Here is a 56,666-nt window from a genome sequence, read left to right as displayed (position 1 = left end):
GCGTCCGCGAAGACGTTGACCCGCAGCACGACGAACCGCCGCCGGGTCTCCGTCGCCGCCTCCGGCAGCGAGCGGTGGTTCACCGCCGACGGCCAGGCGTCCCGGCCGCGCAACGGAACGACCTGAGCGAGCCCCTCCCACTGTTCATCGGTGACGTCGTACCGGTTCACCGGGACCCCCAGAACTGACTCGCACTCATTGCCTGCACCAGCCAATTCTTACGCCAAGTCACCCGTCCGGCCCAACAGCGACACGGACCGCGACCGCGCGGCCCTGTTCAGGCGGGTTGTGAGTCCCGTACGCGGGGGCGCTCCTGGCGTCGGCCGGCGGGGTTTCAGGACGCGGTGTAGCCGAGCTGACGTCGCATGTACGGGGTCATGAGGGTCCTCGCCTTGGCCAGGACGGACGTACGGCCGCCGAGGACCGCGGTCTCGCCGCCCGGCACCGGCAGCATCGTCAGCCCGTCGGCCGGCCCGAACGGCACGATCACCGGGGTGCGGTGGACGGGCCGGTAGAGGCGGGGCTCCCTGCGATGGCGGCCGGCGCTGTTCAGGTAGGTGCGGATGTTCCAGGCGGCGAGGTCGGCCTGGGCGAGCGCGGCCGGGGTGATCTTGAGCTCGGTCGCGTCGTTGACGTCGCCGACGGCGAACACGTCGAGCCGCCCCTCGACCCGCAACGCCCGGTCGACCTTGATGTGCCCGGAGGGGTTGAGCCAGTCACCGTGTCCGGCCAGCCGAAGCCACAGGGTGTTGGGGGTGGTGCCGGTGGCCCAGAACGACAGGTCGGCCTCGATCACACCGCCGCGGGCGTCCCGGTAGGTGCCGAATTCGTGACCCGGGGACATGAAGGAGTCGAGCCGCACCTCCACTCCGTGGTCCTCCAGCCAGGCCTGCGTCTTGCGCGAGGCCTTCTCGCACCCGGTGTTGCCGAGCAGCGCCGGCCCGGAGTGGGCCAGCGTGACACGCACGTCGGGCCGGGCGAGACGGATCTCCGCGCTGAGCTCGACGCCGGAGGGCCCACCGCCGACGACGAGGACGTGCTCGGCGGCGGCGATGCTCTGCTGGTGCGCGGCGAACGCCTTGACCGCCTCCTCCGTGGTGGTGCCGAGGAAGCGGGCCGGCTCCGGGTAGTCGGCCCCGGTGGCGATCACCACCACGTCGTAAGGGAGCCGCTCGCCGGTGGCCAGCACCACCTGCCGTTCGACGGTGTCGACACGGACCGCCTTGCCGAGCACCACACGGCCGTTGCGCAGCAGCCGGTCGTACGGGATGAAGGGGGTCACCGTCCACTCGGGGCGCACGCCGGCGCGCAGGGAGGCGATGCGGTGGAAGAAGATCTCCTTGCGGTCCACCAGGGTGACCCGCGCCGTCGCGTCCAGCCGCTTCGCCAGCCGAACGCCCGCGTAACCGCCACCGATCACCACTACGTCGCCGTCGCGCACATGACTCTCCTGTGCCTCGTGGGGGAGGATGCGAGTGCCGGGAGGCGTGGGTTTCCCCCGGCACTCGACCGGGACGAGCGTAGCGCTTGAAGATTAAAGTTCGAGTGGTGGTTCGTGTGCGTTCTGTGAAGTGATGGCCGGAAACAGCGGCCCGGACCGTACACCTGCCGGACCTCCGGCCCCAAGACCAGCTGACACGGGGGCATGGTCGGCACGATCATCTACTCGACGGACCGGGAGACACGCGAGAAGCTACGCTCGCTCGTCCGCCCCGGGACAGGGGTGCGGGAGACCGCGTTCACGTAGAGCCGACGCCCTCGCCCGTTCGTCGTCCTCCCCCACCGGACCGTGCAGCCCGCCCGCCCACGACCCCAGGGAGACCGGACCCATGCCGCCCCGGACGCTCACCCTGCTCCTGGCCACCGCCCTGATCACCGTGGGCCTGACCGGTTGCTCCACCTTCTCCCCGTTCAACACCTGCGAGGACACCGCGTCACGGTTGCGGGACCTGCGCTCCCAGCCCGTCCTCGGCTTCACCCCCGAGGGCGCGACAGTCCCGAAGGGGCTCGACCAGGTCGACGCACGCTGCGTCGACGACAGCGGCGACGCCTGGCTGTACGCCGCGCGCGTCTACGCGTTCCCCGGCCCCCGGCAGAAGGTCGTCGACTTCTACCGCACCACCGCCGAGGCGGACGGCTGGCACCTGTCGTCCGCCCCTCCGGACCTGGGCGCCCCCGAAACGGTGGCGGGACAGTGCTTCACCAAGGGCGGCGACGGCGACGCCCTCATGCTGACCCTGCGGTTCACCACGGCCGGCCAGCTGAAGGTCGAGTACGGCTATGACGCCGGGCCGGAGTTCGACTCGGGCTCCGGGTTCGAGATAGAGGTCGGCTCCGAGACGGACGGCGCGGAGACCGGCTGCTGGGACTGACGCCCCGGGGCCGTCCGAACCGGCGGACCGGCGGGAGCGTGGGCCACACTGGATGGCGTGCTGGAAACGGATCGGCAGCTCGCCAGGCAGCTGGAGCAGGTCATCATGGACCTGCTGGAGCGACGTGCGGCCACTGCTTCGATCTGTCCGTCCGACGCCGCGCGCGAGGCCTACGAAGGCGACGACGAAGGCTGGCGAGCCCTGATGGAACCGACCCGCCGAGCGGCCTGGCGCCTGGTGGCGGCCGGCAAGGCCGAGATCACCCAGTCCGGCCGCCCCGTCACGGAAACAGAGGCCCACGGCCCCATCCGCATCCGCCGCACACGGTGACACGAACGAGGGCCGACCGGGTCAGGGGCAGGCACCTGTTCGCCCGTTCCGGCGAACCTCGTCGGCGCCGACGCCCGCCCGCAGGAGCACGCGCACCACCGGCAGAGGCGTCACGAGTGCGCGCTTCACGCGTTCGGGTCCCACTCCGCGAGCTGGTCCATCGGCTCGGTGTCGCCGGTGGTCTCCAGGCGGTCCAGCGGGCCGCGCTCGTAGAAGTAGAGGACCATGTCGCTCGCCGCGCCTCGCAGCGCCATGTCGCCCGGCTCCGCGTCGGCGGCGAGGTCGTCGCAGCGGACGCCGTCGGCGTCGAGCGTCAGGCGCCAGGAGCGGCCCTCGGTCGTGTGCAGGTCGATGGTCGCCGGCTTGAAAGGCCAGGGCACGGTCGTCGCCGAGACCGTCGTCAGGAACTCGTCGACGCCCTCGACCGCGACGTCCGTCGGCAGCGGCTGTGCGGCGCCCTGGGTGAGCTGGACGTCGTAGGTGTGGACGGCGATCTCCTGGATCTGGTGCCGGGCCACGGCTCCGCTGGTCTCCGGTGCCTGCGAGCGGCCCCACCAGGTCCAGCAGCCGCGGTCCGGACCGGCCTCGCGCAGCGCGTCGAGCATGAGCTCGGTCGACTCGGCGAGCCAGGCGTCCAGGGCTTCGCGGTCGCGGGGCGCGGTCGGGGCGCCCTTCGGGTCCGTCCTCGCCGGGGGCTGAGCGCCCGGGCCCGCCGCGACGATGGCGGCCTGGCGACGGCGGCCGTCCCCGAGGTGCTGCGCCAGTTCGCGCAGCGTCCAGCCCGGGCAGGTCGGGACCTGGACGTCGAGGTCGGGGGCGGAGGCGATCGCGGCCCGGAACGCGTCCGAGCGGTCCTCGATCAGCCGCAGGACCTCGGGAAACTCCAAGATGTTTGACACGTCGGGTTGTGTATCACGACACTCCGGCCGCCGGACAACGAATTTGTCGGACGAACGCGTCAACGGCCCGACGGACCACCGACGCTGACCGACGTGAAGCCTCTGGATCGAGCGGACAGGAGATGTGCAGTCCAGTCCCACCAGGGCTTCACGCCTGCCCGGCCTCGCGGCACTCGGAGATCACTTCGCTGGGGAAGCCTCAGCGGGTGAGAGTCACACTGAACTCAGCCCCAGGTCCGGCCGGCCGGTTCCTTGATGGTGCGGTTGATCCCGTTGAAGAAGTTGGTCGAGAAGGAGTGATGTCGGGCGACGCCGCTCAACGGCGGCGCGACGGTGGAGATCATGTGCAACTGCTCTTCAGCGACCGGTTCGAACGGCCGTGGCGGGCCACGATGGACGTGGCCCGCCACGCGGGTTGCTCGACTCCGGGTTGGTCACGGTATGAAGCCGTAGTCCAACTGCTCGGTGAACTCGGTCTTGTCGCCCTTCAGCGTCGGTCCTGCCTGCGGACTACCGGCGGACCAGGCCGGCCCCAACCCGCCATGGCAGCACCGGTTGGCGCAGTTGACGACCGCCGGTGGTGCCCGACAGGCGGGCGGTCCGCGTCGGCCGATTCCGCCTGAACCGTTGACGCGCTGACGGGATCCCGCGCATCATCGGGCGATGTCATCGCTGACACAAGTCAACGATGACACTCCTGGTCGGCTACGTGGACGTCGACGCCGATCAGGGCGTCACTTCCGGTCGGTCCGCGCCGAGTTCCAGGCTCGGCCCAGTGGAGCCGCAGCACAGGAGACAACATGAGCGCTGCACGTGTATCCCGGGAAGCCCGCGTGCGGATGATGGCGGCGGTGGCGATCGTCTGCACCCTGTCCGCCGCTCCGCTCACCCCTCGGGACCTCGTCGCCGACACCCCGCCGTACTCCGAGACCTACCGGCCCCAGTTCCACTTCACCGCGGAGAGGAACTGGATGAACGACCCCAACGGCCTCGTGTACTACGAGGGCGAGTATCACCTCTTCTACCAGTACAACCCCAACGGCAACTCCTGGGGCGACATGTCCTGGGGCCACGCGGTGAGCGCGGACCTTGTGCACTGGAAGCAACTGCCGCTCGCCCTGTCGTACGACGACAACGAGATGGTGTTCTCCGGCAGCGCGGTTGTCGATTGGGACAACACCACCGGGTTCGGCACGAAGAAGAACCCGCCCATGGTCGCGATCTACACCAGTCACAACAAGAGCACAGGCATCCAGGCACAGTCGATCGGCTACAGCACCGACCGCGGCCGTACCTGGACCAAGTACCAGGGCAATACCGTCATCGACATCGGTTCCAAGGACTTCCGCGACCCCAAGGTCCAGTGGTACGAGCCGACGAAGAGCTGGCTCATGACGGTGTCGCTGTCCGCCGAGCACAAGGTGCAGTTCTACTCGTCGAAGAACCTCAAGGACTGGAAGTTGCAGAGCGAGTTCGGGCCGGCCGGCGCGACGGGCGGCGTGTGGGAGTGCCCCGACCTGTTCCCCCTCGCGGTCGACGGGGACCCGAAGAAGACCAAGTGGGTCCTGGTCGTCAACATCAACCCCGGTGGCATAGCGGGCGGTTCGGCCACCCAGTACTTCGTCGGCGACTACGACGGCAAGAGGTTCACCGCCGAGGACAAGGGCACCTACACCCCGCCCACCGGCACGGTGGTGCAGGACTTCGAGAGCACGGACTTCGGATCGTGGACGACCACGGGCACCGCCTTCGGCACGGCTCCGGCAGCCGGGGCGGTGGACGGACAGGGGGCCGTCTCCGGCTACGACGGCAAGGGCCTCGCCAACAGCTTCCACTCGGGTGACGGCACCACCGGCGTCCTCGCCTCGCCCTCCTTCACCGTCGACAGCAAGTACCTGAACTTCAAGGTCGGCGGTGGTCGGCACCCGCACGTGGACGGAACCGTCATGGAGCAGGGCCCGCCACCCGCGGGTACGATCCTCGCCGACTTCGAGGGCGGCGCCTACGGTGGTTGGACGGCCACCGGGGACGCCTTCGGCGCCGCACCGGCCACCGGCACCCTTCCCAACCAGCAGGAAGTCTCCGGCTTCCTGGGAAGCGGCCTGGTCAACAGCTACCGGAACGGCGACTCCACCACCGGCACCCTCACCTCACCCGAGTTCACCATCGACAAGAACTACGTCAACTTCCTGGTCGGCGGCGGCAACCACCCCGTCGGCTCCGAGAACCCGACCGCCGTCGAACTCCTCGTCGACGGCCAGGTGGTCCGCAGCACCACCGGGCAGGACGGCGAGGCACTCGACTGGGCCTCCTGGGACGTCAAGGACCTCGCCGGCAAGAAGGCCCAGATCAAGATCGTCGACATGAACACCACCGGCTGGGGCCACATCAACGTCGACCACATCATGCTCTCGGACGCCCAGGCCCAGCCCGTCTCCCAGGAGACGTCCGTCAACCTGATCGTCGACGGCAAGGTCGTCCGCAGCGCCACCGGCGCCGACAGCGAGATCCTGGACTGGGCCTCCTTCGACATGCGCCCCTACGCCGGCAAGGAGGCGCAGATCCAGATCGTCGACATGAACACCGCCGGCTGGGGCCACATCCTCGCCGACCGGTTCACCGAAGCCGACGCTCCCGCGAAGTCCGTCGTCCAGCGCGCCGGCTGGGCCGACCACGGCAAGGACTATTACGCGGCCGTCTCCTGGGAGAACGCGCCGGGCGGCAAGCGGTACATGATCGGCTGGATGAACAACTGGGACTACAGCGGCGCCATCCCCACCTCACCCTGGCGCGGCGCCCAGAGCATCCCCCGGGAGATGGCCCTGCGCACCGTCGACGGCCGCATCCGGCTGACCAGCCAGCCGGTGAACAGCGTGACGTCCCTGCGGCAGGGACACCCTGCGTCCGCGGCTGGCACCACCGTCAAGGACACCTCCAAGACCCTGATCGGCTCAGCGGCCAAGGGCAAGGCCCTCGACATCGAGGCGACCTTCTCCCTCAGGGACGCCGAGCGCTTCGGCCTGAAGGTGCGCACGGGTGCGAACGGCGAGGAGACCGTCATCGGCTACGACACCACGACACAGGAGCTGTACGTCGACCGCAGCCACTCCGGCGCAGTCGACTTCGACAGCACCTTCCCCGGCGTCCAGACCGCACCGCTGAGGGCGAAGGGCGGCAAGGTGCATCTTCGGATCCTCGTCGACTGGTCGTCCGTCGAGGTCTTCGGCGGCAGTGGCGAGGCCGTGATCACCGATCAGATCTTCCCCGACCCCGCCAGCCAGGGCGTGCAGGTCTTCGCCGAGAACGGCTCGGTGAAGCTGGACAAGGCCGTCGTCTGGCGCCTCGACTCCGCCCACAAGTGATCCCCACAACCGACAAGGACACGGGCCCGTGAAGACGGCCCTGCTCGCCGTCTCGATCCTTGCAGATCCTCCACTGCGGGGCGGCCGGCGTGGTGCCGGGCTTCACGAGGCCGTCAGGCGCCCCACCGCGTGATGTCCGCCCCCCGGCCGCTGACCGGCCCGGGGGCGGCACCCACGGTGTGCTGCGCCCGGACGGGCACGTGCGGGTCAGTGCAGGACCTTCTCCTTGGCCCGGCGGTACTCGTCGTCGGTGATGTCGCCCCTGGCGCGGATCTCGGAGAGCTTGGCGAGTTCGTCCGCCTCGCTGGTGCCCGCGCCGCCCGCAGTCTCGCGGATGTACCGCTGCGCCTGTTCCTCCTTGGCCTGGGCGTGGCGCTGTTCGCGCTTGCCCATGTCCTTGCCCCGGGCGACGACGTAGACGAAGACGCCCAGGAAGGGGAGGACAAGGGTGAAGACGAGCCATCCGGTCTTGGCCCATCCGCTCAGGTCGTCGTCACGGAAGATGTCGACGATGACGCGGAAGAGCAGGACGAGCCATATGATCCACAGGAAGAACCACATGATCGCCCAGAAGGCCCCCAGAACGGGAAAGTCGTAGGCCAGGTTCACGCTGCTGCTCATTGCTTCTCCTCTGGGTGTCGCCCGCCAGGGCCCCGGCGGGACCCGGCGGGCCTACCCGTGCGCCCCGTCGAGCGGGCGGAACGCACGGGCGGCCCCGGTCGCCCTGCCGCCGTTCGTCCTCGGTGCTGATGTCGATCCCGAAGGCTCCGCCGATGGCGCGGGCCGCGGACACCACCCGGGCGCTCCCCACCACGGGGGCGATCGCCACGAGGCTTCCCTGGACCTTCTCCAGCGGCACGCCGACTTCCGCGGCCGTGCCGATGTTGAGGAGATAGGAGGGTGCGGAGGCGTCCATGGCCACCAGGGCCGCGATGCGTGCCAGCAGGTACGTCTCCTGGTCCAGCCCGGAACGTTCGAACGTGTCGAGGGTCATCTGGACGAGCGTCTCGAAGACGGGGGCGTCCGCCTCGGCGAGGGCGGCGACGCCTTCGGCGCCCGTCTCTTTCTGAGCCGTGGTTCACGTTCCCTTCCTGGACGTTGGTGTGCTGCACCTCCCATGAAAGGCGGGTCTGCCGCATACAGCCTCACCCGGAGGGGGTGATCGCCACTCTCCTGTCACCGGCAGTCGGTGCTGCGGTGACTCGGAGGCTGCGGGGCGGGGCGGCCAGGGTTCCCCGAGGTGCTCGTCCTCTGGCCGCGGGCCGCGATGACGGGACGTCCTGCCGCGGGCGAACGACCTCTGATCCCGGGCGAGCCGCCTCCTGAACGGCCCCTCCCGGCCACCGGTTCGCGCGAGGACCGTTCGGCCCGGTTCAGGACGGCTCGCCTCGTGCCGGAGGGCTCCGTCCGGGGAATCCCCCGAAGCGGGTGATGTCGGTCCGGGTGCAGGCACGGTGGCATGGACCGAGCGCATCCCATCTGTGGGAGGTCGACATGCCCGGTAGCCGGTCCACGCTTGCTCCACGATGGGCCGCACGCGTGGCTGTGGCCGCGGGCATCGGCGCGATCACCGTGCTGCTGCTGTTCGCCGGGCTCCACAGTCTGCTGCTCGTCCTCGTGGGGGCCGCCGGGCTGGCGGTGACGGCGGCGGGCGTGTGGTGGGCGCTCGTCCACACCGGCCTGGTCCGGGTGCTGGCCGCGGTGCTGGCCTTCGCCGCCCCCGCCGCCGTCATCGTGCTCTACGTGGCGTCCGGGCTGCTGTGGGTGGTGCTCGTCTCGCTCGCGCTGTGGATACTGGCCGTCTTCTGCGGTCGGGCCGCGCTGGCAGGCGCTGAGACCACCCCGGTAGGGACCCCGCACCGCACACTGGCACCGCCGCGGCACCCCTACCTGATCATGAACCCGCGTTCGGGCGGCGGCAAGGTCGGCAGATTCCGGCTGCGGGAGAAGGCCGAGGCATTGGGCGCCGAGGTCTGCGTCCTGGACGTGACGCACCCGCAGGACGTGGCCGCGCTCGCCCGCCGGGCCGCCGACGCGGGCGCCGACCTGCTCGGCGTCGCGGGAGGCGACGGCACCCAGGCCCTCGTCGCGGCCGTGGCCGCGGAGCGCGACCTGCCGTTCGTGGTCATCTCCGCCGGCACCCGCAACCACTTCGCCCTGGACCTCGGACTGGACAGGGACGACCCGTCGACATGTCTCGACGCCCTCACCGACGGCGTCGAACTCCGCATCGACCTGGGCGTCGTCAACGACCGTGTGTTCGTCAACAACGCGTCGTTCGGCGCCTACGCGGCCGTGGTGCAGAGCCCCGCCTACCGCGACGACAAGACCCGAACCACCCTGCAGATGCTGCCCGACCTGCTCACCCACCACCGAGGACCACGGCTCGCCGTGCACGCCGAAAGCACGACCATCGAGCAGCCGCAGGCCGTCCTGGTCAGCAACAACCCGTACCGGACGGACGACCCGGCGGGGCTGGGCCGTCGGGAACGGCTGGACTCGGGCGTCCTCGGCGTACTCGGCGTCAAGGTCGACAACGCGACGCAGGCGGCGGGGATGCTCCGCGGCCACCGGGCACCCGGACTCGCGCAACTGACCGCCCGCGAGGTCGTCGTCGACGCCGACACCGACACGATCCCGGTCGGCGTGGACGGCGAGGCCCTCACCCTGCCGACCCCCGTCCGGTGCCGCACCCTGCCGCGCGTCCTGCGTGTGCGGGTCCCCCGCGACCGCCCCGGCGTGCCCCGCGCCAGACCCGCGATGGACTGGCACGGGGTGCGACGGCTTGCCCTGACATCGATGAGGAGGACGGCGGGACATGACGGATGACCTCCCACGCCCCGGCCACCGCGCGACCCTGTCGGCGGTGGCGCGGTCGATCCTCGTGTGTTCGTGCTGCTCTTCACCACCTCGTATGTTCGTCGCCTCTGTTCTTCGCCCACATCCGGGCCTCGACCGGTACCCCGGTGCAGCAGTCCAACTGCCACCCGTTCCGTCACGGCCGCTGGATGTGGATGCACAGCGGTGGGATCACCGACTTCCACCAGGTGGGGCGTGATCTCGCCCTGGCGGTCGATCCGGAACTCTTCCTCGACATCGAGGGATCGACGGACTCCGAGATGATGTTCTACCTGGCCCTCGCCTTCGGTCTGGAGCAGGACCCGCCGGGCGCCGTCGCCCGCATGGTCGGCATGGTGGAACGGACCGGTCATGAGCACGGGGTGGAGTTCCCTCTGCAGATGACGGTCGCCGTGACCGACGGCCGGCAGGTGTGGGCCTTCCGCTACTCCACTCAGGGAGCCTCCCGCTCGCTGTACTGCAGCACCCGGGTGGAGGCGCTACGCGAACTCCACCCCGACGTTGGAATTCCTGCAGGAGGTTTCCGACGAGACCCGCCTCATTGTGTCCGAGCCACCGGGCGATCTGCCCGGCGTCTGGAACGAGGTCCCCGAGAGCGGCTACGGCGTCGTACAACCCGGAGGGGACAACCTGATCCCTTTCGCCCCGCAACTCGTGTAGGGTGCCGGCACTCTCCGTCGACCGGCATCCTGACGCCCAACCTGCCGCCGGTCCGGCGGGGTTGGCCGCGCGCGACGCCCCGGTCCCGCGTTGCGGACGTGCCGTTTGGTCGGGATCGGAGGCCGTGCAGGCCAAGGCTACGATTCCGTCGACCCTGGCTGGACCTTCGGGATCCGTGAGGTGAAGAACATCGCGACGAGCGCGGCGAAGGCGAGGATGGCCACCGCGGCGCGCAGACCGTCGATCCTGGCGTCTTCGTTCGCGTCGAGTGCCGCTTGAGTCACCTTCTCGCTCGTGCCCGCTTCGTCGAGCGCGGTCTCGAGTTCGGCGTCCGACAGGAACGGTACGCCGCTTTCGAGTTCGACGGTCGCCTGGCTCTTGACCGCGGCCGGGATATCCGGATTCTGCTCCACGCTGGTGAGGAAGGACGTCGTCATCGCGGCGATCAGGATCGACCCGGCGAGCGCCGTGCCGATCGACGCGCCCAGGTTGGTGACGGAGTTCTGGACGCCCCCGACTTCCGCGCTCTTTGATTCCGGCACCGCGGACACGGTGACCGACCCGAGCTGCGACGCCAGCGCCCCCATGCCCAGCCCGATCAGCAGCAGGGGGATCGTGACGATCTCCGCACCCGCGTCCACGTCGAGCGCGGCCATCAGGACCACCGCCCCCGCGAGCAACGCGAGAACCCCAAGACGCACCACCCGCCGGGGCGAGACGTCCGGGAGGAAGCGGGGGATCAGGACGGCGGCCGCCAGCAGCGTCACGGAGAGCGGCAGGAGGCGAGCGCCCGTCTTGAGCGCGGACAGGCCCAGGGCGACCGACAGATAGAGCGGTACGACGAAGAAGACGCCCATCTGGACGAGGTACTGGAAGAAGAACATCGTGAGCCCGCCGGTGAGCTGCTTGTTCTGCAGCAGGGCCGGATCGACGAGCGGCTCCCCGCGCCGCTTCACCGTGCGCGCCTCCCAGCGGAGGAAGAGCCAGATCAGCAGAAGACCGGCCAGCATCAGCCACACGACCAGCGAGACCCCGAGCCATGAGGGCGCGTCGGGCTTCGGCTGGAACCAGCCCCACTCGTCGGAGCGGAGCACCCCGTAGACGAAGGCCCCGAGCCCGAGTGCGGACAGCACGGCACCGACGACATCGATGCGAGCGCCTTCGCCGACCGGCGCGTCGCCGATGCGGCGGGCGAGCACCAGGATGCCGAGCACGACCAGGACCTCACCGGCGAACACCCACCGCCAGGAGAAGTACGTTGTCGCGACACCCCCGATCAGCGGCCCGACCGCGATCGCCACGGCCCCCGCGGCCGCGACGAGACCGTAGGCGGCAGGACGGCGTTCGGTGGCGAAGTTGCCGGCCACGAGCGCCACGATCGCGGGCATGATGAGCGCCGCCCCGATCCCCTCGAGGAACGACCAGCCGATCAGCAGCACCGTCAGGTTGGGTGCGAGCGCCGTGGTGAAGGAGCCGCAGCCGTAGATGACGCAGCCGATCAGGAACGCGCGTTTGCGGCCGATCAGCGCCCCCACCTTGCCACCGGGAATCATGAACATCGCCATCACGAGGGTGTAGGCCGTGATGGCGCCCTGGATGCCCGTCACCGTCGTGCCCACGTCCTCGGCCACCGTCGCGATCGAGACGTTCATGACCGAACTGTCGAGCGCCATCAGGAACTGACCGGCCGCGAGTGTCAGCAGAACGGTTCGCCCCCTTGCAGGGCTTTCGACGGTGTCTGTCCTGGATGCCATGCGCGCATCGTCCCAGCCGCCCCGCGGAGCGGAACCCGACGCACCCCGGAGGTCGACCGATCGGCGGAGTCGCTTGCAGACGGGCCGTGAGCCGCTCGTCGAGCCCTGGCGGTCGGACGCCCTGAGGTGAGAAGCGATCTCAAGGGCGGTCCGCCGAGCCCGACGCCAGCGTGACTGTGCGGACTCGCACGACAACGACTGGGCAGCAGCTGATACTGGATCTCGGCTGCCACCGTGGGAGGCCGGGAGCGCTTGCCCCAGGTGTAGAGGTCGGTGAAGCGTCCGTCGGCGATCACTACGCGAGCCAGGATGTGGGCGGACTCCCCGGGCCACGGACGGCGGGCTCAGTCGCCGACGTGGATACCGGGGCGGCGGTCGGGGTCGGGTTCGTTGCTGCGGATGATCTCGCGGGTGACGGGGGCGGTGTCGCCGCGGCCGAGGAGGAAGTAGCGGAACATGTGGACCAGAGGGCTGCCTTCGGCCCAGGCGAAGTAGCAGTGCGGCCGCACTCCGGTGGCGTCGCGCAGGGCCAGCAGGATGGCGGCTATGGCGTTGGGCGCTGCCGGGGCCTGGGCACGCAGGATGCGGTGGCCGTCGACTTCGACGCCGCGGACGGTGAGGGTGTCGCTGAAGTCGGACGGGTCGACGACGTCGATCTCGAGGAAGAGCACGTCGGCCGGGCCCGGTACCGGGTTGGTGCCGCGCTGTTCGTGTTCCTTGGCGCTGTACTCGGCGGCGTCGCCGGCCTCGCGGCGGTTGGCGATGATGTTGATGGACTCGTCATGGGCCAGGGTGTCGGTGATGAACCGGCGGGCGGCTTCGTCGAAGACGATGCGGTCGGCGCGCAGTTCGGTGGTGCGGGAGATCCGGGAGATGAGCGACACGGTGACGATGCCGACGATGAAGAAGCCGGAGATGGCGATGCCGTCGGGCTTGTCGACGATGTTGGCGATCAGTGCGTAGAGCAGGACCGCGGTGAGCAGGGTGAAGCCGACGGCGGCCGCGCGGCGGTGGTTGCGGGCGACGAAGACGGTGACGGCGAAGGCTCCGGAGACCATCATCGCCAGGATGCCGGTGGCGTATGCGCCGGCCTGCTTGTCGACGTCGGCGTCGAAGGCGATGGTGATGATGATGCACAGGGCGGTGTACACGAGGACGACCGGGCGTACTGCGCGGCCCCACTCGGGGGCCATGCCGTAGTCGGGCAGGTAGCGGGGAACGATGTTGATGAGTCCCGCCATGGCGGAGGCGCCGGCGAACCACAGGATGAGGATGGTGCTGATGTCGTAGACGGTGCCGAACGCCTCACCGACGTGCTCGTGCGCGAGCCAGGCCAGGGCACGGCCGTTGGCGGCGCCTCCGGCCTTGAACTCTTCCTCGGGGATGAGGACGGTGGTGACGAAGCTGGCGGCCAGCAGGTAGACACTCATGATGAGCGCCGCGGCGGTGAGCAGCTTGCGGGTGTTGCGGATGCGGGCCTGCAGGCGCTGTTCCTCGTCCGCCCCGTCGGCCGCCACCAGCGGCATCATGCTCACACCGGTTTCGAAGCCGGACAGGCCCAGCACCAGCAGAGGGAACGCCAGCAGCGCCGGGCCCGCGAGATCCCCGAAGCCGCCGAGGTCGGTGAGGGATCCGGTCCACGCAGACCAGGCGTCGGCATCGGTGAGCACATGGGCCACGCCGACACCGATGACGACGGCGTTGAGGACCAGGAAGGCAGCCACCAGAGGGATGGCCACCTTGACCGCTTCGCTGAAGCCCAGCAGGAACACTCCGCCGAGGATCAGCAGCAGCGCCACCGTCAGGGCCACCTCATGGCCGTGCAGCGCCGAGGGGAAGAAGGGGTTCTCCACCACGTGCACCGAGGCGTCCGCCGTGGACAGGGTGATGGTGATGATCCACGATGTGGCCACGAAGCCGAGCAGGACCAGCACGAACAACTTGCCCCACCAGAACGGCAGCAGGTCCTCCAGCATCGCCACCGACCCCGCACCGTGCGGGCTCTGCCTGGCCACCCGGCGATACATCGGCAGCATCCCCAGCAGCGTCAGCGCCACGATCAGCAACGTCGCCAAGGGCGATACGGCCCCCGCCGCGAGGGCAGCGATCGCCGGGACGTAGGCCAGGCTGGAGAAGTAGTCCACGCCGGTCAGGCACATCACCTTCCACCAGGCATGCGGCTCGGCATGACTCTCACCGGCCGCCGGCCCCACCGGCTGCACCCGGTGACGCAACAGCCACCGCGCCGCCGCACCGGTCGGCTGCGCCCGCAGCGCGGGGCTGTCCACCGTCTCCGGCATCACGAGTCGGCTCACCTCGCTCATATCCCCCATGCCCTCTTCCTGACAGTCGGAATGATCGCCGCAAGCCACCGCTCTGGCGCCGGCGCGACGATCACCGAGTATGCGCCCTGCCGACTCCCAACCCGATACCGAGGCCCCGGGAGTGGATCGAGCTTCGGTGGGCTGCCAGGAGTGGGGGCCGATCGGGGCCCTTGCTGCGCCGCCTCGCCCGACACCCACGCTGCGGCGCCGCCCCTGACTTGTGCCCGCCGAACTTCGACCACATGCCCGAACTCACCTGGCGTTACGGCTACCCCGCCGTAGCGGCCCAGCACGGTTGAGCGTTCTGCCCGACGGCTGTCCACCCGTCCGCTCAGTGACGAGCCATCAGAACGGATCGGCGCCCGCCGCACTCGCGAAATGCGCCTCAGCGGACCCCCGTCCAAGGTCCGTGAGCAAGTCGTCCAGCACCGTTTCCTCCTCGACCCGGACACTGCACTCGGCGAGAGCGACGGCCAGGGCAGGGTCCCAGGGAGTTGCGGCCGGCGGGCCCGTCAGGTTCGGGGCTTCGGCCGCTGCGGTCACTGCTGCTCGGTAATCGGCGGCCGTGTAGCGCCACGGCCGCCAAGGGACGCTTCGCGCCAGTGCTGCGGCGATGCGCACACCGCCCCAGTCGAAGTCGCCGTGGTAGAGAAGGCGGGCTCCTCGCACGGACAGGTCGCGCAGCAAGGTGAGCGCGGCGGCCGAAGGTTGCCCTTGGAGGCACACCATGGGCGGGCATGCCGGGCCGAGAGTGTCGGCGGCGGCGGACAGCACGGCCGGGTTCTCGCAGATGTGAACCGCTCCCGTCGTTGGAACGGAGGCAACCGGTGCGCTACGGGTGAGGGAGCGGAGGGTCAGCACCGCCGGCTCCCCGGCGTCGGCCGTCCAGTCGAGGAACGGTGCCCCGCGCAGGTTGAGAGTGAGGACGGTCGACGACAGGTCGTCCTTGAGCAAGCCCGCGGAGGCCCACGCCTCCCGCCGCCACTGTGCACCTGCGCCGTCGGGGAAGCCGGTGAGGCAACGGATGCCGGACAGGACGAGAGTGGCGAGCGGCGTCCCCTCGTCCAGGGCGTGGGCGCCCGAAAGGTTCCGTGCCGCGAACGTCGCCCGCGATGTCGGGGGTGACGCGGGCAGCGCGCGCAAGGCGCGCACGGCGGCCTCCACCAGGGGGCCCGCGGCCTCCGGTGTGCGGGCGAGGCGCCGTACGAGACCGTCACTGCGGATCCGCTCGGCCCAGCGGGCCAGCTCCCCGTCGAGGATGCCGAGCGGGGCGTACGCCTCGTCCCAGGCCCGTTCCTCCCTGTTCCGTGTCTCGGCGTGAAGTGTGACCGGGCCGGTGAGGGCGACGACGGCCGCCGCCAGTCCGTCGGGGCTGACACCGGAGCGACGCAGGATCTCATCCACGGTGACGAGGCGGATGCTGAGGGAGCCACTGGATCGTGGTGCCCGTCCCAGCAGGCGATCGGCGGTCCGCCGTTGGGATTCATCGGGGTCGGACAAGGTGACGGAGCCGGTGAGCGGCCGGCCGCGGGCCATGCGCTGTCGCACGCGGTGGACGAACCAGGCAAGGCCGGGATCGCCGAGCAGGCGCCCGAGGCGCTCGGTGTCGACGTCGGTCCGGGCTTCTGCCGGTGGCGGCACGGCCGGCACCACGTCCGCGGTGGCGGCCGGCGGCGTCGTGCGCCCGGCCGCCACCCGGCCTCCGGCGCGGTCAGGCGGGGTCGCCGGACGGGTCACGTCCACAGGGCCTGTCCGCCGACGCTGTCGACCACGGGAGTCCGTCCGGGCTCGCCCAGAGGACTCACCGGCCCGGCGGGCCTTTCGCCGGAGTCGCCGGCACCGGCAGCCGCCCCGAGCGTGTCCGGCCGGGCACCGGGCTCCGTGCCGCGCCGCCGTTCGCTGCCGTCCCATTCCCACCGTGTCACCAGTACGGCGTCGATGTCGTCGACGCGGGAGAGCTGGGCGATGGCGATGCCCGGCACCTGGGGGTAGCAGGCCCATTCGCGTTCGCTGGTCATGACGACGTCGAGGTCGAAGGCGCGCAGCAGACCGAGGCACTTGGCGCGCGAGTCGTCGTCGACGCCGGCGAACGCCTCGTCCAGGGTGACCAGGCGCGGGGCGTGCGCGCCGCCCGCGCTGGCGTAGTGGGAGGACGCGGCGGCGAACAAGGGCACAGAGGCGGCCAGTACGCGCTCCCCGCCCGAGGCGGGGCCGGTGGCCGGCACCCACCTGCCGTGCTGGTGGCGTTCGACGCCGAACTCGTGCCAGGACCGGTAGTCGAGGGCAGCGGTGAGGTCCTCCAGCCAACTGCCGGCGCTGTCGTCGGCCTGCCGGTGGGCGATCTGCTCCTGGAGGAACGCGCCGACCGCGGCCCGGTCCTCGGGCGACCACGCGTCGGCCGACTGACGCAGCCGTTCACGGGCCTGGGCCAGTCCCTGCGGGGCCCGGCGGGACGCTCTCCACACCAGCCGCAGCTTCATGCCCGTGGAGGTCGGACGTTCCTCCAGCTCCCTGTTCATGGCGGCCACGTGTCGTTCGGCCGCCCCGATCAGTTCCTGGAGCGTCCCGGCGACCTCGGTGATCAGATGGGTCTGGAGGATCTCGCGCTCGCGTGCGGACAGGATGCGGGTCAGTTCCGCGACCTCCACGGCCAGCGCCTCGGCGAGTTCGGGCACGCCCCGTTCCCGGCCCTGGTAGACGATGTCGACCCGCATGCCGTCCTCGCTCGGGCGGGCGGTGGCGGTGTGGCCGTGCCGTGACAGGGCGTCCTGGAGCCTGCCGAACTCCTCGCTCAGCCGCTTCTGCACGCGCTCCCAGGCCGCGTCGGTGTCGTCGACGGAGGAGAGCCGGGACTCCACGGCCCGCGCGAGGGCGATGGCGGGGGTCGCCGCCCATGTCCCTCCGCCGTCGTCCGGTACGTCGATGTCGGGCAACGCCACGGCGAGCAGCCCCGTCGCGGCGAACCGCTGGAGCGCGGCGACGGCTTCCTCCCGCGCGGCGGTCGCCTCGGTGACGTCCTCGGCGAGCCGCTCGATGCGTCCCTCGGCGCGGCTGGCCCGCCGGTCGGCGTCACCGTACTCCGCCCGGACCTGCCGCTGTTCCTGCTCACAGGCCCGGGCCGCCTCGGCCGTCTCCTCCAATTGCCGCTGAAGCTCGGCGACGGCCGCTCCGACGGTGGAGCGGAGCGTCGTGAGGTGTTCGTCCGCCGCCGCGGCCGCCCGAGCCGCCTCCGTGGCGCGCTCGGCGAGTTCGGACACGAGGAGGTCGGCCCGGCTGGTCTCCTCCCGCTCACCGGTCACCGCGCGCTCGGCCTCCGCGCGTTCGCGCAATGCGGGCCACAGGGCCGCCAGGAGGGCGGTGTGGTCGGCGAGCGCCTGGCGAACGGCACCCAGTGCCGTCTGGTCGGTGGGAAGCTTCAGGTCGGCCGCGGTGTCGGCGAGTTCGGCCGTCGCACGGTCGGCGCGCTCCGCCGCCGGAGCCAGTTCCGCGGCTCTTTCGTCCCGCCGGGCGCGGGCGCGACGGACGGCTTCGGCCGCGGCGGTGACGCGTGCGTGGGCGTGCCGCAGGTCGTCGTCGCCGGGCAGTGCGGCGAGTTCGGCGTCCAGCACGGCACGGCGCCCGGCCACGGCGCGGGACTCCTCGGCCAGCCGCTCCCGCTCCGCCGTCAGGCCGTCGATCTCGGCGCGCAGTTCTGCGATCCGGACGCGACGTGCCTGCTCCCGCGCTCCTTCCCCCACGTACTGGGCGTTGTCCTTGGCCCAGCTGCCGGTGAGCGCCCCGACGCGGAAGCGACCGTCCGCACAGACCCAGGTGTCGTGGCCACCGGCTTCCCAGGAGGCCTCGCCAGGCCCGTCATCGCCGACTGCGGCCAGCCCGATCGAGGCGAGCAGACGCGCGACTGTCTCCTCCCCCACGGCTGCGGCCCCCGCGTCCGCGGGGTCGACCGCCGGGCACAGCGCGCGGTCGAGGCCGGTCCCGCCGAGCAGACCGACCGGGTCGAGCAACACGTCGTGGCCGTCCGCCACGACCGCGGAGCCGTCCGGCCGCACCCAGGCGTCGAGAAGCCCCGACGCCTCCAGCGCGGCTTCCAGTCCCGCGCGGTCGGCCTCGGTGAGGTGCGGGCGGAAGTCGACGAGCCGCCACAGAGGAGCGCCGAGGCCCCGGTCCCGCACGCCGGGTGTGCGCGTGGGGGGAGCCGCGGGGCCTCGCTCCCCACCGGTTCCGAGAGTGGTCAGGTCCTCTGCCGCCAGCCGCAGCCGCTCCGCCGTCGCCGCCTCGCGGTGGGCCAGTTCGGCCGCACGGTCGGCCAGGCGGGAGGCGGCGGCGCGATGCGCCTCGCTCGCCGCCGTACGGGCCGGCAGCGGACCGTCCAAAGAGCTCGCCCAGTCCTGCACGGCGTCCAGGACACCGGGCAGCCCGGGCACCCGCAGCTCCACGCACCCGGAAAGGTGCTCCCGTACGGCTGTGACCAGCGCCTGCCCCGCCCGTGCGACGTCCTCCTCCGCCCCGGCCAGCCGTTCCTCGGCGTGCACGGCCTCCTCGTCGGCCTCGTCGGCACGCAGCCGGGCGGCCCGGCGTCGCTCCTCGGCCTGCTCGGCGCGCGTCGCGAGTTCCGCCACGTGCTCGACGGCGCGCCGCCTGCTCGCGGTCGCCTCGTCCGCCTCCCGGCGCAGAACCGCGTCGGGGGCTCCCTCCGTCCTGGGGATGTCGAGCCGGGCGGCCGCGGCGCTCTCGGCCACCCGGTCCCGGATGCCGTCCAGCGCCTCCCGGGCGGCCGTGAGCCGGTTGTCCGCGGTGGCGAGCCGGCCCAGGGCCCGGGTGTGCGCCTCGGCCGCCGTACGCCGGTCCGCCTCGGCCCGCTTCAGCTCCGCGGCCGTGCGGGAGGCGTCGTCCGCCGCCCGGTCGAGCGCGCGGGCATCGCGCATCTCGGGCCGGGACCGCAGCGTGGCGTCCTGGGCGGCCAGCCGCGCGGCCCGCTCGTCGAGGGCGGCGCCCCTCTCCCCGGCCTCCTCTCGGTCCGCCATGGCCCGGTCCCGGTCCGTCTGCGCCCGGGCGAGTTCCCGTTGCAGGTTCTCGTACCGGGCGTGTTCACGGCGGGGCAGACGGGCGCGGCGCCGGGAGGCGAGGCGGGCGTAGCGGCGGTAGTGGTCGAGGAACGCCGAGGACGCCTGTTCGGCCTCGCGGGCCGCCCGCAGTTCCTCCTTCTCCTCGTCCAGCGACCGGAACGCCTCCGCCGCGTCGGCGACGACCGCCTGGTCCATCGGCGGCAGCGCCTCGGTCAGTGCCCGGGACAGGGCGGCCTCGCTGGGGCGCTTGGACAGCTGGGGCTGGCGCAGCTGGATCAGGAGGTCGACGAGGGCGCCGTAGCGCCGCTCCCCCAGCCCGAAGAGGGTTTCGTCGACCGCCCTGCGGTAGGCCTTGGCGGTGTCGTACACCATGCCGTGGCTGCCTACGGCCTCGGCGAGCCGGTCCCGGGACAGTGCCGTCCCGGTCGCGTCCAGCAGGTCGAGGCCGGCACCGATCCGCTGGTCGGTGACCGCGAACCAGTGGCGGGCGATACCGCGGCCGGCGACCGCCTTGAGCCCGCACAGCAGCGTGCGGAAGTGCGCCTCGCCCGTGGTGTCGTCGAGTCGTCCGAACTCGATCCAGGTGTAGCCGAGTCGTTCGGGGTGCGGGTGCGCGCCGCCGAGGAGCAGGTTCCACTCCATGCGCTTGCCCGGGTCGCCGTCGGGTTCGACGCGGCGGGCCGACAGGTCGCCGTCCAGGAGGAACGGCAGGGTGAGGGCGAGCACCTTCGACTTGCCGGTGCCGTTGTTGCCCCGCAGCAGCAGCCGGCCGTCGCGGAACCAGAACTCCTCGACGTCGTAGTGGAAGAGATCGACGAGCCCGATGCGCAAGGGCCGCCACCGGCCGGGCGCGGGAGCGGGAAGCGCGGGGCCGGGCGGCTGGGGGCCGGGGAGCGCGGTCACGGGGCGGTTCACCTTTCATCCTGCACGGGCTGCACGGGCTGCACAGGCTGCAGGGTCTGCTCGGTCGTGGCGGGCCGGCGGGCCCGTCCGGGTTCCTTGACGACGGGCTCACCGACCGCGTACCGCGCGAGGGCGGGCCGCGGTACGACGCCCCGTTCGGAGCGCTCGGCGAGTCCCAGCGCCACCAGCCTGGCCAGCGCCCGCTCGACGAGTTCGGGCTCCGCGCCCGGTTCCCTCGCCGACCTGGACCAGAACCCGCCGTGTTCCACGGCCAGTTCCCGTACGCGGGCCGCGAGCTCCGCCGGCTCGACGGGCCCGGCCGCCCGCGCCAGGTGCCCCGCCAGCAGCAGGGTGATGTGACCGTGGGTGCCCTGTTCCGGCATGCGCGTGTCGGTGAGGTCGTCCATCGGGTCGACCATGGCGATGCCCTCGGCCCGGACCTCCGGGACGAGTCCCGTCAGTTCGTTGATGCGGGCGGTGATGAAGCCGCGCTGCCGGGTGAGGTAGGCCAGTTCTTCGTCGGTCAGGTCGTCGTAGTACAGGACCGGGTCGTCCAGGAGGATGCGGGTCAGTTTCCAGCGGACCGCCCGGAACCTGAGCTCGTCGCTGTCGAGCGCGGTCCACGCGGTCATCTCCACCAGGCGCTCCTCGAAGCCCTCGGCCTCGACCATGGAGGGACCCCGCCGGGACGCGGGCATCCCGGCCAGCACGCGCCGCCGCACGTCGTACAGCACGTCGCCCGATCCGCTGACGTAGGCGTCCTCGTCGCCGGCCACCCGCCGCAGCACCCCGAGCCGCAGCAGCACGCGGACGACCGCCGCGAGGTCGAGGCGCTCGTCGCGCCGCTCCAGGGTGAACGTGATCCCGGCGGCGACGAGTTCGGGATCGGCGGCGGCCAGGACGACTTGCTCGGCGAGACGTCCGAGCGCCACCTGCGACTCGCCCCGTTCCAGTGCGGCCAGGGCCAGGCAGAGCAGGACGTAGCGGCGGCGGGTGAAGGGCAGGGCACTGCGGGCGGCCTCACGCGCCGGGTGCGTGGCGTCGGTGAGGGTGCCCGGCGTCTTGCGCAGCCGTGCGGCGTCGGCGTCCGTGCGCAGCGTCCAGCCGACGTTGCGTTCGAACCACTCCCGCAGTTCGGCGGCATGCCGGCGCACCAGCCGGAACTCGTCGGCGTACGGTCCGTCGGCGGTGAGCAGCGGCTCCTTCAGCAGGGCGCGTGCGGCCTTCTGGAGGTCGGCCTGCCGCTGGCCGTCGAGGACCTCGGCAAGGGGGCCGCTCATCGGTTCTCCGCGAGCTGGGGAGCGGCGTCCCGTCGGGGGACGGGGACGGGAACCGGTGCCGATGCCGGTGTGGCGGCGCGGTCGCCCTGCCCCACCGTGAGGTCGACGATGTCGATCAGGTGGTCGGGACCGCTGAACACACCGTCGGGGGTGTGCACTTCGGCCGTCGATCCGTCGTCGAGGGCGGTCAGCCGGATCTCCATCGAGCCGTCCCCGCTGGTGGCCGCGGTGGTGGTCGTGCCCGGCCGCCAGGTGGCGAGCGCGTCGCCGAGCAGCCGCAGGAACAACTGGAAGGCGAGCGGGTCGAGTTCGCCGAGCCGCGAGAGCCGCATCGGTCCGCCCGTCACGAGACTGTCCCGGGCCCGCCTGGTCTCCTCCGTCTGCCGGGCGGCGATCTCGGCGAGCCGGCGCTTCGCCTCGCCCCGGTCGGCGACCCGGCGCGGCTTCCCGCGCCGTTCGTAGCTGCCGGTGCGGCGCAGCTGGGGGCTGATCCGCAGCGGTCGGGCCTCACTCCACGGGGTGGCGGCCGGCTCCGGGGAGGCCGTCCGTTCGGCGAGGGTGTCGGCGTCGACGGTGAGGTGCCGGGAGGAGTGCAGCCCGAACGCCACGCGCCACAGCCGGTGCCGTGCCGCGTCGTCCGGGGCCTGGGCGAACCAGCGCGCGAGGGTGCGGAAGTCGGCCGAGCGGTCCGAGCGTCCGGCCCGCCGCTCGTTGAGCTGCCGTACGACGGCCAGGAGCTGCGGGATCGAACCGAGCGCCCGCCCGCGCAGCAGCCTGGCCTGCGACTCCCGTCCCTCTTCCGAAACGAACCACTCGGCGAGCCCGGACCACCGCGCGGCCCACCGCTCGTACGCCACCGCCTCCGCCCGATCGGCGTCCTCGGGAGCGGCGTCGGCGGCTTCGCGGGCGGCGGCCAGCCGCAGCAGCGGACCGACCCGTTCCTGTTCCTCCAGCTCCCCGATCAGCAGGGCGATGCGCCCGCCCAGGGTGATGAGGTCCTGGATGAACCGCTCCAGGTACTGGATCAGCCGGTCCTTGTAGGCGAGGAACGCCTCGACCTCGATGTCGTGCAGGTCGATGGTGCGCTGGAGCGAGCCCATGAAGGCGCGGGCGTTGTCGGCGAGGTCGGTGAACCGCGCAGTCAGCACGGACAGGGCGACGTATGTCTTGGCCGGGTCGGGCTCGTCCTCCGCGGCGATCACCAGCAGCGCCCGCAGCTGCGTGACGATGTCGTGCAGTGCGACCGCCTGGAGTTCGCCGCGCCGCCCCAGCACCTCGTCGTACGTCCCCAGCGCCGCCTCGACCGCCTCACCGGCCCGGGTGAGCTGGTAGATGAACCGTCTGCGGTAGAAGTCCTCGACCGCCGTCACCCGCGCGTGGTCCGGATCGGCCCGCAGATTGCCCCACTCCACGAGTTTGTCCAGCGCCTGCGTCACCGCCTCGGGGTCGGCGGGCCTGCCGTCCGCGTCCAGGGCCGCGTACACGTCCTCCGGCCGCAGATGCACCGCGAACCGCTCCTTGGCGGCGAGGAAGGTCCGCATCACCTGGCGGTAGAGGGGGGCGTTGGGGGCGGTGAGGTGAGCGAACGGGGTGTAGTCGCTGGAGGTCATCTCGGCACATTCTTCCACCCCGGTCACGGGCTCACGTGGGGGTTGCGAACACGCACTCCGCCCAGACCCCCTTCGAGTCGCTCTCGTACGACACACTGGTGGTCAAGGGCCGCTTCAGGCCGAGGAGTACCGCGATCGAAGTCCTCCCGAGCCGACCACCGAGGCGGACCGTCTGCCTATTGCCCTTGATCAACCGGTTTCGGTCAATGCTGCGTGCGCTGCGGCGAGGATCTCCCCGGAGAGCGGAGAGCCCTTGGTGGCCCGGGACAGGACCAGCGCACCGAACAGCGTGCAGAGCCGGACGATGCCGTCCTGGTCGTCACCGGCCAGGAAATCGGCGAAGTCGGCCACCCCCTCGGCGTAGACGCGACGGGCCTCGCGCCCCCCGCCCTCCCGCGCGATGTCGGTGGCGAGCGCGGCGACCGGGCAGCCGTCCGCCGGGTCATCGCGGTGCTCGACGGAGAGGTAGGCGTCGATCAGCGCCTGCTGGGCGGCGGCGCGCTGCCCGTCGTACCGCTCGAGCCCGGCGCTGTAGCGATGGGCGAGCTCGGCGAAGGCGTGGGCGGTCGCCTCGTCGACGAGCGCCTCCTTGGAGGCGAACTGCTTGTAGAAGGCGCCGTGAGTCAGACCGGCCGCCTTCATCAGGTCGGCGACGCTGACCTGCGTGCCCTGCTCTCGGAACAGCCGGGAAGCGGTGTCCACCACCCGCCTGCGATTTTCCTCCGCCTGCGCCTGCGATACGCGGCCCATGACCACCTCCCATTTGGATGTCGACTGGCATCTATCATAGTCCCGTGTTTAGATTATGCCTGTAATCTAATTCAGGCGGGTCGACGGCATCCGCGGGCACATGGAGCGAGCATGGAACTGAAGAACGCAGTCGCGGTCGTCACCGGCGCCAACCGGGGGCTCGGGCGGCACCTGGCCGCCCAGCTCGTCGAGCGCGGCGCGAAGGTGTACGGCGCGGCCCGACGCCCCGAGACGGTCGACGTGCCGGGCGTCCTCCCGCTGCGGCTGGACGTCACGGACGAGGCGTCGATACAAGAGGCCGCGCGCCTGGCGCCCGACGCGACACTGCTGATCAACAACGCGGGCATCTCCACCGGCGCGACGCTGATGGGAGGCGACGTGACCGAGGTGCGCCGGGAGATGGAGACCAACTTCTTCGGCCCGCTCGCCGCGACCCGCGCCTTCGCCCCCGTGATCGAGGGCAACGGCGGCGGCGCCGTGCTCAACGTCCTGTCCGTCCTGTCCTGGTTCCACCCGGCAGGACTCGGCTCCTACGCCGCGTCCAAGGCCGCCGCCTGGGCGCTGAGCGACGCGACCCGTGAGGAACTGGCACCGCGCGGGATCACCGTCTCGGCGCTGCACGTCGGCTACATGGACACCGACATGGCCGCCGGCGTACCCGCCGATCAGAAAGTCGCCGCCGCCGACGTCGCGGCCCAGGCCCTGCAGGGCATCGAGGCGGGCCTGCCCGAGATTCTCGCCGACGAGGCCAGCCGGTACGTCAAGCAGAGCCTGTCCGCGACACCCCAGCCGAACGCGGACTGACGCTCACCCCTCCATCCCGACGCGACCACTTCCACCTCCCTTCGTTCAAGGACATCTCATGCGATACACGACCTTCGGCCACCGGACCGGACTGCGCGTCTCCGAGTACGCGCTCGGCACCGCGAACTTCGGCACCGGCTGGGGCGCGGGCGCCGAGCCGGACGAGGCACGCCGGATCTTCGACCGGTTCGCCGAGGCCGGCGGCACCTTTCTCGACAGCGCGGACGGCTACCAATTCGGCGAGTCGGAGGAACTGACCGGGAAGCTGATCTCCGCCGACCGCGACCATTTCGTCCTGGCCACGAAGTTCGCCCTCGGCGCCGCCGCACAGCCGGACATCTCCAGGACCGGCAACAGCCGCAAGAACATGGTCGCCTCGGTCGAGGCCAGTCTGAAGCGCCTGAACACCGACTACATCGACCTGCTGTGGGTGCACTTCCCCGACGAGCTCACGCCCATGGAGGAGCTCCTGCGCGGACTCGACGACCTGGTGAGCGCCGGCAAGATCCACCACGCCGCGCTGTCCAACTTCCCCGCCTGGCGCGTGTCGCGCGCGGTGACCCTCGCGGACCTGAAGAACTGGGCCCCGATCGTGGGCATCCAGCACGAGTACAGCCTCGTCGAGCGCACCGCCGACCGTGAGCTCCTGCCCATGGCCGAGAGCCTGGGCCTGGGTGCCGCCCTGTGGTCCCCGCTCGGCGGCGGATTGCTCACCGGCAAATACCGCCGCTCCCCCGAGGGGCGCCTGAGCGACCTGGGGGTGGTCATCCACACCGAGAGCACCGGCCAGAAGACCGCCGTCGTCGACACCGTCCTGGCGATCGCCGAGGAGACCGGCGTGACGCCCGCCCAGGTGGCGGTGGCCTGGGTGCGCGAGCGCGCCGCCCGCTCCGTTGCCACGCTCGTCCCGATCATCGGCCCGCGCAGTCTCTCCCAGCTCGACAGCTACCTCGGTGCCCTCGACGTCCAGCTGACCGCCGAGCAGTACACCCGCCTGGCCGAGGTCAGCGCGGTGCCGCTCGGCGCACCCCACGAGGGAACCGCCGCCTCACTGGACCGCCTCCAGGGAGGCGCCGCCGACCGCGTCACCGCCCCGGTCGTGCCGGTCGCCTGAAGGGTGAGCGCGGCCGAGTGCCCAGCACGCCCGAGCCGCAGCCAGAGAAACAACCCGAACTGTCTCGTACCGGTCGACGGCCGGGCGAGCGGAGACCCCGCCCTCTCAGGGACGGAACAGAACGGAGACGACGATGAGGGCCTTCATGGTCGAGAAGTACGGCGACCGAGCCGGGATGCGCGCCGCCGAGCTCCCCGACCCGCAGGTAGGTGCCCACGACGTCCTGGTGAAGATCCACGCGGCGGGCGTCAACCCGCTGGACCTCAGGATCCGCAACGGGGACTTCAAGGCGTTCATGCCCTACCGTCTCCCGCTCGTTCTGGGCAACGACCTCGCCGGGACGGTGGTCCGCGTCGGCCCGTCCGTCACCCGCTTCGCGGTGGGCGACGAGGTCTACGCCCGGCCCGACAAGGACCGCATCGGTACCTTCGCCGAGCTCATCGCCGTCCACCAGGACGACCTGGCGCCCAAGCCGGCCACCCTCACCATGGCCGAGGCCGCCTCCCTCCCCCTGGTCGCCCTGACCGCATGGCAGGCACTGGTCGAGCGGGCCCGCGTGCAGCCGGGCCAGAAGGTCCTCGTCCACGCGGGCGCCGGCGGCCTCGGCTCCATCGCCGTCCAGCTGGCCAAGGCGCTGGGCGCGCACGTGGCCACCAGCGTGAGCACCGCCAAGGTCGGTCTGGCCAGGGACCTCGGCGCGGACGTCGTCATCGACTACCGCACCCAGGACTTCGAAGAGGCCCTCGACGGCTACGACGTCGTCCTCGACAGCATCGGCGGCGAGAACCTCGCCAAGTCCCTGCGCGTTCTCAAGCCCGGCGGCATGGCCATCAGCGTCGCGGGCCCGCCCGACCCGGCCTTCGCCCGCGAACTGGGCGCGAACCCGATCCTCCGCCTGGCCATGACCGCCCTCAGCTTCAAGACCCGGCGCAGCGCCAAGCGCCACGGCGTGACGTTCACGTTCCTGTTCATGAAGGCCAGTGGCGACCAACTGCGCGAACTCACCGCACTCATCGACACCGGGAAGATCCGCCCCGTCGTCGACCGCGTCTTCCCGTTCGAAGAAACCCTCCAGGCCATGGAATACGTCGAGAGGGGACGGGCAAAGGCCGGCAAAGTCGTCGTCGCGATGACGCAAGGGTGAAAACGAGTACCAGGCGCCAGTCACCTCCCACAGTGACACGACCCTGCACACCCCACTCCCCCGCCACACCACCTCAGGACCCGGCCATGAGCACACCGCCCAGTTCACCCGCCCCGATGTCGTACAAGAACACGCCGAACCGCTCCGTGTCCGTGCGTGGCGTGACCTTCGCCTACCGGCGGCTCGGTCCGGACGACGGCGTGCCCCTGATCCTCCTCAACCACCTGTCCGCAGTCCTGGACAACTGGGACCCCCGCGTCGTCGACGGACTCGCCGCCCTGCGCCCCGTGATCACCTTCGACAACCGCGGCGTCGGCGCGTCCGGAGGCTCCACACCCGACACGATCGAGGCGATGGCTCGCGACACCGTGCTGTTCATCCGGGCCCTCGGGTACGACAGGGTCGACCTGCTCGGCCTGTCGATGGGCGGCTTCATCGCCCAGGTCATCGCGGCGGAAGAACCCGATCTTGTACGCAAGCTCATCCTCGCGGGCACGGGGCCCGCCGGCGGCCCCGGCATCGACAAGGTCACAAGCCTCACCGTCAAGGACACCATCAAGGCCGTCCTGACCCGCAAGGACCCCAAGCAGTACCTGTTCTTCACCGACACCGCCGGTGGCCGCCGGGCGGCCCACGCCTTCCTGGACCGGCTGAAGGAACGTACGAACGACCGCGACAAAGCCATCTCGCTCTCATCGTTCCGCGCCCAGCTGAAGGCCATCCACCACTGGGGCCGCCAGGCACCGGCCGATCTGTCGCGCATTCACCAACCGGTCCTGGTGGCCAACGGCGAGAGCGATCGCATGGTCCCGAGCGTCAACACAGTCGACCTGGCGGCCCGGTTGCCCCAAGGCCAACTCGAACCCCTCTACCCCGACGCCGGACACGGCGGGATCTTCCAATACCACGACAGATTCGTCCCGCGGGCGCTCGAATTCCTGGAACCGTAGCCAGCCGCCGGGCAGGTCCAGGCCCCTGCTTATGCGCTCAGCGAGACCGGCACCAGGAAATCCGCACTGGGCCGGCGCATCGAGGGCCGGGTCACCGCAGTCCACGCCCAGGGTTGGGCGGAGCGGTACGCCTACGACGACGCCGGAAACCAGACCGCGGCATCCTGGCCGTCCCGCCACCCCGGCAGGGAGGCTGCCGGACCGCGCGTATGCACCGGCACTACCTCACCCGCGCCGGAGACGTCCGCTTCGAGTACGACGCCCTCGGCCGGGTCACCCTGCGGCAGAAGACCCGCCTCACCTCCGTGACCACCCCCGACGGGACCAGGTGGAGGTACCGCTACGACCCCGCTCGGCCGCCGCACCGCGAAACAGCGCCTGGCGGCCGACGGCGAGAGTGTGGTCGAGGAGGTCCGCTTCACCTGGGACGGCGTCCCCCTGTGCGAACAGACCAGCCACCAGCCGGACGCCCCGAACACGGTCGCCCTCACCTGGGACCATCGGGACGTCGTCCCCCTGGCCCAGACCGAGCGCATCCTCACGGCCGACGACCGACGACCGCCAGGAGGAGATCGACCGCCGCTTCTTCGCCATCGCCACCGAACACGCGCCGCTGGGGAGGTGCAGCGGCACGCCCGTACCGGAGTCCATCCGTCATCCTGCGTCAGGAAACGGGGAACCAGGCCGAGAGGCGCTTGGCGATGACCGGGACGTCGATGTTGTCCTGCGCGACGTCCTCGACGAACGGTCCGGCAATGGAGACGGGCGGCGGGGGGATACGAGCACTGACGCCGTTGAACCGCAGGAAGACACGCATGGCGAGCCAGGCGGTGCGCTTGTTACCGTCGATCAACGCGTGATTGCGGGCAACGGAGTGCAGCAGCGCCGCCGCCTTCTCGTGCAGCGTGGGATAAAGCTCGGCCCCGAACACGTTGGTCCGGGGCCGTTCGATCGCGGACACCAGAAGCCCCATGTCACGCACACTGTGCTCCGTGCCGTTGACCTTACGAGCAATGACGAGGATCTCGTCGATCTGGATGTAGCGCACCTCGGTCACTTCAGGTAGTCCAAGATCTCCGCATCGCTGTCCATCAGCTCGGCCAGAACGTCATCGACCTTCAGCTCGGCCCGGTTCTGGGCGTCACGGATGGCCTCGATGGCAAGTTCCTGCTTGCTACGGCCCTCCCGACGAGCCCGCTCGGTGAGCTTCGCATCAAGGTCATCGGGGAGTCGGAGTGTCATCGCCATGCAGCCATGATACCTGACTGGTATCATGGCGGCGAGGTAATAGCAGCGATGCAGCTCCACCGGCTGACGGCAGAGCCGTCCCAGAAACCCGGACCGCGGTGCTGTGGCGGCATGGCCGCCTCCAGCGGCTGTGGAACCACCCCGCCGGGCCGTGTTCCCCGATGTGACGAGGGTGGCTCCCGCAGGTCGCAGCCCGAGATCACTCGAGACTGCGGGCGCAGCTCAGGGCCAGTGTCTGCGGCGCAGCGCCTCAGCAGATGTGACTCAAAGGCCGGCGTCCCGGCCGTCACGATCGCCGGTGAGCCGGCTTTCCAGACCCGTGATCAGCGTGTCCATCACAAGGCGGAACATGTGGTCCTGATCGGGGCCTTCAGAGGCTGTGTCCGCGGAGTCAGGGGCCGCGTCCCCGTCACCGACTTCAGCATCGTCAGAGCCGGCGGGCTTGAGGGTCGACCACTGGCGGAGCGAGCCGTTGAGTTCGGCGGCGAGGACGCCGATGACGACGGCGACCATCAGCGCCGCGATCTCCGAGACCTCTGACTGCGGAACCCCGGCAGCCTCCACGATCGCCGTGAGCGCGATCCAGAACGGGTCGTCCGACTGGATGAAGTCGGGCTGGTGGCTGAACGAGTAGGCCATCAGTTCGGGGTGACGATGCGCCAGGGTCCGGAAGTCCGTTGCGAGCAGGCGGATGCGCTCCTGCCAGGGAGCGTCCTCAAGCGTCACGGTGCGGAACTGGGCGCCGACCATTCTTGTCACGCCGCGCAGCACCGCTTCCTTGTTCGGCACGTGGTGGTACAGCGACATCGGGTTCGCGTCGAGCTCGGTGGCGAGCTTGCGCATGGTGAGCGCCTCGACCCCGTCCTCGTCGATGAGCCGCAGGGCGGCGACGTAGATCCCGGCCTCGGTCAGAGGCACGTCCCTCTTCCTCGTTCCCCGAGGGGGACGCCTCACCTTCTTTTCCATACCTCGTACGGTATCAGTTTCGTACACCGTATGGAAATGACCTGAATCACAGCAGCCGCCAAGGTGACCGGGCTTGCCTCGCATTTCCATACGCCGTACGGTACTAATTCCATACGGCGTATGTTTCCGTCCGGCGCCACGGCATCGACCTGCGCAGCGCGCCCTTGCCCATCTCCCTCCACGCAGAGGAGCAAGCCATGACCATGCACTCCGCGAACGACCTTCGCCCCATCCGGTCCCCGCGTGGGATCCCTCTCCTCGGCAACACGCCGCAGATCCCCGACACCAATCCGGTGGAGTACTTCGGTGAGCTGTCCAAGCAGTTCCCCGAGGGCATCTACGGCATGGACATCGCCGGCATCGAGCAGGTCTTCGTCTACGACCCGGACCTGGTGGCCGAGGTCTGCGACGAGACGCGGTTCTTCAAGCAGATCGACAAGACGCCGCTGCAGCACGTCCGGGACTTCGCGGGGGCGGGCCTGTTCACCGCCCACCAGCACGAAGAGGAATGGGGCATGGCACACCGTGTCCTGCTGCCGGCGTTCAGCCAGCGGGCCATGAAGGCGTACTTCGGGCAGATGCTGGAGATCGCCCAGAACCTGGCGGGCAAGTGGGAGCGCCGGGAAGGGCAGCCGGTCAACATCACCGACGACTACACCCGCCTGACGCTGGACACCATCGCCCTGTCGGGGTTCGGCTACCGGTTCCGGTCCTTCGACAAGGAGGAGCTGCACCCCTTCCTCAACGCACTGCTGGAGGCGCTGATCGAGTCGTTGCGGCGCTCGCAGGAGCTGCCGATGATGACCAAGCTGCGCAAGGCGGACGACCGTAAGTACCGCGACAACATCCGGCTGATGCAGGACCTGGTCGAGAGCGTGATCAAGGAGCGCCGCGAGGGGAAGGGAACCGGTGAGGAGGACCTGCTGGGCCTGATGCTGGAGGCCACGGACCCGGACACCGGCAAGCTGCTGGCCGACGACAACGTCCGCGACCAGGTGCTGACGTTCCTGATCGCCGGTCATGAGACCACCAGTGGTCTGCTGTCGTTCGCCACGTACTCACTGATGCGCAACCCGCACGTCCTGGCCCAGGCGTATGCCGAGGTGGACCGGCTGATGCCCGGTGACACCGTCCCGGACTACGACACGATCATGCAGCTGGACGTCATCCCGCGGATCCTGGACGAGACCCTGCGCCTGTGGGCTCCGATCCCGGCGTTCGGCAAGGCCCCGCTGGAGGACACCGTCATAGGTGGCCACTACCTTCTCAGGAAGGGCACGCGGGTCAACATCCTCGAGGGTCCCCTGCACACCCACCCCAAGGCGTGGGAGCGGCCCGACGAGTTCGACATCGACCGGTGGCTGCCGGAGAACCGCGCCCGGCAGCACCCGCACGCCTACAAGCCGTTCGGCAACGGCGTACGCGCCTGCATCGGCCGCCAGTTCGCGCTCACCGAGGCCCGCCTGGCGCTGGCGCTGGTGCTGCAGAAGTTCAAGCTCTCGGACACCAGCGACTACAAGATGGACGTCAAGGAGGCACTGACCCGCAAGCCCGGCAACTTCGAGCTGATCGTCCGCCGTCGTCAGGAACACGAGCGGACCGTCTTCGGCGCCGCGGATGTGCAGACCGGCGACACGCAGGCGCAGGCAGCGGTCAGCGGTGTCGGGGTGAACCTGACCGTCGCCTACGGCTCCAGCCTGGGTTCGTGCGAGGACCTGGCGCGCACGATCGCCGACCGAGGCGAGCGCTCCGGGTTCGGCACCACGCTGGTGAGCCTGGACGAGCTGGGTGACAACCTGCCCACCGAGGGCCTGCTCGCCGTGGTGGCCGCCAGCTACAACGGCAAGGCCCCCGACAACGCCCAGCGCTTCGACGACCTGCTCGCCGCCGGGCTGCCCGAGGGTGCGCTGGCGAACGTGCGGTACGCGCTGCTGGGCGCCGGCAACACCCAATGGGTGGCCACCTACCAGGCCTTCCCCAAGCGGATCGAGGCAGGTCTGCTGGCGGCCGGCGCCACCCCGGTCGTCGAGCGCGGCATCGCGGACGCCGCCGGTGACTTCGACGGCATGGCCACGCGGTGGATGGACACGCTGTGGGCCACCCTGGCCGAGGAGTACGCCGCCGACACCTCCCAGGCCAGCGGCCCCCGCTACCAGGTCCAGCTGCTCACCGAGTCCGACGTGCGCCCCGCCATCGTCTCCGAGCAGGCGTACCCGCTCACCGTGGTGACCAACGACGAGCTCGTGGCCGACGCGACCGGCCTGTGGGACTTCCAGATCGAGCCGCCGCGCCCGTCCGCGAAGTCCATCACCTTCGAGCTGCCCGAGGGCGTCTCCTACGACACCGGCAACCACCTGGCCGTCTTCGCCAAGAACGAACTCGCCCTGGTGGAGCGCGCGCTGAGGCGGCTCGGCGTCGACTACGACCAGGTGCTCCGGCTCGACCAGCCGGCCGGTGGCCGCACGCACCTGCCGGTCGGCACCCCGGTCACCGCCGGCATCCTGCTCACCGAGTTCCTGGAGCTGCAGGACGTGGCCACCCGGTCCCAGATCCAGACGCTCGCCGAGTACACCCAGTGCCCGTGGACCCGGCCGCAGCTCCAGGCGTACACCGCTGAAACGGAGGAGGCCGAGGAGCGCTACCAGAAGGAGATCCTCGGCAAGCGCATCTCGGTGTTGGGCCTGCTGGAGCGCTTCCCCGCGGTCGAGCTGCCGCTGGCGGTGTTCCTGGAGATGACGGGCCCCATCCGCCCCCGCTTCTACTCCATCTCCTCCGCCCCGTCGGCCAACCCGCGCCACGTGCGCCTGACCGTCGGCCTGCTGGAGGGCCCCGCCCTGTCCGGTGACGGCCGGTACCGCGGCACCTGCACCTCCTACATCGCCGGCCTCGAACCCGGCGACGTCGTATACGGCTACGTCCGCGTGCCCTCCCCGACGTTCGCACCGCCCGCCGACCCCGCCACGCCGCTGATCCTCATCGGCCCCGGCACCGGCATCGCGCCGCTGCGCGGCTTCCTGGAGGAGCGGGCGACACAGCACGCGAACGGCACCCGGGTGGGCGTGTCGCAGGTGTTCGTCGGCTGCCGCCACCCGGAGCACGACTACTTCTACCGCCAGGAGATGCAGGACTGGGAGCAGACCGGGATCGCACAGATCCACACCGCCTTCTCCGCGGTGACCGGCCACCCGGCACGGTTCGTGCAGAACGCCATCGCCCATGCCGCCGACACGGTGTGGCAGGCCATCGAGGACGGCGCGTACGTCTACGTCTGCGGTGACGGCCGCCGCATGGCCCCCGCCGTCCGCGAGGCACTCGCCGCCATCCACCGCCAGAAGACCGGCAGCGACGACGAGACCGCCCAGCAGTGGCTCGCCCAGCTCGAAGCGGACGAGCGCTACCAGCAGGACGTCTTCGCCTGACCGTCGCACGCCGCAGGGCGCGCGCCCCCCAGCCGCCGGGAGGCGTGCGGCATCCCCCGCTGCCGCCGCACGCCTCCGGCCACCACAGAACCCCGCTCAGACACCCGCGGCACCCCTGGATCCCCGCGGCCGGTGCCGCTCACAGAAAGCAGATCCTCATGGACACCATGCTCGCCGGACGCTTCCACCTGGAGAGCAAGAAGTTCGCCGTGGAAGAGGTCCCGATCCCCGTGCCGGGCCCGGGTGAGGTCCTCATCGAGGTCAAGGCCGCCGGCGTCTGCCTCTCCGACGTCCACCTCCTCGACGGCTCTCTCGTCCCCCTGTTCGCCACCTCCGACACGGTCACCGTCGGCCATGAGGTCTCGGGCGTCATCCACACCCTCGGCCCCGACCTCAAGCGCGGCCTGCCCGTCGGCACCCGCGTCACCCTGGAGGCCGGCAAGACCTGCGGTGAGTGCGCCGGATGCGTCCGCCACGGCCCCTGCACCCGGATGCTCACCGCAGGCATCGACTACGACGGCGGCTGGGCCGAGTACGTGATCGCCCGCGAGGACACCCTCGTCCCCATCCCCGGCGGCCTCCCCTTCGACCAGGCCGCGATCATCCCCGACGCGGTCTCCACCCCGTACGCCGCCGTCGTCGCCACCGCGGGCGTTCGTCCCGCTCAGTCCGTCGGCGTCTGGGGCGTGGGCGGAGTCGGCGCGCACAACGTACGCCTCGCCCGCCTGGTCGGCGCCGCCCCGATCATCGCCGTCGACCCGCTGCCCGGCGCCCGCGAGCGCGCCCTGGTCTTCGGCGCGGACCTCGCACTCGACCCGGCAACCCCCGACTTCGCCGACCAGGTCCGCGCAGCCACCGGCGGACGCGGCCTGGACTTCGCGTTCGACTGCGCCGGCGTCCCCGCCGTCCGCGACCAGGCCGCCTCCGTGCTCGGCCTGGGCGGCTCCCTCATCCTGGTGGGCATCACCCCCCGGCCGCTCACCATCACCGAGGGCCTGACCTTCAACTACCTGCAGAAGCAGGTGCGCGGCCACTACGGAGGCTTCCCCGAGTCCGTCTCCGAGCTGGTGCGGCTGACCGCGGCAGGCCGCCTTGACCTGGCCCCCTCCATCACCGACCACATCCCGCTCAAGGAGGCCGCCGACGCCGTCCACCGACTGGAGAACAAGATCGGCGACCCGATCCGCCTCATCCTCGTCCCCTGACACCCGTCAGCAGGACGACAAGCCACCCTGGGCAGGGGTGAGTGGGCGCCGGTGCGTGAGGGAGCACCGGCGCCCACGGCTTTCCGGCAAACGTGGAGAGAAAGAATCATGCAGACGACCGACACCCCGGGCCGTACTGTGCAGCGCAGGGATGCTCACTCCAACCGCCGACGCATCCTCGCGACCGCCCGGCGGAAACTGCGGGAGGACCCGGACGCGAGTCTCGACAGCATCTCTCAGGCGGCCGGCGTCGCCCGGCGCACCCTCTACGGACACTTCCCCAGCCGGGAGGCGCTGGTCGCCGAGCTGGTGCAGGAAGCGGGCCGTGAACTCCGGCAGGCGTTCGCCGGAGCGCGCACCGCGGATGCCGACCCGGTCGAGGCGATGACACGGAAGGTGCTGGCGGCATGGACGGTGGGCGACCACTACCGCCTGCTCATCGCCTTGGGACGGCGCCGTCCGGGATACGACGAGATCCGCACCACTCTGGCGCCGGCCCGCGCTGAGGCCGTCGCAACCCTGCGGAGAGGTCAGCGCCAGGGCGTCTTCGCGGACCACCTTCCAGCACCCGTCCTCGCCCGAGCGCTGGAGGCACTCCTGCTGGTCCTCGCCGAGGACAACGCCGTAGGCCCGGGGGCGGATCCCACTGGTGAGGCCGCGGCAACCGCGTTCCTCGTCGCCGCCGGCGTAGCACCACCAAGGGCCGCGCTTCAGGTGCAGGAGGTCATCGGACGAGTTCGGGCAGCGGGCGGCGGGTGACCTCGTGGGCGTCGTCCGCAGCGAGGCCGAGCATGCGCAGGACCATCTCGGCCAGGTCGGAGGCGGCCTCGTCGCCGTCGAGGTCCGGGCGGTCCAGCCGGAGAGCCACCAGGGACAGCAGGGTGCCGCCCAGGGCGGACAGGGCGGTGGTCGCGTTGGCGCAGGTGAAGCGGCCTGACGCGATGCCGGTCTCCAGGTCGCGCAGGGCGCGTGGGGCGAGGCCGCGGTCGGAGTGGATGTGGGACAGGCCCCGGTCGCGCAGGATCCGCAGGAGTTCCGGGTGGGAGTCGGCCATCCGGGCCGTGAGCCGGAAGCCGACGGCGACCAGCTCGGCCGGGTCGTCGACGCCTTCCACGCGCGCGTCGACGACCTGCCCGAACTCCTCCAGGGCGTCCGTCACCGCCGCGTCGAACAGCTCCGTCTTCGACTCGAAGTGGTTGTAGAAGGACCCGAAGCCGACATCGGCGCGCTCGGCGATGGCCTGGATGCTGACGCTGGTGTCCCCGGTCTCCGCGAGGATCTGCCGGGCCGCGCGGACGAGCGCCTGGCGGGTCTCGGCACGGCGTCGCTCGAAGCGGTTCTTGGGCGGGGCTGACGTCGGCATGCGGCCCAGTGTAACGGTCGCAGCGATGACACTGCCATTACTGATGAGATCCTCAATTATTTGGACTGCACCTATTGACGATGAGAATCGACAGAGTTGATGATTTCCTCATTACGGCAGTGTTGCTTGGAGGACACCATGTCCCACATCCCCGTCAACAAGGGCGGCCCTCTGACGCCCCACCAAGACCTCCACAGTGAGCAGGGCGCCCTGCGCGGTGAACACCCCGGACGAGCCCGGAACCCCGTGATCAAGGTGGCGGATCTGGCCTGGCTTGAGTTCGAGAAGCCGGACCTGGACCGGGCCGAGGTGTTCGCCCGTGACTTCGGCTTCGCGATCGCCGCCCGCACCGATCACGAGCTGTGGCTGCGCGGCACGTTCGCGGGCTCCCCCTGCATGGTCATCCGGCGCGGTCACGCCTCCCGCTTCCTCGGGCCGGCGTTCCGGGCGGCCGAGCGGACCGATGTGGACCGGCTCGCCGCCGCCGTCGGACACACCGTCCGGGACATCGACGTCCCCGGCGGCGGCCGGTCGGTCGCCCTGTTCGATCCCTCGGGACTCCCGGTCAGGGTGGTGCACTGCGCCGAACCGCTGCCCGCGCTGCCCGGGCAGCAGCCGCTGATCCTCAACACCGGCATCGACGGCCGCCGTACGAACACCACCCAGCGCCCGCCCCGTGAGCCGTCCCGCATCCAGCGCCTCGGCCATGTGGTGCTGGAAACGCGGACGTTCACCCGCACGCTGGACTGGTACCTGGACACCCTTGGCATGATCGTGTCCGACTTCCTGTTCCTGGACGGGCAGCGCCGGCGCGGGCCGACCATGGCGTTCATCCGCTGCGACCAGGGCAGCGTGCCCGTCGACCACCACACTCTCGCCCTGCACCTGGGGCCCGGTACCGGTTACGTCCACTCCGCGTACCAGGTCACCGACCTCGACGCGATCGCCGCCGGCGGGGAGTACCTGGCCGAGCGCGGCTACCGGCGCAGCTGGGGCATCGGCCGGCACATCCAGGGCAGCCAGCTCTTCGACTACTGGCGCGACCCCGACCGCTTCATGCTGGAGCACTTCGCCGACGGCGACCTGTTCTCCTGCGACCTCGAACCCGGCTGGGCACCGATGTCGGCGAGCGGCCTGGCCCAGTGGGGCCCGCCCGTGACCCGCGACTTCCTCGGCACCAACCCCTCTCCCGCCAAGCTCCGCGAGGTCATGACGGCCCTGCACGACGACAACGAACTCGACCCCGCACGCCTGCTGGGCCTGATGAAAGCGATGAGCTCATGAGCACCAATGTGCTGCGCACCCCCGACGGCTGGTGGGCCGTCCGGAACGAGCGCGCCGTCCGCATCGAGACCAAGGCGGTCACCACCGCCGAGCTGCTCACCGACCGAGCCGCCGTGGAGAAGGCCGCCGCCTCCGGCGAGAACGGCACGCCCATCGCCGACCTGGTGGCGCTGCCCCCGGTCACCACCCCCTGCCGGGTGGTGGCCCAGATGGTCAACTACCGCAGCCACGCCAAGGACTCCGGGTTCACCGGCGACATCCCGCCCACCTTCTTCCGCAAGGCGTCCGGCTCGGTCAGCGGCCCGCACGACACGATCGTCCGCCCGGCACACGTGAACTTCCTCGACTACGAAGTGGAACTCGGCCTCGTCATGGGCGCGACTATCCCGGTGGGCACGGTTGTCGAGGAGCAGGATCTTCCTTCGTACGTCGCCGGGCTCGTCCTCACCAACGATGTCAGCGCCCGCGACGTGCAGCTGACCAAGACCCAGTTCTACGAGAGCAAGTCCTACCCCACCTTCACGCCCACCGGGCCGTACCTGTCCCTGCTGGAGCCGGAGGACTTCGACCATCTGATCGACCTGCGGCTGCGGCTGTCGGTGAACGGTGTGACGCGTCAGGACCGCACCCTGGCCGACATGATCGTGCGGCCCGCTCAGGCGCTCACCCTGCTCGCCCGCTTCCAGGCCCTCGACCCGGGCGACCTACTGCTCACCGGCACGCCCGGCGGCACCGCCCTGAAGGCCCCGCCCAAGCCGGTCGAGAAGATCGCAGCCCTGTTGCCACCCGCGCTGAAGTGGAAGGCGTTCTTCAACGGCCAGGCCAAGAACCCCCTGTACCTGCGCGACGGTGACCTCGTCACCGCCACGATCGCCACCCCGGACGGGCGGATCCACCTGGGCGAGCAGCGGACCGCTGTGGAGGCCGCGAAGTGAGCGCCACAGCCCGCAGGCCGGTGGTGATCATCGGGGCGGGGCCCGTGGGAGTCACTGCCGCGCTGCTGCTGGCCCGTTACGGAGTGCGCAGCCTCCTCCTCGAACGCCACCCCGATGTCTACCCCCTGCCGCGCGCCGTCGTGGTGGACGACGAAATCCGCAGGGTTCTGCAGAGCGTCGGCGTCCACGAGGAGTTCGCCGCCATCGCCCGTCCGGCGCCCGGGCTACGGCTGCTGGATGCCCGACGCCGCGTGATCGGCGAGTTCCCGCGGTCCCTGCACGGACTCCACGGCTTCCCGCAGCTGAGCATGTTCAACCAGCCCGAGCTGGAACGCCTGCTGCGGGGCGCCTTGGCGCGCCGCCCGGAATGCGAGCTCTGGAGCGGGGTGGAGGTCGTCTCCGTCACCGAGTCCGACGCGCCGGACACCGACGCACCCGACAGTCCAGCGGGTCCCGTCCGGGTCACCTTCCGGCGCGGCGGCAGTGCCGAGGAGGAGCACCTGTGGGCCGATGCCGTCCTCGGCTGCGACGGAGCGGGCAGCCTCACCCGTGACGCCATCGGTGCCGCCTGGGAGGACCTGCACTTCCAGGAGAGCTGGCGGGTCATCGACGTGCGCACCAGCCGCCCGGTGCGGACCTGGGAAGGCGCCGAGCAGATCTGCTGCCCCACCCGGCCGGCCACCTTCATGCGCATCAGCGAGGACCGCTACCGCTGGGAGTTCCGGCTGGCCGACGACGAGAACCTGGGGGGCCCGGACGGATGGGAGCGCCTGCGCGGGCTGGTCGCCCCCTGGGTGGACCTGCCGGCCTCGCAGAGCGACGACTTCGAGGTGGTACGGCAGGCGCAGTACACCTTCCAGGCCCGTCTCGCCGACCGGTGGCGCAGGGGGCGCGTCTTCCTGCTGGGCGACGCCGCCCACCTGACCCCGCCCTTCGTCGGGCAGGGTCTGTGCTCCGGCCTGCGCGACGCCAACAACCTCACCTGGAAACTCGCCCGGGTCCTCCGGCAAGGCGCGCCAGAGGAACTTCTGGATACCTACGAACGCGAGCGCAAGCCGCACGCCCGCCACATGATCCGCGTGGCGGTGGCCGTCGGCTGGGCCATGACCGGCGGACAGGACCGCGGTGCGGCCTTCCGCCGGGCCGTCGTGGGCACGGTCTGCCGCATCCCCGGCGTGACCGAGGCGGTGAGCCGTGACCTCAGCCCCGCTCTGGCCGCCGGCCCACTGGTACGGCGCCGGCCCAGGCAGGCCGGCCGTGCGCTGGCCGGCACCTTCTGCCCGCAACCCTGGATACGGCACGACGGCAGGCGAGCACGTCTCGACGACGTCGTCCGGGACGCCTTCGTCGTCCTGACCGCCGTACCGGCCACGGCGCAGATGACGGCAGTGGCCACGGCGCTGGGCGCCCCGACGATCCACGTCGACGACCTGGACGACGACGGCACGCTCGCCGCCTGGCTGGCACGCGGCCGGGCGGACGCCGTCCTGCTGCGCCCCGACCGCGTGGTGATGGACACCGTCCCCGCCGGAACCGGCCACTTCACGGACCCCACGTCCTGGGCCTCCCTGCTCCACACGGCCCGCCGTGGCACCGATGACCGATCCGTCTCCCTGCCGAGGAGCACTGCACCGTGACCGTCCCGCATCCGGCACCGTTCCTGCCGCCCGACAAGAAGACGGCCGCCGGCAGCCGCATCGCGGACTTCGCCCGCTGGGCCGCCCGGCACCAGGGCGCCGAAGGGATCCCGGACCCCACCGAATACCAGGCCCTGCACCACTGGTCCGTCACGGACCTGGAAGGATTCTGGGCGGCGGTGTGGGAGTACTTCGGCATCGACGCCACCACTCCGTACGAGCGAGTGCTGGCCGAGGAAGCCATGCCCGGCGCCCGCTGGTTCCCCGGCGCCACCCTCAACTACGTCCACCACGCACTGCGCAACCTGCACCCGGACTCCCCCGCGATCACCGCCCTGGACGAGACCGGAGCCGCCTACGAGATCACGGGCCGGCAGCTGCGCGCCCAGGTCGCCTCCGTCGCCGCCACCCTGCGCGACCTGGGCGTCGGGCCGGGCGACCGGGTGGTCGGCTACCTGCCCAACACCCCCCACGCCGTCATCGCCTTCCTCGCCACGGCCAGCCTGGGAGCGGTGTGGTCCGTGTGCGGCCAGGACTACGCACCCGAGGCCGCCGCCGACCGCTTCGCCCAGCTCGAACCCGCGGTCCTCATCACCGCGGACGGCTACCTCTTCAATGGCACCGCTCACGACCGCCGGGCCGCTTCCCTCGACCTGGCCGGTGCCCTGCCCACGGTGAAGGCCACGGTGCTCGTGGAGCATCTGGGCCTCGGTTGGCCCGCGACCTGGGCCGTGAGGCCGTCCGTTCCCTGGGAGGACGCGGCCGGCCGCACCGAGTACCTCACCATCACGCCGGTGCCGTTCGACCACCCGCTGTGGATCGTCTTCTCCTCCGGCACCACCGGGCTGCCCAAGGGCATCGTCCACGGGCACGGCGGCGTTCTGCTGGAGCACCTCAAGATCCTGGGCCTGCACTGCGACCTGGGCGTCGGTGACCGCCTGCTGTGGTACACCACCACACACTGGATGATGTGGAACCTGGTCGTCTCCACTCTGCTGACCGGTGCCGCCACCTGCACCTACGACGGCAGCCCCGCGCCGGTGGCGCGCCCGGACGTCCTGTGGGAGCTGGCGGCCCGCCACAAGGTCACCGTCTTCGGCACCAGCCCCCAGTACCTGCTGGCCATGGCCAAGCTCGGCGTCGACCCCGCCGTGCACGACCTGTCGGCGATCCGCATCGTCGGCTGCACCGGCTCAGCCCTGCCCGCCTCCGCATACCCCTGGGTCCGTGACCACGTCGGCGCAGGCGTCCAGCTGGCCTCCACCAGCGGCGGCACGGACGTCGTCTCCGGTTTCGCCGGCAGCGCCCCCACCACCCCGGTGTGGGCGGGTGAGCTGTCGGCTCCCAACCTCGGCGTGGCGCTCGCGGCGTACGACGCCGCGGGTCTGCCGGTCATCGACCAGGTCGGCGAACTCGTCGTCACGCGGCCGATGCCGTCGATGCCGCTGTACTTCTGGAACGACCCTGACGGCAGCCGCTATCGCGACGCCTACTTCAGCGCCTATCCGGGCGTGTGGCGGCACGGCGACTGGATCACCCACACCTCCCACGGCTCGGTGATCGTGCACGGCCGCTCCGACGCCACGCTCAACCGCAACGGCGTACGCCTGGGCAGCGCCGACATCCACGACATCGTCGAACGCCTCCCCGAGATCACCGAGGCCCTCGTCATCGGCGCGGAGGAACCCGACGGCGGTTACTGGATGCCGCTCTTCGTGGTCCTCGCCGACGGGACCGTCCTGGACGAGTCCCTGTGCGAGAAGATCCGCGACGCGATCCGCACCGGCGCCTCACCCCGCCATGTCCCCGACGAGATCCTCGCCGTGCCGGCCATCCCGCACACGAAGACCGGCAAGAAGCTCGAGGTCCCGGTCAAGCGCCTCCTTCAGGGCGCCCCCGCCGAACAGATCCTCAATCCCTCCGCGGTCGACAACCCCGCCCTGATCGCCTACTTCGCCGGCCTGGGGGCCGAACGCCGCCATGCCCGCCGCCCGCACACCCCCAAGGACGTCCCGTGATCCTCCCCGCCTCGCTGGCCTGTCTCATCGCGTTGATCTTCGCCTTGCTGGGCGCGGCCAAGGTTCTGGCCCTGGGCCCGATGCCCGAGCTGGCCGCCCACGCCGGCTTCACCACCGCGGCCTACCGGGTCATCGGCGGGCTGGAGCTGATGGGCGCCATAGGCGTTGCCCTCGGCCCGGTCGTACCGCTGTGCGGCGGCCTGGCCGGCTTCGGGCTGCTGATCCTGCTCGCCGGTGCCGTGATCACGCACGTACGCAAGGGCGACGGGCTGACCAAGCTCCTCCCCGCGGTGACATGCGCGGCCCTGGTCGCCTGGTATCTCGTGCTGCTCCCCGGCCTCTGACCGCTCCGGGGGCGCCGGAGGAAGCGCTGCACGCGCCGGCCCAGGTGCGCGGTCTCGTCGTCGATGGGGTGCTGAGCATCCCGCAGGGCGGGCGTTCCCCTCGTAGCCTTCGCAGAAGCGGGCAGGACCGATTCAGAGCGCCAGGCGCTGCCGGACCAAGGCGCAGAAGATCACTCCATGCGTCCGGTCGCAAGTCCACGTGCGACGTCATCGGAAAGATGTCACCACGGCCCGATGCGAAAGAACGTGCTGGTCAGGGCCAGCTTTCAGGTCCGGCCAGTCGGCTCCCCGACGCCCGGAGCGTCAAATGAGCGTCACGGGTGCTGCCGCAGCCCTGGCCTGATGTCGTTTCCGCCGGTCGGCGAGCGCAGTGGTCAGGTCGCCGAGGCGGCCGGGGTGAACATCCAGACCCTGCGCTACTACGAGCGGCGGGGCCTGCTTGCCGAGCCGAAACGCAGCGACGGCGGCCACCGCTTGTACGGCGAGGACGCGGTGACCGCGCTGCGGGTGATCAAGGCCGCCCAACGCCTCGGGTTCACGCTGGACGAGGTCGCCGAGCTTCTGGGGACCGTCCGCCACCGGCACGGCCGTCCCGTCGCGAGGCTCCAGGAGCGGGCCGCTGCCAAGCTCGCCGAGGTCGACGCGAAGATCGCCGACCTCACCACCATCCGCACCGCCCCGGCAGCGGCGGTCGAAGCCGGGTGCGACGACCTGACCGTATGCGCCGGAAGTACCTGCTGTCCCATCCCCTTCACCGCCCTCGCCGAGGAGAACCGCCATGCCGGCCCCTGCTGCTGACCCCGCCCTCCCCCACCGCGCCCCCAAGGCCCTGGGGGCCTGGCCGCCCTTGCGGGTGTTGTCGGGGCCGGGGCGGGGGTGGTGGTGGGCTGGCTGCCCGCCGCCGTCGTGCTGGCCGTGCCCGCCGCCGTCGTGCTGGCCGTGCTCGCCGCCGGGACCCGGTGGCTCGGCCGACGCCGCCACTCATGCTCCTGCGCGCCGAAGGCCGATGGTGAGAGCGGGTGCGGCTGCAAGGCGTCCGGAGACCCGCTGAAGATCGCGGGCGCGGGCCGCCGGTAGGGTCCGGCGGTATGACTGTCGCTCGTTCCGTTGCCCTGTTCGTCGTCGCCGCCCTCTTCGAGATCGGTGGCGCTTGGCTGGTGTGGCAGGGCATCCGCGAGCACAAGGGCTGGATCTGGATCGGCGCCGGTGTCCTCGCCCTGGGCCTGTACGGGGTGGTGGCCACCTTCCAGTCCGACGACAACTTCGGCCGCATCCTCGCCGCGTACGGCGGGATCTTCGTCGCCGGGTCGATCGCCTGGGGCATGATCGCCGACGGCTACCGCCCCGACCGGTACGACGTCGTCGGCGCCCTGGTCTGCCTCGCCGGCATGGCCGTGATCATGTACGCGCCCCGCAGCCACTGACCCGCGCCACGGACCCGGACCCCGACAGCGTGAGCCGCACCGTGCAACTTCCCACTCTGTCGCACTCCGGACGCAGCGGGGAGGCGAGCACCCTGGCCGTTCCAGGAATCCCCATCAGCCTGGCCCTCGTCGCGCACTTCGATCCGCTCCACCGGCACGTCGCGGCCGGCCGGTGCAGTGGTCACCCGCTCGCGGGCAAGTGGGGCGTTCGGGCAGTCGGGAAGCGTCAGCAACGTGATCCGCACTCTGCTGTCCTCCGAGCTCACCGCCTGTGGTCAGCACGTCGGACCTTCCAGTGCACTGGAAGGTCCAGGAGCCAAGACGGTGTACGCCAGCATGGGCTTCAGGCCGCTCGCCGCGTCCGGACCGAGATCGCGGCGGACGAGCCCTCAGGAACCTGGTCGGCGGTCCGGCCCTGCCCGTCTTCGGCTGCACGCCGCTCGCCTTCCGGAGGGCACGCGCCGCGCCCCTCCTCGGTAAGGCCGCGCCCCAAGGCAGTTCGTCGTCTGACGCCCCCAACGCTGCCCCTCGCAGTTGTGGCCGGTCCCACAAAAGTGGGTCTGGCGGGGCCGTAGCCGGTTCTGCGATGCTTCGGTCCGTCAAGCGACGGCGGAACGAGGAAGCCGGTGAGATTCCGGCACGGTACCGCCACTGTGTAGGGGGAGCGACTCCACCCATGGCCACCGCCCCGTCCGGGGCGGGAAGGCCGGAGAAGCTGTGATCCCGAGTCAGGAGACTCACGCCGTCGCACCTCGAAGTACGGGGCGGATTTCCCCAGGAGAGGCGGTGGCACCCATGTGCCTGCGTATGTGTGGTGGCAGCTTCGCGCTGCCTGTGGCCCTTCGGAGTCGGCCTGCCCGGCTTGACGCACGAGTCGGTTCTCTCAGCTTCTGACGACCTCCTCCCTCAGCGGGTTCCTTCCCATGCGCCGCACCACGCGCCCCGCCATGCCGGTGCGCACTGCCTACGCACGCCACCAGGAGTCACCGTGTCCGTACGTTCCGCCATGCCCGGCCACCGTCAGGTCGCCGCTGCGGCATTCCTCGCCGCCGCCTTCACGCTGACCGCGTGCGGCGGCGACTCCGGCCCACCCGCCGACGCCAAGGCCCAAGCCGCCGGCGAGGGCTGCATCAAGGACTTCGACCCGGCCAAGGACTACTTCCCGGTCAAGTCGACGGTGAAGCACGCCGAGAACTTCACGCTCCGGTACGAAAAGAGCTACCAGGTCCTCACCGTCAAAGAGCCCTTCCCCAAGGGGAAGCCCGAGTCGTACGTACTGGTCAAGTGCGGTGCTCCGAAGCCGAAGCTGACCGGCGAACTGGCGTCCGCACAGCAGGTCACCGTGCCCGTCAAGAGCCTGTACTCCGCCTCGACGACCCACCTGCCGCTGCTGACCGAGACCGGCACCCTGGACGTGCTGACCGGTGTCGCGAGCGCCACGGCCATCTCCTCCGCCGAGGTGATCGAGCGGGTGAAGGCCGGCAAGGTCACCGAGTACGCCAAGGACCGCACGCTCAACGCCGAGACGGTCATCGGCGCCAAGCCCGACGTGCTGATGACCCAGGGCACCGACGACCCTCAGTACCCGAAGCTGCGTCAGGCGGGCATCGCCGTGGTCGCCAACGCCGAGTGGCTGGAGGCCAGTCCGCTCGGGCGTGCCGAGTGGGTCAAGGCGATGGCCGCGCTCACCGGGGCGGAGAAGCGTGCGGGTGAGGTGTTCGACACCATCGAGGGCGATTACCGGAAGGTCGCAGAGAAGGGCGCGCAGGCGGTCAAGGCAGGCAAGGCCGTCGAGGTCCTGCCCGGCACGATGTACCAGGGCACGTGGTCCATGCCCGCCGGCGGTAGCTACGCCGCCCAGCTGATCAAGGACGCGGGCGGCACCTACCCGTGGGCCGGCGACGAGGGCACCGGCGGCCTCCAGCTCAACTTCGAGGCCGTGTACGCCAAGGGCGGCCAGGCTCCGGTATGGATCGCTGACCAGCAGTGGAAGTCCACCGCAGACGCCGTGAAGGCCGACAGCCGGTACGGGCAGCTGAAGGCGCTGTCCGGCGGTGCGGTCTGGACGAACACGAAGGCGCTCGGCCCCGGAGGGGGCAACGACTACTTCGAGCGCGGCGTGCTGCGCCCGGACCTGGTACTCGCCGACCTCTTCGCGCTGATGCACCCGGACCAAGCGAAGGGCCACACCTTCACCTTCTACCAGCCGGTGCCCAAGGCGTGACGACACACCCGGCAACCAAGGCGACCCCCGCTTCGGACGTCCCGCGGGCGATAGGCCCGGGACGACGGCGCCTAGCCGTCGTCCTCGCCCTCGCGGCCGGTACCGCCACACTGTTCATCCTCGCCGTCGCGACCGGCTCCCATCCTGTGCCGGTCGCGGAGGTGGTGCGGGTCCTGTTCGGCGGCACCGCCGAGGACCCGCGGTGGACCGTGATCGTCGAGCAGGTCAGACTGCCGCGCGCGCTGACCGCAACCGCAGTCGGTGCCGCCCTCGCGGTGGCCGGCGTACAGATGCAGACGCTGTTCCGCAACGCGCTGGCCGACCCGTTCTCCCTCGGGGTGAGTTCGGGCGCCAGCATGGGTGTGGCCGCCGTGGTGGTCGGCACAGGCGGCGTCACTGGCAGCTTCACCGGCGACCTGGCCGGGCTGGGGCGCGTGGGCGTCGTCATCGCGGCCTCGCTCGGCGCCGCCGCCGTCCTGGCCCTCGTCCTGCTGCTCTCCCGATGGGTGCGGTCGGCCGTCACCCTGCTCGTGATCGGAGTCATGATCGGCTCGGCCGCCACCGCGGTGGTCGGCGTGATGCTTGTCTACGCCCGGCCCGAGCGCGCCCAGCAGTTCGTCGTGTGGGGCCTGGGCAGCTTCGGCGCCACGACCTGGCCCGACCTCCACGTCATGCTGCCCGTCGTCGGCGCCGGCCTGCTGACCGCGCTGCTGACCGCCAAACGCCTCAACGCCCTGCTGCTCGGCGAGGACTACGCCCGCACCATGGGCCTGAACGTGCGGCGCAGCCGCGACCTCGCCCTGTTCGGCACAGCGCTGCTGGCGGGCGCGGCAACAGCGTTCTGCGGGCCGATCGCCTTCCTGGGCCTGGCCGTCCCACATCTGACGCGGGTGGCGCTGGGGACCTCGGACCACCGGGCACTGATCCCGGCGTCGATGCTCGCCGGGGCGTTCCTCGCGCTGGCGTGCGCGCTGCTGAGCCAGCCCCCGGGAACGGATTCCGTGCTGCCGCTCAATGCCGTCACCTCACTGTTCGGCGCCCCCATCGTCATCGCGTTCCTGATCCGCAGCCGTCGCGGCGTACAAGGAGTGGCCTCGTGACCGACACGATGACCGAACCCCTCACGGACGCGGCCGCTGTACCGGGCCGCCACGGCGGCCTCACCACCCAAGGGCTCGCTGTCGGCTATCGCACCCGGTCACCGCGCGGGCGCACAGCCGGCCGGTCCGTGCTGTCGGGACTGGACCTTCAGGCGCGGGCCGGTGAGCTGACCGTACTCCTCGGGCCCAACGGCGCGGGCAAGTCCACGCTGCTGCGGACCCTGTGCGGGCTCCTACCGCCGCTCGACGGCCGGATCCGGATCGGCGGCTGCGACCTCGCACAGACGTCGCCGACCGCGCTCGCCCGTCGGCTGGCGGTCGTCCTCACGGACCGGGTGGACCCCGGGCTGCTGTCCGTACGCGAACTGGCCGGCCTCGGCCGCCACCCGCACACCGGGTTCACCGGCCGCCTCACGGCCGCGGACGACGCGGTTGTCGAGTGGTCGCTGGAAGCAGTGGGCGCTGGACACCTGGCCGAACGGCCGGCTGCCGAACTCTCCGACGGCGAACGTCAACGCGTCCTGACCGCGCGCGCCCTCGCCCAGGAGCCCGACGTCGTCCTTCTCGACGAGCCGACCGCCTTCCTCGACGTCCCCTCACGAGTGGGTCTCACCGTACTGCTGCGCGACCTCGCCCGGAACAAGGGACTGACCGTCGTGGTCAGCACCCACGACCTGGAACTGGCCCTGCGGGTGGCCGACGCCGTTTGGCTCGTCGACCGCGAATCCCGCGTTCACTCCGGGGCGCCCGAGGACGTGATCCGCAGTGGTGCCGTCGCGGGGGCTTTCGACGCCGACCACCTCGCATTCGACCCGGTCTCCGGCACCTTCGGACTGCGCCGCACAGCACGCGCCGCAGTGACGGTGGACGCGCCGATCGATGTGCGCCCGCTCCTCGAACGCGCCCTCGCCCGGGAAGGACTGGCCGTCGCCGGGCCGGGCAGTTCGGCCGCAGCTCCCCGGCTGAGCTGGGACGGAGCAGACCGCCTCACCCTCACAGGACCGGACGGCCAGGTCGTCCGCGTCTGCGGCTTCCACGAGTTGACGCGGACGGTGCGGACGTGGTGACCGCGGCCCTCACCCCCGACACCTTGGCGTGGATCTCCACAATTGGCCCCTACTTCGCGGTGGCCACCGGCCCCCGCCCCGAGGCCCCCGGCTTTCGGCCGCTGACCGACCTGTACGCAGACCCGCATGCCCTGGAGGAATGCGTCCGGACCGTCTCCGGGCGGCTGGGCACCGACCAGCCCAGGGTGGCCGCGTCCACGCTGCACCTGGGCACCGCATCCCGGCTCTGGTCGATCGCCCTGGCCTGCGCCGCACTCTCCGGCCGCGTCCCCGATCTGGGGCCCGACCGGCTGTGGTGGCGCCTGCCCTCCTCCGGCCCCCTGGACCTTTGGCTGCCCGACCTGCAGGAACTGGACCAGGAACCGCATCCGGCCCTGCACCACACCGTCGCCGTCCAGAACCTCGTCCCCTGGGCCGACGCCGTACGACGCGTATCCGGCGTCTCCCCGCACACCCTGCGCGGCAACGCCGCTTCGGCGCTCATCGGAGCCCACCGCGTCCTGCTCGCCAGGGCAACGCACCCTCTCGTCCCCGTGGTGCCCCTCGTCCGCGCGCTGCTGGATCAACCGCCACTGGCAAGGGCCGGCCGGCTTCGCGTCACTCCCGCCGGGTCGCTCGCCTTCCGACGCCGTAGCTGCTGTCTCTACTACCGCGTGCCGGGCGCGGGTACCTGCGGCGACTGCGTCCTCAACCCCAAGGAGAAGACCACCTCATGACCACCACCGAGCCGACCGTCGTCGAATCCCCCGGCGGCGGCACCCAGCACGTCTGGCCCCTCCCGGTCGACGAGGCCGCCCTCCTCGACCTCGTCACCACCGTCTTCACCGACCACTGGCAGCACATCCACTTCGGACCAATCATCGAAGGCGCCGCCTGGGAGGTCGGCGCCCCGAACGCCCCGACCGCTATCACCATGAACGACGGCTACGCCACCGTCGACTTCGGCGCCTGGCACTTCCACCTGTGCATCGGCGAGCACACCGCCTCCGGCCCGGAACTGGGCCGCATCCGACGCTGCTCCCGCGCCGAGCTGTACCGCAGCCTCGGCTCTGACGGCTCTCCCGTCAGCTGGGGAGTCCGCCTGTTCAACGGCCGCGACGAGCAGATGATGACCGTCCTCCTGCCCAACCCGTTCCTCACCGACCGTCAAGAGATCCTCGATGCCCCCGACTTCACCCGCCTCGCCGCGTGGGACGCCCTCCGCGACCGCTTCCTGAGCCTGTCGCCCGACCCTCTCGACCGCTCAGGCAAGGGGTTCCGGCACAGCGGCTGACAGGCACCCCGCTTCTGCCCCTCTCGGCAGAACAGCCGCCGAACTCGCACTTGACACATCATCAGAATCAGCGTCAGCCAAACATGCAGAGCCACGGACCATGATCGCGTCCTCCGTGGCCGACGAGGCGTGGGCCGCCGAGGTGACCTCGGGTACGGACGGGCCCTACCTGTTCGTCGCCGAGGCCGCACTTCTCTACCTGGATGAGGCCGCTGTCCACCAGGTCGTCGATCTGCTCACCGACCGTTTCCCCGGCTGCCTGCTCGCCCTCGACACCGCAGGCCCGGGCTTCTTCGACACCCAGGAGCAGCACGACGCGCTCAGCCGGGTCGAGGCCCGCATGCGTTGGCACTGCCCCGACGTAGGGACCCAGCTGGCTCACTGGAGTCCCGGCACCGAGACGGTGGCTTCGCACACCCTCACCAGCCTGCCCGCGCCTCTGCCGGCCCAGCTGCCACTCCCCTATCGGCAGATGGTGTCGGCGCTGGCATCCCAGAAGCTCCCCCAGGCCGAGGGTTACCGGCTCGGCCTCATGCGCCTGCCCTCAGATCCGCCACGCCTTCGGTGACGCCGATGCCGGCTGTGACCCCGCCGAGTCGCAGCCGGCATCCACGCCCGCGTCGCGGGCGCCGGCATCACCAGGAGGACTTGGTGACCCCCGGCAGGAAGCCGGCGTGCGCCTGCTGGCGCATGTTGACCCGCGACAGTCCGAACTTCCGCAGGTGTCCGCGGGGCCGGCCGTCCACGCTGTCCCGGTTGCGCACCCGGGTCGCACTGGCGTCGCGGGGCTGGCGCCGGAGTTCGGCCACGGCCGCCTCGCGTTCGGCGTCGGTGGAGGACGGCCGGCGGATGATGTCCTTCAGCTCCGCGCGGCGGGCCGCGTAGCGCTCGACGGTCGCCTTGCGCTTCTCGTTCTGGGCGATCTTGCTCTTCTTGGCCATCAGACCTTCCCCCCTCGGGCGCGGATGCGGGCCACGGCGGCTTCGATGCCGATGCTGTCGACGGTCTTGATCGCCTTCGCACTCAGTGTCAGTCGGACGTGCCGCCCCTCGCTGGGCAGCCAGTAGCGCTTTCGCTGGATGTTGGGGTCGAAACGGCGCGAGGTGCGCCGGTGCGAGTGGGAGATGGTGTTGCCGAAGCCCGGCTTGGCACCGGTCAGTTGGCAGTGGGCGGACAAGGCGCTGCTTCCTCTCGTCGAACGGTCACTTTTTGGTAATGGAAACCATTCCCATACAGTACCCTTCGTGGCCCGCAAGCAGGTACGCCCGATCATCAGGCTCCGCTCCACCGCCGGAACCGGCTGCACGTACGTCACCCGCAAGAACCGCCGCAACGACCCCGACCGCCTGGTCCTGCGCACGTAAGACTCCATCGCTCGGCGCACGTCGACTTCCGCGAGGAACGCCGACCCACCGCCACTCCACCACTGCGACCCCAGACCCCGAGGAAACCCCCATGAAGCCCGGAATCCACCCCGCGTACGGCCCCGTCGTCTTCCGCGACCGCGCCGCGAACTACGCGTTCCTCACCCGTTCCACCATGACCAGTGACAAGACCATCGACTGGGAGGACGGCAACACGTACCCGGTCGTCGACGTCGAGATCTCGAACGTCAGCCACCCCTTCTACACGGGTACCGCCCGCGTACTGGACACTGCCGGGCGGGTCGAGCGCTTCGAGCGTCGCTTCGGACGACGCGAAGCCAAGTGACGCAGGACGAGGCCCGACTGCCCGTCGTCATAGTCGGCGGGCTGCACTCGGAGGCACGCCAACAGGTCGTGGACCACCTTCTGGGCTCCGCTCCGTCCCCCGCAGCGTCGCCCTGCACCACGACCTGTCCACGGCCACAGAGCACGGCACCGTCCTGCGCCAAGTGCGCGACGCCTCGGGCGAGGTGTCCCGCGGCGAGGCCCCGTCGGCGAACGACTGCGCGTGCTGCGCGCTGCGCGAAGATCTGCTTCCCGAACTGGAACAGCTCGCCGACGCCGGTCTGACCCGCCTGGCCATCGTCGAGTTGTGGGACTCCGTCGAGCCCAGGGGGATGGCCGAGGTCGTCGTCCACCACGGCGGCGACGCGATCCGGCTCACCGACGTGATCACGGCGGTGGACCCGGCGCTCGTTCTCCCCTGCCTCGGCAACGGCGACGACCTGGCCGAGGTGGGTCTCGCGGCCGCTGCCGGCGACCAGCGCACCGTTGGTGACACCTGGGCCAGACAACTGGAGTACGCCCCCGTGCTCGCCATCGTGGAGAGCCCTGACGCCGACGACGAGGATCGCGCCCTCCTCACCCAGCTCCACCCCACCGCACGCCAGGTCCATGCGAACTCCCCGGAACTCGCGGAGCCGGCCTTCACACGTTTCGACGCCGAGGCGGCCGCGGCAGCCCAGCACCCGGCCTGCGCCCTCCTTCCCCAGGAGGCGGAGGAAGCGGGCGTCACCACCTTCGTGTGGCGACGCCACCGGCCGTTCCACCCCGAGCGCCTCTTCCAGGCGCTGGAGCATCTCTGCTGCGCCGCCGCCCGCAGCCGCGGACGGGTTCTGGCTCGCCGACCGCCCCGACACCCTGTTGGACTGGGACGCCGCCGGCGGGGCCCTGTGCGTCGAGAGCGCCGGGCCGTGGCTCGCCTCTCTACCCGACGCCGCCTGGGAGATGGAGCCGCCCGTCCGCCGGGCAGCCGCAGCTCTCGACTGGCACCCCGAGCACGGTGACCGCTGCCAGCACCTCGTCTTCACCTCACCCGGGCTCGACCACGACGGACTCGAGCGCGTCCTTGAGTCCTGCCTGCTCACCGACGCCGAGTACGCAGCGGGACCCGAGGCGTGGAAGCACCTCCCGGCAGCGTTCGACGCCCTCCTCGACCCCGTCTCGTGACGCGGCCCGTCCACCCCGCGCAGAAGGAGCGCACATGCCCTCCCGCCAAGGCCCCCACAAGCCCCTGAAGTCCCGTCCCAACCCGCTCGACGCGGCCGGGATCACCTACATCGACTACAAGGACACCGACCTGCTGCGAAAATTCATCTCCGACCGCGGCAAGATCCGCAGCCGTCGCGTCACCCGCGTCACCGCCCAGCAGCAGCGGCAGATCACGACGGCGATCAAGAATGCCCGGGAAATGGCGCTGCTTCCTTATTCAAGCCGGTGAGCAGGTAAGCAGGTCCAGGAGAGCGCAGAAAGCAGAAATGCACCCCCGTTTCCGAGGGTGCATTTCTCGTCGCACGAATTCGGAGGCGCCGAGAGCTCAGTGGTCGTCCCAGTGGCCGCTGTGCGCCGCGTGCCGGTGGCCGTCGTGGACGTAGTCCATGTGGTCGCCGTGCGGGACCGCTACGTGCCCACAGCCCGCGCCGTGCTCATGGTCGTGACCGGCGTGCTCCTGATGGCCGCCGACCTCGCACTCGTCCGCGTGACCGTCGTGCTCCCGGTGCAGATGACCATCGTGCACATAGTCGACATGACCGCCGTGGGGGACCGCCACGTGCCCGCAGCCCTCGCCGTGCGTGTGATCGTGTCCGGGGTGCGGCTGGTGCTGCACTGATGTTGCCACGCCATTCATCTCCAGCGGCTCAGGCCATCGCCCCTACAGGACGACGGCGCGCAATTGCATCGCATTTTCCACTGCCACCGCCAGGCTGCCACAGAGGACACATGGGAGCAAAAAATAACCGGCGACAGCCGCTGAATTCGATAACGATTTTCACTGCGAGAAATTAATTCATCATTGCATCAGAATTCGCGCTTGCCGCGAAGGCGGGGGACGACTTTCCGAGCTGCACCGGCAGCCAGACATGGCCGCCACCCAAGGCCGACAGGCGATGTCGCGGCTGCCAGGGCGCCACTCCCCCCGCACCTCCACGAAGCCATTGTCCACTCGCGCCTTCGCCGGTGACACCGTGCCCTGCTCGATTTTCCCTGCATGGAGATCGCCTTCCTCTTCCGCTTCGACCTGGTCCCCGGCGGAGCCGCGGCCAGTCTGCTCACCACCTGGCCGCCGCGGTTGTTCTCACAGTCGAAAACATGGCAGTGAGGGCCGGCACCGTCGACATCGGCGGAGTGAGCCGGGTGCGGCACATGTTGGCCCGCGCCGGCGCAGGCCGGCTGCGCCTGGGTGGCGGGTGGCCCCTTCCTGACGCGACCGGGGACTTCCGCTTACCGCATCGACCCGTACTGCCGCAGACCTCGCCCACCGACAGCGCCGCCATCCACCCCGTCCCCACCAGCTCCACGTCAGAGGGCCGTGCCGACAACAGGGAGCGCCAGCACCGCCGTTGAGCAGCAGACGGTTGCCAGAATTACATGAACATGATTATCGTTCGCATTATTGGTGCCAGCTCGGGCACCCCTGAAGGGAGTTGCTGTGCGCAACACTTCTCTCCGCATGCTTGCCGGGGCCACCGCCGTGACGGGCGTCCTGATAGCCGGCGGACCCGCCCAGGCGGCCAGCCTCGTGACGCTGGAGACCGGTCACGTGGACGTCGTGGGCCTCGCCTACGAGGAGGGTGAACTGGAGATAGCCGTCCACGCCGAAAACGGCGAGGACGAGGTCGAGTACGCGCCCGAGGACACGCTGCTGCGCGTCCTGCCCGCCGCGAAGACGACCATTCCCGACGGCGACGAGTACGCCTTCCTCGGTACTGCGGGGTGCCCCGTGTGGATCCTGCCGGAGGTACAGAACCCCGACCTGCTGTTCGCCGGTTTCGGCGCCGAGGAGCTGGAGTCCGGCGTCCTGCAGGGCGACGAGGTCGACGTGTCCTTCCTGTCGGTGAAGGGCCCGGGCAAGCTCGCCGTGTACACCGACGGCGTCTTCGGTCAGCCCGAGTCGATCCTCGTGAACAGCGGCGACGGCCTGCCCGACACCGTGGGGCTGCAGGCGGGCGAGCACACGCACGCCAACTGGGCGTTCACCAAGCCCGGCACGTACACGGTGAAGGTCAAGGCCGCTGCCCACCTCGCCGCCGACGGGACGCCGGTCACCTCCGACGTCGCGACCTACACCTTTGAGGTGAAGAAGTGAGCACGGTGTCCCTCTCCCCCCGCCGCCGGGCCGCCGGCGTCCTCGCGGGCGCCGCTGCCTTCCTCCTGACGGTCGCCGGGCCCGCAGAGGCCGCGCCCGTCACCCTCACCAAGGGCCACGTCGACGTTCTGGACGTGGACTACGCCTCCGGCACCCTCACCCTCGACCTGCTGGACCAGACCACCGGCACCGCCGTGGAACGCGACCCCGCCGAGGTCACCCTGAGCGTGCCCAAGGGCGCCAAGATCACCAATGTGCCGACCACGGCGCCCTGGCAGTTCCTCGGTACCGGGGGCACTGCCTGGATCCTGCCGCAGAGCAACGTCAGCGGCCTGCTGTACGCCGGCTGGAGCACCGAGGGCATCCCGAGCGGAACCTTCACCGACAACAAGCTGACCTTCACGCTCTCCGGGGTCACCGGCCCGGCCGGCTTCAGCGTCTACACCGCCGCAGCCGGCACTCCCACCGTCCTCTTCGACAGCGGTAACGGGCTCCCCGACACCCTCTCGGTGAATACGAGCACCCACACCCACGCCAACTGGGGCTTCGACGCGGCGGGAACCTACAAGGTCACCTTCAGCGTCAGCGGCGTCCTGGCCTCGACCGGTCAGACCGTGAGCACCGGCGCAAAGACGTACACCTTCCAAGTCACCGACTGATCCCCGGGCGGCGCCGCGTCGGGTCCCGCGGCGCCGCCCCGTCCCGCGTGGCGTCCCCCACTCGACCGACCTTCGCCCCTCTGCGCGACAGCCGCAGAGCAGTAGTCGTTTCCCGTTACACACGGCGCCAAGCCACGCAGAAGGGCCGATTCCCCTGCGAGGTCGGGAGAGGTCACACCAGCCGCTTATTGATAATGATTACCGTATCTATTAACTTTGTCGTGGCCACGCTGAGATCTGATGGTGACGCTGTCATCGTCATGTGGAGCCGCGCGAGCGCGCCCGGGGAACTCCCGGACGAGGGGGCCGCGCACGGAACGGGGGAGTTCCCCACCCATGCCGCCCTTCCCAGCGGATGGTGACAACAGCAGATGAGGGGCGATGACATCAAGTAGGCGTTCTGTGCGTGTGGTGGGGGCACTTGCACTGTCCATGGCCGGGCTGGTCTCCGTGGGCGCGGCGTCCGGCACGGACCCGGTGGCCAACGCCGCCCCCGCGGCGTACGCGGCACCGCTCGCGGCCGATCCCGCGGCGAGCGACGTGGTCGACGAGCGGATCGTCATCGACACCGGACACGTCGACGCAATCGCGCCGCGCATGGTCAACGGGGAGTTCCGCACCCTGTTCAAGGACAGCAGAACCACCGAGGTCGTGTGGCGCGAGCCGCGCTCGGTGATCATGCACCTCACCACCGCAGGCGAACTGACCATTCCGGACGCGGGTTTCGATTTCCTCGGAGCACCGGGTGACGTCATCTACATGATCCCGCAGACCCAGAACCCCGAGGTGCTGTGGGCGGGCTGGAGCACCGAGGCGTTCCGGGACTCGGACATCCAGGGGACGTTCGAACTGAGCCTGAACACCCTGGAGGGGCCGGGGCAGCTGCTCATGTTCGACTGGGACATGTTCGGCCAAGCGGTGATGAAGTTCGACAGCACGGACGGCATCGGCGATACCTACCCGGTGGCGGCCCAGACGCACGAGCACTCCAACTGGGCCTTCACCGAACCGGGCGTCTACCGCCTCGGGTTCACCTTCTCGGCCACCCTCGCCTCTGGTGAGGTGGTCTCCGACACTCAGATCTTCACCATGGCGGTCGGCGACGTCGACACCGACTCCATCGCTCTGCCAGGCGACAACGGCGACGGCGGAACGACCGACGGGGGGACGACCGGCGGCACCACCAACGGCGGCACCACCGACGGCGGAACAACCGGCGGCACCACCAACGGCGGCACCACCGACGGCGGAACAACCGGCGGCACCACCAACGGCGGCACCACCGACGGCGGAACAACCGGCGGCACCC

Annotated in this window: 50 protein-coding genes, 4 pseudogenes and 1 riboswitch (1 of these 55 only partly in view); of the genes and pseudogenes, 36 read left to right on the top strand and 18 right to left on the bottom strand. The window is 70.8% G+C overall.

Features of this window, described 5'->3' with window-relative positions; translation table 11 throughout:
• Together ACIOC0_RS21640 and ACIOC0_RS21635 are read right to left on the bottom strand one after the other, a co-directional pair.
• Window positions 1–170 carry the start of a cell division protein SepF gene (locus ACIOC0_RS21640; protein WP_351092080.1) on the bottom strand. Its footprint begins 220 nt before the window's first position, so the window shows 170 of its 390 coding nt (coding positions 1–170); it begins with the start codon at window positions 168–170; its stop codon lies off the left edge, out of view.
• 164 nt (window positions 171–334) lie between these two features.
• A complete protein-coding gene (locus tag ACIOC0_RS21635) occupies window positions 335–1,441 on the bottom strand; it encodes an NAD(P)/FAD-dependent oxidoreductase (RefSeq protein ID WP_402156812.1) in 1,107 nt (368 codons plus the stop codon).
• A gap of 388 nt (window positions 1,442–1,829) precedes the next feature.
• On the opposite strand from ACIOC0_RS21635, the gene ACIOC0_RS21630 reads away from it, so the two are divergent.
• Both ACIOC0_RS21630 and ACIOC0_RS21625 read left to right on the top strand, forming a co-directional pair.
• Complete coding sequence (locus tag ACIOC0_RS21630; protein WP_402156811.1) at window positions 1,830–2,372, top strand: hypothetical protein; 543 nt, start codon at window positions 1,830–1,832, stop codon at window positions 2,370–2,372.
• A gap of 105 nt (window positions 2,373–2,477) precedes the next feature.
• On the top strand, window positions 2,478–2,702 hold the full coding sequence (locus ACIOC0_RS21625) for a DUF3253 domain-containing protein (RefSeq protein WP_402157161.1): 225 nt from the start codon (window positions 2,478–2,480) through the stop codon (window positions 2,700–2,702).
• A 125-nt stretch (window positions 2,703–2,827) separates the two neighbouring features.
• Here the strand turns inward: ACIOC0_RS21625 and ACIOC0_RS21620 are convergent, their stop codons facing one another.
• On the bottom strand, window positions 2,828–3,601 hold the full coding sequence (locus ACIOC0_RS21620) for a maleylpyruvate isomerase family mycothiol-dependent enzyme (protein ID WP_402156810.1): 774 nt from the start codon (window positions 3,599–3,601) through the stop codon (window positions 2,828–2,830).
• 800 nt (window positions 3,602–4,401) lie between these two features.
• Here ACIOC0_RS21620 and ACIOC0_RS21615 point away from each other — a divergent pair.
• Window positions 4,402–6,963 (top strand): GH32 C-terminal domain-containing protein, encoded by a 2,562-nt coding sequence (locus ACIOC0_RS21615; protein ID WP_402156809.1) that lies wholly within the window; start codon window positions 4,402–4,404, stop codon window positions 6,961–6,963.
• Window positions 6,964–7,170: 207 nt separating this feature from the next.
• On the opposite strand, the gene ACIOC0_RS21610 is transcribed toward ACIOC0_RS21615, so the two are convergent.
• A complete protein-coding gene (locus tag ACIOC0_RS21610) occupies window positions 7,171–7,584 on the bottom strand; it encodes an SHOCT domain-containing protein (RefSeq protein WP_402156808.1) in 414 nt (137 codons plus the stop codon).
• 873 nt (window positions 7,585–8,457) lie between these two features.
• Between ACIOC0_RS21610 and ACIOC0_RS21605 the strand changes: the two genes are divergently transcribed.
• Together ACIOC0_RS21605 and ACIOC0_RS21600 are read left to right on the top strand one after the other, a co-directional pair.
• Window positions 8,458–9,792, top strand: a complete 1,335-nt coding sequence (locus ACIOC0_RS21605) for a diacylglycerol/lipid kinase family protein (RefSeq protein WP_402156806.1) — start codon at window positions 8,458–8,460, stop codon at window positions 9,790–9,792.
• Window positions 9,793–9,884: 92 nt separating this feature from the next.
• A pseudogene (locus ACIOC0_RS21600) lies at window positions 9,885–10,482 on the top strand (class II glutamine amidotransferase); the annotation flags it as partial.
• A 137-nt stretch (window positions 10,483–10,619) separates the two neighbouring features.
• Here the strand turns inward: ACIOC0_RS21600 and ACIOC0_RS21595 are convergent.
• The 7 genes from ACIOC0_RS21595 to ACIOC0_RS21565 form a co-directional block, all read right to left on the bottom strand.
• A complete protein-coding gene (locus ACIOC0_RS21595; RefSeq protein WP_402156805.1) occupies window positions 10,620–12,236 on the bottom strand; it encodes an MFS transporter in 1,617 nt (538 codons plus the stop codon).
• A 344-nt stretch (window positions 12,237–12,580) separates the two neighbouring features.
• The gene (locus ACIOC0_RS21590) at window positions 12,581–14,536 is read right to left on the bottom strand and encodes an amino acid transporter (protein ID WP_402157160.1); all 1,956 of its coding nucleotides are present in this window, start codon (window positions 14,534–14,536) and stop codon (window positions 12,581–12,583) included.
• Window positions 14,537–14,905: 369 nt separating this feature from the next.
• A complete protein-coding gene (locus ACIOC0_RS21585; RefSeq protein WP_402156803.1) occupies window positions 14,906–16,297 on the bottom strand; it encodes a TIGR02679 family protein in 1,392 nt (463 codons plus the stop codon).
• Window positions 16,294–20,529 (bottom strand): TIGR02680 family protein, encoded by a 4,236-nt coding sequence (locus ACIOC0_RS21580; protein WP_402156802.1) that lies wholly within the window; start codon window positions 20,527–20,529, stop codon window positions 16,294–16,296. The genes ACIOC0_RS21585 and ACIOC0_RS21580 overlap by 4 nt, the downstream gene beginning before the upstream one ends.
• Before the next feature lie 8 nt (window positions 20,530–20,537).
• On the bottom strand, window positions 20,538–21,809 hold the full coding sequence (locus tag ACIOC0_RS21575) for a TIGR02678 family protein (protein ID WP_402156800.1): 1,272 nt from the start codon (window positions 21,807–21,809) through the stop codon (window positions 20,538–20,540).
• Window positions 21,806–23,419 carry a TIGR02677 family protein gene (locus ACIOC0_RS21570; RefSeq protein WP_402156799.1) on the bottom strand — a complete coding sequence of 538 codons (1,614 nt, stop codon included), beginning with the start codon at window positions 23,417–23,419 and terminating at the stop codon, window positions 21,806–21,808. The genes ACIOC0_RS21575 and ACIOC0_RS21570 overlap by 4 nt, the downstream gene beginning before the upstream one ends.
• A 189-nt stretch (window positions 23,420–23,608) precedes the next feature.
• Complete coding sequence (locus ACIOC0_RS21565) at window positions 23,609–24,169, bottom strand: TetR/AcrR family transcriptional regulator (protein ID WP_402156797.1); 561 nt, start codon at window positions 24,167–24,169, stop codon at window positions 23,609–23,611.
• Between the two features lie 111 nt (window positions 24,170–24,280).
• On the opposite strand from ACIOC0_RS21565, the gene ACIOC0_RS21560 reads away from it, so the two are divergent.
• From ACIOC0_RS21560 to ACIOC0_RS21535, 6 genes and pseudogenes are all read left to right on the top strand, one after another.
• A complete protein-coding gene (locus tag ACIOC0_RS21560; protein ID WP_402156796.1) occupies window positions 24,281–24,973 on the top strand; it encodes an SDR family oxidoreductase in 693 nt (230 codons plus the stop codon).
• Between the two features lie 58 nt (window positions 24,974–25,031).
• Window positions 25,032–26,087: an aldo/keto reductase gene (locus ACIOC0_RS21555; RefSeq protein WP_402156794.1), complete on the top strand. Its 1,056-nt coding sequence runs from the start codon at window positions 25,032–25,034 to the stop codon at window positions 26,085–26,087.
• A 133-nt stretch (window positions 26,088–26,220) separates the two neighbouring features.
• On the top strand, window positions 26,221–27,231 hold the full coding sequence (locus ACIOC0_RS21550) for an NADP-dependent oxidoreductase (RefSeq protein ID WP_402156793.1): 1,011 nt from the start codon (window positions 26,221–26,223) through the stop codon (window positions 27,229–27,231).
• A gap of 86 nt (window positions 27,232–27,317) precedes the next feature.
• Window positions 27,318–28,181 carry an alpha/beta fold hydrolase gene (locus ACIOC0_RS21545; protein ID WP_402156792.1) on the top strand — a complete coding sequence of 288 codons (864 nt, stop codon included), beginning with the start codon at window positions 27,318–27,320 and terminating at the stop codon, window positions 28,179–28,181.
• 66 nt (window positions 28,182–28,247) lie between these two features.
• A complete protein-coding gene (locus ACIOC0_RS21540; RefSeq protein ID WP_402157158.1) occupies window positions 28,248–28,490 on the top strand; it encodes a hypothetical protein in 243 nt (80 codons plus the stop codon).
• Window positions 28,487–28,531, top strand: a pseudogene (locus ACIOC0_RS21535) (hypothetical protein); the annotation flags it as partial. The gene ACIOC0_RS21540 and the pseudogene ACIOC0_RS21535, both read left to right, overlap by 4 nt.
• 314 nt (window positions 28,532–28,845) lie before the next feature.
• Here ACIOC0_RS21535 and ACIOC0_RS21530 read toward each other — a convergent pair.
• From ACIOC0_RS21530 to ACIOC0_RS21520, 3 genes are all read right to left on the bottom strand, one after another.
• Complete coding sequence (locus ACIOC0_RS21530) at window positions 28,846–29,238, bottom strand: type II toxin-antitoxin system death-on-curing family toxin (protein ID WP_402156791.1); 393 nt, start codon at window positions 29,236–29,238, stop codon at window positions 28,846–28,848.
• Window positions 29,235–29,429, bottom strand: a complete 195-nt coding sequence (locus ACIOC0_RS21525; protein ID WP_037672007.1) for a ribbon-helix-helix protein, CopG family — start codon at window positions 29,427–29,429, stop codon at window positions 29,235–29,237. Before ACIOC0_RS21525 ends, ACIOC0_RS21530 begins: the two co-directional genes overlap by 4 nt.
• Window positions 29,430–29,693: 264 nt before the next feature.
• Window positions 29,694–30,347, bottom strand: a complete 654-nt coding sequence (locus tag ACIOC0_RS21520) for a TetR/AcrR family transcriptional regulator (protein WP_402156789.1) — start codon at window positions 30,345–30,347, stop codon at window positions 29,694–29,696.
• A 245-nt stretch (window positions 30,348–30,592) separates the two neighbouring features.
• Here ACIOC0_RS21520 and ACIOC0_RS21515 point away from each other — a divergent pair, with 245 nt between their 5' ends.
• The 3 genes from ACIOC0_RS21515 (at window position 30,593) to ACIOC0_RS21505 (ending at window position 35,778) form a co-directional block, all read left to right on the top strand.
• Window positions 30,593–33,814 carry a bifunctional cytochrome P450/NADPH--P450 reductase gene (locus ACIOC0_RS21515; RefSeq protein ID WP_402156788.1) on the top strand — a complete coding sequence of 1,074 codons (3,222 nt, stop codon included), beginning with the start codon at window positions 30,593–30,595 and terminating at the stop codon, window positions 33,812–33,814.
• A 158-nt stretch (window positions 33,815–33,972) separates the two neighbouring features.
• Window positions 33,973–35,019: a zinc-binding dehydrogenase gene (locus tag ACIOC0_RS21510; protein ID WP_402156786.1), complete on the top strand. Its 1,047-nt coding sequence runs from the start codon at window positions 33,973–33,975 to the stop codon at window positions 35,017–35,019.
• 108 nt (window positions 35,020–35,127) lie between these two features.
• On the top strand, window positions 35,128–35,778 hold the full coding sequence (locus tag ACIOC0_RS21505; protein ID WP_402156785.1) for a TetR/AcrR family transcriptional regulator: 651 nt from the start codon (window positions 35,128–35,130) through the stop codon (window positions 35,776–35,778).
• Here the strand turns inward: ACIOC0_RS21505 and ACIOC0_RS21500 are convergent.
• The gene (locus ACIOC0_RS21500) at window positions 35,744–36,382 is read right to left on the bottom strand and encodes a TetR/AcrR family transcriptional regulator (RefSeq protein WP_402156783.1); all 639 of its coding nucleotides are present in this window, start codon (window positions 36,380–36,382) and stop codon (window positions 35,744–35,746) included. The genes ACIOC0_RS21505 and ACIOC0_RS21500 overlap by 35 nt on opposite strands.
• A gap of 138 nt (window positions 36,383–36,520) precedes the next feature.
• Between ACIOC0_RS21500 and ACIOC0_RS21495 the strand changes: the two genes are divergently transcribed.
• The 14 genes from ACIOC0_RS21495 (at window position 36,521) to ACIOC0_RS21430 (ending at window position 50,256) form a co-directional block, all read left to right on the top strand.
• Window positions 36,521–37,666 (top strand): VOC family protein, encoded by a 1,146-nt coding sequence (locus ACIOC0_RS21495; protein ID WP_402156781.1) that lies wholly within the window; start codon window positions 36,521–36,523, stop codon window positions 37,664–37,666.
• Entirely contained in the window at window positions 37,663–38,601 is a 939-nt protein-coding gene (locus tag ACIOC0_RS21490) for a fumarylacetoacetate hydrolase family protein (protein ID WP_402156779.1), read from the top strand. The genes ACIOC0_RS21495 and ACIOC0_RS21490 overlap by 4 nt, the downstream gene beginning before the upstream one ends.
• A complete protein-coding gene (locus ACIOC0_RS21485) occupies window positions 38,598–40,238 on the top strand; it encodes a bifunctional 3-(3-hydroxy-phenyl)propionate/3-hydroxycinnamic acid hydroxylase (protein ID WP_402156778.1) in 1,641 nt (546 codons plus the stop codon). The genes ACIOC0_RS21490 and ACIOC0_RS21485 overlap by 4 nt, the downstream gene beginning before the upstream one ends.
• Window positions 40,235–42,256: an acetoacetate--CoA ligase gene (locus ACIOC0_RS21480; RefSeq protein ID WP_402156776.1), complete on the top strand. Its 2,022-nt coding sequence runs from the start codon at window positions 40,235–40,237 to the stop codon at window positions 42,254–42,256. The genes ACIOC0_RS21485 and ACIOC0_RS21480 overlap by 4 nt, the downstream gene beginning before the upstream one ends.
• A complete protein-coding gene (locus ACIOC0_RS21475) occupies window positions 42,253–42,600 on the top strand; it encodes a DoxX family protein (RefSeq protein WP_402156775.1) in 348 nt (115 codons plus the stop codon). Before ACIOC0_RS21480 ends, ACIOC0_RS21475 begins: the two co-directional genes overlap by 4 nt.
• 342 nt (window positions 42,601–42,942) lie before the next feature.
• A complete protein-coding gene (locus tag ACIOC0_RS21470; RefSeq protein WP_402156774.1) occupies window positions 42,943–43,398 on the top strand; it encodes a MerR family transcriptional regulator in 456 nt (151 codons plus the stop codon).
• Window positions 43,399–43,482: 84 nt separating this feature from the next.
• Window positions 43,483–43,677 carry a hypothetical protein gene (locus ACIOC0_RS21465; RefSeq protein ID WP_402156773.1) on the top strand — a complete coding sequence of 65 codons (195 nt, stop codon included), beginning with the start codon at window positions 43,483–43,485 and terminating at the stop codon, window positions 43,675–43,677.
• A gap of 11 nt (window positions 43,678–43,688) precedes the next feature.
• On the top strand, window positions 43,689–44,024 hold the full coding sequence (locus tag ACIOC0_RS21460; protein WP_402156772.1) for a YnfA family protein: 336 nt from the start codon (window positions 43,689–43,691) through the stop codon (window positions 44,022–44,024).
• Between the two features lie 575 nt (window positions 44,025–44,599).
• A riboswitch (cobalamin riboswitch) is annotated at window positions 44,600–44,786 on the top strand.
• 226 nt (window positions 44,787–45,012) lie between these two features.
• Window positions 45,013–46,248 carry an ABC transporter substrate-binding protein gene (locus tag ACIOC0_RS21455; protein WP_402156771.1) on the top strand — a complete coding sequence of 412 codons (1,236 nt, stop codon included), beginning with the start codon at window positions 45,013–45,015 and terminating at the stop codon, window positions 46,246–46,248.
• Window positions 46,245–47,348, top strand: coding sequence for a FecCD family ABC transporter permease (locus tag ACIOC0_RS21450; protein WP_402156770.1), 1,104 nt, complete (start codon window positions 46,245–46,247; stop codon window positions 47,346–47,348). Before ACIOC0_RS21455 ends, ACIOC0_RS21450 begins: the two co-directional genes overlap by 4 nt.
• Entirely contained in the window at window positions 47,345–48,415 is a 1,071-nt protein-coding gene (locus ACIOC0_RS21445; protein ID WP_402156768.1) for an ABC transporter ATP-binding protein, read from the top strand. Before ACIOC0_RS21450 ends, ACIOC0_RS21445 begins: the two co-directional genes overlap by 4 nt.
• Window positions 48,409–49,131: a (2Fe-2S)-binding protein gene (locus tag ACIOC0_RS21440; RefSeq protein ID WP_402156767.1), complete on the top strand. Its 723-nt coding sequence runs from the start codon at window positions 48,409–48,411 to the stop codon at window positions 49,129–49,131. The genes ACIOC0_RS21445 and ACIOC0_RS21440 overlap by 7 nt, the downstream gene beginning before the upstream one ends.
• On the top strand, window positions 49,128–49,688 hold the full coding sequence (locus tag ACIOC0_RS21435; protein WP_402156765.1) for a hypothetical protein: 561 nt from the start codon (window positions 49,128–49,130) through the stop codon (window positions 49,686–49,688). Before ACIOC0_RS21440 ends, ACIOC0_RS21435 begins: the two co-directional genes overlap by 4 nt.
• A 100-nt stretch (window positions 49,689–49,788) precedes the next feature.
• On the top strand, window positions 49,789–50,256 hold the full coding sequence (locus tag ACIOC0_RS21430; RefSeq protein WP_402156763.1) for a hypothetical protein: 468 nt from the start codon (window positions 49,789–49,791) through the stop codon (window positions 50,254–50,256).
• 67 nt (window positions 50,257–50,323) lie between these two features.
• On the opposite strand, the gene rpsN is transcribed toward ACIOC0_RS21430, so the two are convergent.
• Complete coding sequence (rpsN, locus tag ACIOC0_RS21425) at window positions 50,324–50,629, bottom strand: 30S ribosomal protein S14 (RefSeq protein ID WP_402156761.1); 306 nt, start codon at window positions 50,627–50,629, stop codon at window positions 50,324–50,326.
• A complete protein-coding gene (gene rpmB / locus ACIOC0_RS21420; RefSeq protein ID WP_359912071.1) occupies window positions 50,629–50,865 on the bottom strand; it encodes a 50S ribosomal protein L28 in 237 nt (78 codons plus the stop codon). Before rpmB ends, rpsN begins: the two co-directional genes overlap by 1 nt.
• A gap of 67 nt (window positions 50,866–50,932) precedes the next feature.
• Between rpmB and rpmG the strand changes: the two are divergent.
• The 4 genes and pseudogenes from rpmG to rpsR all read left to right on the top strand — a co-directional run.
• A pseudogene (rpmG, locus tag ACIOC0_RS21415) lies at window positions 50,933–51,049 on the top strand (50S ribosomal protein L33); the annotation flags it as partial.
• 94 nt (window positions 51,050–51,143) lie between these two features.
• Window positions 51,144–51,398 carry a type B 50S ribosomal protein L31 gene (locus ACIOC0_RS21410; protein ID WP_402156760.1) on the top strand — a complete coding sequence of 85 codons (255 nt, stop codon included), beginning with the start codon at window positions 51,144–51,146 and terminating at the stop codon, window positions 51,396–51,398.
• Window positions 51,395–52,561, top strand: a pseudogene (locus ACIOC0_RS21405) (CobW family GTP-binding protein). The gene ACIOC0_RS21410 and the pseudogene ACIOC0_RS21405 overlap by 4 nt, the downstream one beginning before the upstream one ends.
• 34 nt (window positions 52,562–52,595) lie before the next feature.
• Entirely contained in the window at window positions 52,596–52,832 is a 237-nt protein-coding gene (gene rpsR, locus ACIOC0_RS21400) for a 30S ribosomal protein S18 (protein ID WP_402156759.1), read from the top strand.
• Window positions 52,833–52,928: 96 nt separating this feature from the next.
• Here rpsR and ACIOC0_RS21395 read toward each other — a convergent pair whose 3' ends face one another.
• Window positions 52,929–53,240, bottom strand: coding sequence for a hypothetical protein (locus ACIOC0_RS21395; RefSeq protein ID WP_402156758.1), 312 nt, complete (start codon window positions 53,238–53,240; stop codon window positions 52,929–52,931).
• A gap of 461 nt (window positions 53,241–53,701) precedes the next feature.
• On the opposite strand from ACIOC0_RS21395, the gene ACIOC0_RS21390 reads away from it, so the two are divergent.
• The 4 genes from ACIOC0_RS21390 to ACIOC0_RS21375 all read left to right on the top strand — a co-directional run.
• Window positions 53,702–53,956 carry a hypothetical protein gene (locus ACIOC0_RS21390; RefSeq protein WP_402156756.1) on the top strand — a complete coding sequence of 85 codons (255 nt, stop codon included), beginning with the start codon at window positions 53,702–53,704 and terminating at the stop codon, window positions 53,954–53,956.
• Between the two features lie 85 nt (window positions 53,957–54,041).
• Window positions 54,042–54,698, top strand: a complete 657-nt coding sequence (locus ACIOC0_RS21385; protein WP_402156754.1) for a choice-of-anchor M domain-containing protein — start codon at window positions 54,042–54,044, stop codon at window positions 54,696–54,698.
• A complete protein-coding gene (locus ACIOC0_RS21380; RefSeq protein ID WP_402156752.1) occupies window positions 54,695–55,357 on the top strand; it encodes a choice-of-anchor M domain-containing protein in 663 nt (220 codons plus the stop codon). Before ACIOC0_RS21385 ends, ACIOC0_RS21380 begins: the two co-directional genes overlap by 4 nt.
• Window positions 55,358–55,768: 411 nt before the next feature.
• Window positions 55,769–56,666: choice-of-anchor M domain-containing protein (locus ACIOC0_RS21375; protein WP_402156750.1), on the top strand; the 898-nt coding region annotated here is incomplete at its 3' end.

Origin of the sequence: Streptomyces sp. NPDC088254 (assembly GCF_044740925.1) — a bacterium.
Classification (GTDB): Bacteria; Actinomycetota; Actinomycetes; order Streptomycetales; family Streptomycetaceae; genus Streptomyces.
Note: the sequence above shows the minus strand (reverse complement) of the source record. Positions and strands in the feature narration are given on the sequence as shown.

Coding starts and splice junctions, on each gene's coding strand:
- ACIOC0_RS21555 (WP_402156794.1), top strand. CDS start 25,032: ATGCGATACACGACCTTCGGCCACCGGACCGGACTGCGCGTCTCCGAG.
- ACIOC0_RS21630 (WP_402156811.1), top strand. CDS start 1,830: ATGCCGCCCCGGACGCTCACCCTGCTCCTGGCCACCGCCCTGATCACC.
- ACIOC0_RS21610 (WP_402156808.1), bottom strand. CDS start 7,584: ATGAGCAGCAGCGTGAACCTGGCCTACGACTTTCCCGTTCTGGGGGCC.
- ACIOC0_RS21495 (WP_402156781.1), top strand. CDS start 36,521: ATGTCCCACATCCCCGTCAACAAGGGCGGCCCTCTGACGCCCCACCAA.
- ACIOC0_RS21575 (WP_402156800.1), bottom strand. CDS start 21,809: ATGAGCGGCCCCCTTGCCGAGGTCCTCGACGGCCAGCGGCAGGCCGAC.
- rpsR (WP_402156759.1), top strand. CDS start 52,596: ATGCCCTCCCGCCAAGGCCCCCACAAGCCCCTGAAGTCCCGTCCCAAC.
- ACIOC0_RS21590 (WP_402157160.1), bottom strand. CDS start 14,536: ATGCCGGAGACGGTGGACAGCCCCGCGCTGCGGGCGCAGCCGACCGGT.
- ACIOC0_RS21510 (WP_402156786.1), top strand. CDS start 33,973: ATGGACACCATGCTCGCCGGACGCTTCCACCTGGAGAGCAAGAAGTTC.
- ACIOC0_RS21395 (WP_402156758.1), bottom strand. CDS start 53,240: ATGAATGGCGTGGCAACATCAGTGCAGCACCAGCCGCACCCCGGACAC.
- ACIOC0_RS21430 (WP_402156763.1), top strand. CDS start 49,789: ATGATCGCGTCCTCCGTGGCCGACGAGGCGTGGGCCGCCGAGGTGACC.
- ACIOC0_RS21435 (WP_402156765.1), top strand. CDS start 49,128: ATGACCACCACCGAGCCGACCGTCGTCGAATCCCCCGGCGGCGGCACC.
- ACIOC0_RS21570 (WP_402156799.1), bottom strand. CDS start 23,419: ATGACCTCCAGCGACTACACCCCGTTCGCTCACCTCACCGCCCCCAAC.
- ACIOC0_RS21500 (WP_402156783.1), bottom strand. CDS start 36,382: ATGCCGACGTCAGCCCCGCCCAAGAACCGCTTCGAGCGACGCCGTGCC.
- ACIOC0_RS21525 (WP_037672007.1), bottom strand. CDS start 29,429: ATGGCGATGACACTCCGACTCCCCGATGACCTTGATGCGAAGCTCACC.
- ACIOC0_RS21625 (WP_402157161.1), top strand. CDS start 2,478: ATGGACCTGCTGGAGCGACGTGCGGCCACTGCTTCGATCTGTCCGTCC.
- ACIOC0_RS21605 (WP_402156806.1), top strand. CDS start 8,458: ATGCCCGGTAGCCGGTCCACGCTTGCTCCACGATGGGCCGCACGCGTG.
- ACIOC0_RS21595 (WP_402156805.1), bottom strand. CDS start 12,236: ATGGCATCCAGGACAGACACCGTCGAAAGCCCTGCAAGGGGGCGAACC.
- ACIOC0_RS21390 (WP_402156756.1), top strand. CDS start 53,702: ATGGCAGTGAGGGCCGGCACCGTCGACATCGGCGGAGTGAGCCGGGTG.
- ACIOC0_RS21615 (WP_402156809.1), top strand. CDS start 4,402: ATGAGCGCTGCACGTGTATCCCGGGAAGCCCGCGTGCGGATGATGGCG.
- ACIOC0_RS21550 (WP_402156793.1), top strand. CDS start 26,221: ATGAGGGCCTTCATGGTCGAGAAGTACGGCGACCGAGCCGGGATGCGC.
- ACIOC0_RS21560 (WP_402156796.1), top strand. CDS start 24,281: ATGGAACTGAAGAACGCAGTCGCGGTCGTCACCGGCGCCAACCGGGGG.
- ACIOC0_RS21515 (WP_402156788.1), top strand. CDS start 30,593: ATGACCATGCACTCCGCGAACGACCTTCGCCCCATCCGGTCCCCGCGT.
- ACIOC0_RS21490 (WP_402156779.1), top strand. CDS start 37,663: ATGAGCACCAATGTGCTGCGCACCCCCGACGGCTGGTGGGCCGTCCGG.
- ACIOC0_RS21505 (WP_402156785.1), top strand. CDS start 35,128: ATGCAGACGACCGACACCCCGGGCCGTACTGTGCAGCGCAGGGATGCT.
- ACIOC0_RS21470 (WP_402156774.1), top strand. CDS start 42,943: ATGTCGTTTCCGCCGGTCGGCGAGCGCAGTGGTCAGGTCGCCGAGGCG.
- ACIOC0_RS21460 (WP_402156772.1), top strand. CDS start 43,689: ATGACTGTCGCTCGTTCCGTTGCCCTGTTCGTCGTCGCCGCCCTCTTC.
- rpsN (WP_402156761.1), bottom strand. CDS start 50,629: ATGGCCAAGAAGAGCAAGATCGCCCAGAACGAGAAGCGCAAGGCGACC.
- ACIOC0_RS21410 (WP_402156760.1), top strand. CDS start 51,144: ATGAAGCCCGGAATCCACCCCGCGTACGGCCCCGTCGTCTTCCGCGAC.
- ACIOC0_RS21545 (WP_402156792.1), top strand. CDS start 27,318: ATGAGCACACCGCCCAGTTCACCCGCCCCGATGTCGTACAAGAACACG.
- ACIOC0_RS21565 (WP_402156797.1), bottom strand. CDS start 24,169: ATGGGCCGCGTATCGCAGGCGCAGGCGGAGGAAAATCGCAGGCGGGTG.